64 protein-coding genes (1 of these 64 running past the window's edge) are annotated in these 52,589 nt (G+C 66.6%); 48 read left to right on the forward strand and 16 right to left on the reverse strand.

Translation table 11 applies throughout. From position 1 onward, the window contains the following. Window positions 1-201: 201 nt before the first annotated feature. Window positions 202-1,797 (forward strand): carboxylesterase/lipase family protein, encoded by a 1,596-nt coding sequence (locus VH88_RS13200; RefSeq protein WP_045811672.1) that lies wholly within the window; start codon window positions 202-204, stop codon window positions 1,795-1,797. Here the strand turns inward: VH88_RS13200 and VH88_RS13205 are convergent. Further along, the gene (locus VH88_RS13205) at window positions 1,794-2,861 is read right to left on the reverse strand and encodes a L,D-transpeptidase family protein (protein ID WP_045811673.1); all 1,068 of its coding nucleotides are present in this window, start codon (window positions 2,859-2,861) and stop codon (window positions 1,794-1,796) included. The genes VH88_RS13200 and VH88_RS13205 overlap by 4 nt on opposite strands. A gap of 38 nt (window positions 2,862-2,899) precedes the next feature. Further along, window positions 2,900-3,061, reverse strand: coding sequence for a hypothetical protein (locus VH88_RS16315; RefSeq protein WP_168189939.1), 162 nt, complete (start codon window positions 3,059-3,061; stop codon window positions 2,900-2,902). Between the two features lie 149 nt (window positions 3,062-3,210). Between VH88_RS16315 and VH88_RS13210 the strand changes: the two genes are divergently transcribed. The 3 genes from VH88_RS13210 (at window position 3,211) to VH88_RS13220 (ending at window position 6,281) form a co-directional block, all read left to right on the forward strand. Beyond that, window positions 3,211-4,371 (forward strand): GNAT family N-acetyltransferase, encoded by a 1,161-nt coding sequence (locus tag VH88_RS13210; protein WP_045811674.1) that lies wholly within the window; start codon window positions 3,211-3,213, stop codon window positions 4,369-4,371. Between the two features lie 10 nt (window positions 4,372-4,381). Then, window positions 4,382-5,296 (forward strand): transcriptional regulator, encoded by a 915-nt coding sequence (locus VH88_RS13215; RefSeq protein ID WP_045811675.1) that lies wholly within the window; start codon window positions 4,382-4,384, stop codon window positions 5,294-5,296. 97 nt (window positions 5,297-5,393) lie between these two features. Continuing rightward, window positions 5,394-6,281, forward strand: a complete 888-nt coding sequence (locus VH88_RS13220) for a GIN domain-containing protein (RefSeq protein ID WP_045811676.1) — start codon at window positions 5,394-5,396, stop codon at window positions 6,279-6,281. Window positions 6,282-6,398: 117 nt separating this feature from the next. Here the strand turns inward: VH88_RS13220 and VH88_RS13225 are convergent, their stop codons facing one another. Beyond that, window positions 6,399-7,151: a porin gene (locus VH88_RS13225; protein ID WP_045811677.1), complete on the reverse strand. Its 753-nt coding sequence runs from the start codon at window positions 7,149-7,151 to the stop codon at window positions 6,399-6,401. A gap of 589 nt (window positions 7,152-7,740) precedes the next feature. Between VH88_RS13225 and rpsJ the strand changes: the two genes are divergently transcribed. The 29 genes from rpsJ to VH88_RS13370 all read left to right on the forward strand — a co-directional run bounded on the left by rpsJ (window position 7,741) and on the right by VH88_RS13370 (window position 23,307). Further along, complete coding sequence (rpsJ, locus tag VH88_RS13230) at window positions 7,741-8,046, forward strand: 30S ribosomal protein S10 (RefSeq protein WP_003164367.1); 306 nt, start codon at window positions 7,741-7,743, stop codon at window positions 8,044-8,046. 21 nt (window positions 8,047-8,067) lie between these two features. After that, a complete protein-coding gene (gene rplC / locus VH88_RS13235) occupies window positions 8,068-8,817 on the forward strand; it encodes a 50S ribosomal protein L3 (RefSeq protein WP_039248546.1) in 750 nt (249 codons plus the stop codon). Then, complete coding sequence (rplD, locus tag VH88_RS13240; protein ID WP_017506058.1) at window positions 8,817-9,455, forward strand: 50S ribosomal protein L4; 639 nt, start codon at window positions 8,817-8,819, stop codon at window positions 9,453-9,455. Before rplC ends, rplD begins: the two co-directional genes overlap by 1 nt. Beyond that, a complete protein-coding gene (locus tag VH88_RS13245) occupies window positions 9,455-9,757 on the forward strand; it encodes a 50S ribosomal protein L23 (RefSeq protein WP_017506057.1) in 303 nt (100 codons plus the stop codon). Before rplD ends, VH88_RS13245 begins: the two co-directional genes overlap by 1 nt. 4 nt (window positions 9,758-9,761) lie before the next feature. After that, window positions 9,762-10,598: a 50S ribosomal protein L2 gene (rplB, locus tag VH88_RS13250; protein ID WP_017506056.1), complete on the forward strand. Its 837-nt coding sequence runs from the start codon at window positions 9,762-9,764 to the stop codon at window positions 10,596-10,598. A gap of 2 nt (window positions 10,599-10,600) precedes the next feature. Continuing rightward, window positions 10,601-10,879, forward strand: coding sequence for a 30S ribosomal protein S19 (rpsS, locus tag VH88_RS13255; RefSeq protein WP_017506055.1), 279 nt, complete (start codon window positions 10,601-10,603; stop codon window positions 10,877-10,879). Window positions 10,880-10,882: 3 nt separating this feature from the next. Further along, on the forward strand, window positions 10,883-11,263 hold the full coding sequence (gene rplV, locus VH88_RS13260) for a 50S ribosomal protein L22 (RefSeq protein WP_017506054.1): 381 nt from the start codon (window positions 10,883-10,885) through the stop codon (window positions 11,261-11,263). Beyond that, the gene (gene rpsC, locus VH88_RS13265; RefSeq protein ID WP_017506053.1) at window positions 11,263-12,018 is read left to right on the forward strand and encodes a 30S ribosomal protein S3; all 756 of its coding nucleotides are present in this window, start codon (window positions 11,263-11,265) and stop codon (window positions 12,016-12,018) included. Before rplV ends, rpsC begins: the two co-directional genes overlap by 1 nt. 3 nt (window positions 12,019-12,021) lie before the next feature. Continuing rightward, window positions 12,022-12,462 carry a 50S ribosomal protein L16 gene (gene rplP, locus VH88_RS13270; protein ID WP_017506052.1) on the forward strand — a complete coding sequence of 147 codons (441 nt, stop codon included), beginning with the start codon at window positions 12,022-12,024 and terminating at the stop codon, window positions 12,460-12,462. Continuing rightward, window positions 12,462-12,659 (forward strand): 50S ribosomal protein L29, encoded by a 198-nt coding sequence (gene rpmC, locus VH88_RS13275; RefSeq protein ID WP_008263673.1) that lies wholly within the window; start codon window positions 12,462-12,464, stop codon window positions 12,657-12,659. Before rplP ends, rpmC begins: the two co-directional genes overlap by 1 nt. A gap of 10 nt (window positions 12,660-12,669) precedes the next feature. Then, window positions 12,670-12,912 carry a 30S ribosomal protein S17 gene (rpsQ, locus tag VH88_RS13280; protein ID WP_017506051.1) on the forward strand — a complete coding sequence of 81 codons (243 nt, stop codon included), beginning with the start codon at window positions 12,670-12,672 and terminating at the stop codon, window positions 12,910-12,912. An 18-nt stretch (window positions 12,913-12,930) separates the two neighbouring features. After that, the gene (gene rplN / locus VH88_RS13285; protein WP_003164378.1) at window positions 12,931-13,299 is read left to right on the forward strand and encodes a 50S ribosomal protein L14; all 369 of its coding nucleotides are present in this window, start codon (window positions 12,931-12,933) and stop codon (window positions 13,297-13,299) included. Window position 13,300: 1 nt separating this feature from the next. Further along, a complete protein-coding gene (rplX, locus tag VH88_RS13290) occupies window positions 13,301-13,609 on the forward strand; it encodes a 50S ribosomal protein L24 (protein WP_039248554.1) in 309 nt (102 codons plus the stop codon). Then, window positions 13,609-14,169, forward strand: coding sequence for a 50S ribosomal protein L5 (rplE, locus tag VH88_RS13295; protein ID WP_045811678.1), 561 nt, complete (start codon window positions 13,609-13,611; stop codon window positions 14,167-14,169). Before rplX ends, rplE begins: the two co-directional genes overlap by 1 nt. 19 nt (window positions 14,170-14,188) lie before the next feature. Continuing rightward, a complete protein-coding gene (gene rpsN / locus VH88_RS13300) occupies window positions 14,189-14,494 on the forward strand; it encodes a 30S ribosomal protein S14 (RefSeq protein WP_017506048.1) in 306 nt (101 codons plus the stop codon). A 15-nt stretch (window positions 14,495-14,509) separates the two neighbouring features. Next, a complete protein-coding gene (gene rpsH / locus VH88_RS13305; protein ID WP_008262310.1) occupies window positions 14,510-14,908 on the forward strand; it encodes a 30S ribosomal protein S8 in 399 nt (132 codons plus the stop codon). Window position 14,909: 1 nt separating this feature from the next. After that, complete coding sequence (gene rplF, locus VH88_RS13310) at window positions 14,910-15,443, forward strand: 50S ribosomal protein L6 (RefSeq protein ID WP_039248561.1); 534 nt, start codon at window positions 14,910-14,912, stop codon at window positions 15,441-15,443. Window positions 15,444-15,446: 3 nt separating this feature from the next. Next, window positions 15,447-15,803, forward strand: coding sequence for a 50S ribosomal protein L18 (gene rplR, locus VH88_RS13315; RefSeq protein ID WP_008259637.1), 357 nt, complete (start codon window positions 15,447-15,449; stop codon window positions 15,801-15,803). Window positions 15,804-15,815: 12 nt separating this feature from the next. Then, window positions 15,816-16,424, forward strand: coding sequence for a 30S ribosomal protein S5 (rpsE, locus tag VH88_RS13320; RefSeq protein WP_017506046.1), 609 nt, complete (start codon window positions 15,816-15,818; stop codon window positions 16,422-16,424). 3 nt (window positions 16,425-16,427) lie between these two features. After that, window positions 16,428-16,616, forward strand: coding sequence for a 50S ribosomal protein L30 (gene rpmD, locus VH88_RS13325; RefSeq protein ID WP_017506045.1), 189 nt, complete (start codon window positions 16,428-16,430; stop codon window positions 16,614-16,616). Between the two features lie 142 nt (window positions 16,617-16,758). Then, the gene (rplO, locus tag VH88_RS13330) at window positions 16,759-17,352 is read left to right on the forward strand and encodes a 50S ribosomal protein L15 (RefSeq protein WP_017506044.1); all 594 of its coding nucleotides are present in this window, start codon (window positions 16,759-16,761) and stop codon (window positions 17,350-17,352) included. 128 nt (window positions 17,353-17,480) lie between these two features. Next, window positions 17,481-18,860 carry a preprotein translocase subunit SecY gene (gene secY / locus VH88_RS13335; RefSeq protein ID WP_017506043.1) on the forward strand — a complete coding sequence of 460 codons (1,380 nt, stop codon included), beginning with the start codon at window positions 17,481-17,483 and terminating at the stop codon, window positions 18,858-18,860. A 37-nt stretch (window positions 18,861-18,897) separates the two neighbouring features. After that, a complete protein-coding gene (locus tag VH88_RS13340; protein WP_045811679.1) occupies window positions 18,898-19,458 on the forward strand; it encodes an adenylate kinase in 561 nt (186 codons plus the stop codon). A 27-nt stretch (window positions 19,459-19,485) separates the two neighbouring features. Then, window positions 19,486-20,217, forward strand: a complete 732-nt coding sequence (locus VH88_RS13345; protein ID WP_045811680.1) for an energy transducer TonB — start codon at window positions 19,486-19,488, stop codon at window positions 20,215-20,217. A 138-nt stretch (window positions 20,218-20,355) separates the two neighbouring features. Beyond that, window positions 20,356-20,724, forward strand: coding sequence for a 30S ribosomal protein S13 (rpsM, locus tag VH88_RS13350; RefSeq protein ID WP_026108555.1), 369 nt, complete (start codon window positions 20,356-20,358; stop codon window positions 20,722-20,724). A 9-nt stretch (window positions 20,725-20,733) separates the two neighbouring features. Then, window positions 20,734-21,123: a 30S ribosomal protein S11 gene (rpsK, locus tag VH88_RS13355; RefSeq protein WP_013268944.1), complete on the forward strand. Its 390-nt coding sequence runs from the start codon at window positions 20,734-20,736 to the stop codon at window positions 21,121-21,123. Window positions 21,124-21,216: 93 nt separating this feature from the next. After that, the gene (locus tag VH88_RS13360; RefSeq protein WP_039248576.1) at window positions 21,217-22,236 is read left to right on the forward strand and encodes a DNA-directed RNA polymerase subunit alpha; all 1,020 of its coding nucleotides are present in this window, start codon (window positions 21,217-21,219) and stop codon (window positions 22,234-22,236) included. A 104-nt stretch (window positions 22,237-22,340) separates the two neighbouring features. Next, the gene (rplQ, locus tag VH88_RS13365; RefSeq protein ID WP_017506039.1) at window positions 22,341-22,760 is read left to right on the forward strand and encodes a 50S ribosomal protein L17; all 420 of its coding nucleotides are present in this window, start codon (window positions 22,341-22,343) and stop codon (window positions 22,758-22,760) included. Between the two features lie 88 nt (window positions 22,761-22,848). Then, the gene (locus VH88_RS13370) at window positions 22,849-23,307 is read left to right on the forward strand and encodes a GNAT family N-acetyltransferase (protein ID WP_045811681.1); all 459 of its coding nucleotides are present in this window, start codon (window positions 22,849-22,851) and stop codon (window positions 23,305-23,307) included. Window positions 23,308-23,380: 73 nt separating this feature from the next. Here VH88_RS13370 and VH88_RS13375 read toward each other — a convergent pair whose 3' ends face one another. Further along, window positions 23,381-24,238, reverse strand: coding sequence for an ABC transporter permease subunit (locus VH88_RS13375; protein WP_045811682.1), 858 nt, complete (start codon window positions 24,236-24,238; stop codon window positions 23,381-23,383). Further along, window positions 24,228-25,139, reverse strand: coding sequence for an ABC transporter ATP-binding protein (locus VH88_RS13380; RefSeq protein WP_045811683.1), 912 nt, complete (start codon window positions 25,137-25,139; stop codon window positions 24,228-24,230). The genes VH88_RS13375 and VH88_RS13380 overlap by 11 nt, the downstream gene beginning before the upstream one ends. A gap of 99 nt (window positions 25,140-25,238) precedes the next feature. Here VH88_RS13380 and VH88_RS13385 point away from each other — a divergent pair, with 99 nt between their 5' ends. Both VH88_RS13385 and VH88_RS13390 read left to right on the forward strand, forming a co-directional pair. After that, window positions 25,239-26,483 carry an ectonucleotide pyrophosphatase/phosphodiesterase gene (locus tag VH88_RS13385; RefSeq protein WP_045811684.1) on the forward strand — a complete coding sequence of 415 codons (1,245 nt, stop codon included), beginning with the start codon at window positions 25,239-25,241 and terminating at the stop codon, window positions 26,481-26,483. 62 nt (window positions 26,484-26,545) lie between these two features. Then, the gene (locus VH88_RS13390) at window positions 26,546-28,267 is read left to right on the forward strand and encodes a hypothetical protein (protein WP_045811685.1); all 1,722 of its coding nucleotides are present in this window, start codon (window positions 26,546-26,548) and stop codon (window positions 28,265-28,267) included. Between the two features lie 19 nt (window positions 28,268-28,286). On the opposite strand, the gene VH88_RS13395 is transcribed toward VH88_RS13390, so the two are convergent. Genes VH88_RS13395 through VH88_RS13405 form a run of 3 tightly spaced genes read right to left on the reverse strand, consistent with a single transcriptional unit; the run spans window position 28,287 to window position 33,266 of the window. After that, a complete protein-coding gene (locus VH88_RS13395; RefSeq protein WP_052689612.1) occupies window positions 28,287-29,066 on the reverse strand; it encodes a thioredoxin domain-containing protein in 780 nt (259 codons plus the stop codon). A 25-nt stretch (window positions 29,067-29,091) separates the two neighbouring features. Beyond that, on the reverse strand, window positions 29,092-30,492 hold the full coding sequence (locus VH88_RS13400; protein WP_045811686.1) for a M48 family metalloprotease: 1,401 nt from the start codon (window positions 30,490-30,492) through the stop codon (window positions 29,092-29,094). 59 nt (window positions 30,493-30,551) lie between these two features. Then, complete coding sequence (locus tag VH88_RS13405) at window positions 30,552-33,266, reverse strand: ribonuclease E/G (RefSeq protein ID WP_045811687.1); 2,715 nt, start codon at window positions 33,264-33,266, stop codon at window positions 30,552-30,554. Window positions 33,267-33,774: 508 nt separating this feature from the next. Here VH88_RS13405 and VH88_RS13410 point away from each other — a divergent pair. Continuing rightward, complete coding sequence (locus VH88_RS13410; protein ID WP_197071090.1) at window positions 33,775-34,950, forward strand: N-acetylmuramoyl-L-alanine amidase; 1,176 nt, start codon at window positions 33,775-33,777, stop codon at window positions 34,948-34,950. Between the two features lie 39 nt (window positions 34,951-34,989). Next, window positions 34,990-35,667, forward strand: coding sequence for an SDR family oxidoreductase (locus tag VH88_RS13415; RefSeq protein WP_045811689.1), 678 nt, complete (start codon window positions 34,990-34,992; stop codon window positions 35,665-35,667). Between the two features lie 4 nt (window positions 35,668-35,671). Here the strand turns inward: VH88_RS13415 and VH88_RS13420 are convergent, their stop codons facing one another. Continuing rightward, window positions 35,672-36,340, reverse strand: coding sequence for a J domain-containing protein (locus tag VH88_RS13420; RefSeq protein ID WP_045811690.1), 669 nt, complete (start codon window positions 36,338-36,340; stop codon window positions 35,672-35,674). A gap of 45 nt (window positions 36,341-36,385) precedes the next feature. Between VH88_RS13420 and VH88_RS13425 the strand changes: the two genes are divergently transcribed. Beyond that, window positions 36,386-36,682 (forward strand): BolA family transcriptional regulator, encoded by a 297-nt coding sequence (locus VH88_RS13425; protein ID WP_039247647.1) that lies wholly within the window; start codon window positions 36,386-36,388, stop codon window positions 36,680-36,682. Between the two features lie 89 nt (window positions 36,683-36,771). Here VH88_RS13425 and VH88_RS16540 read toward each other — a convergent pair whose 3' ends face one another. Then, window positions 36,772-36,981 carry a hypothetical protein gene (locus tag VH88_RS16540; RefSeq protein WP_231576691.1) on the reverse strand — a complete coding sequence of 70 codons (210 nt, stop codon included), beginning with the start codon at window positions 36,979-36,981 and terminating at the stop codon, window positions 36,772-36,774. A 154-nt stretch (window positions 36,982-37,135) separates the two neighbouring features. Between VH88_RS16540 and VH88_RS13435 the strand changes: the two genes are divergently transcribed. The 6 genes from VH88_RS13435 (at window position 37,136) to VH88_RS13460 (ending at window position 44,955) form a co-directional block, all read left to right on the forward strand. Next, window positions 37,136-38,578 carry a response regulator gene (locus VH88_RS13435; RefSeq protein WP_231576692.1) on the forward strand — a complete coding sequence of 481 codons (1,443 nt, stop codon included), beginning with the start codon at window positions 37,136-37,138 and terminating at the stop codon, window positions 38,576-38,578. 124 nt (window positions 38,579-38,702) lie between these two features. Beyond that, complete coding sequence (locus VH88_RS13440; protein ID WP_039247720.1) at window positions 38,703-39,197, forward strand: RcnB family protein; 495 nt, start codon at window positions 38,703-38,705, stop codon at window positions 39,195-39,197. A 98-nt stretch (window positions 39,198-39,295) separates the two neighbouring features. Continuing rightward, the gene (locus tag VH88_RS13445) at window positions 39,296-40,984 is read left to right on the forward strand and encodes a cisplatin damage response ATP-dependent DNA ligase (protein ID WP_045811708.1); all 1,689 of its coding nucleotides are present in this window, start codon (window positions 39,296-39,298) and stop codon (window positions 40,982-40,984) included. 52 nt (window positions 40,985-41,036) lie between these two features. Then, entirely contained in the window at window positions 41,037-41,978 is a 942-nt protein-coding gene (locus VH88_RS13450; protein ID WP_045811692.1) for a mechanosensitive ion channel family protein, read from the forward strand. Next, the gene (locus VH88_RS13455; protein WP_045811693.1) at window positions 41,978-42,994 is read left to right on the forward strand and encodes a low specificity L-threonine aldolase; all 1,017 of its coding nucleotides are present in this window, start codon (window positions 41,978-41,980) and stop codon (window positions 42,992-42,994) included. Before VH88_RS13450 ends, VH88_RS13455 begins: the two co-directional genes overlap by 1 nt. Before the next feature lie 74 nt (window positions 42,995-43,068). Continuing rightward, on the forward strand, window positions 43,069-44,955 hold the full coding sequence (locus VH88_RS13460) for an ABC transporter ATP-binding protein/permease (RefSeq protein ID WP_156146846.1): 1,887 nt from the start codon (window positions 43,069-43,071) through the stop codon (window positions 44,953-44,955). Here the strand turns inward: VH88_RS13460 and VH88_RS13465 are convergent. From VH88_RS13465 to VH88_RS13480, 4 genes are all read right to left on the reverse strand, one after another. Further along, window positions 44,940-45,419 carry a hypothetical protein gene (locus VH88_RS13465; protein WP_045811695.1) on the reverse strand — a complete coding sequence of 160 codons (480 nt, stop codon included), beginning with the start codon at window positions 45,417-45,419 and terminating at the stop codon, window positions 44,940-44,942. The genes VH88_RS13460 and VH88_RS13465 overlap by 16 nt on opposite strands. Next, window positions 45,416-45,967 carry a PleD family two-component system response regulator gene (locus tag VH88_RS13470; RefSeq protein ID WP_039247653.1) on the reverse strand — a complete coding sequence of 184 codons (552 nt, stop codon included), beginning with the start codon at window positions 45,965-45,967 and terminating at the stop codon, window positions 45,416-45,418. The genes VH88_RS13465 and VH88_RS13470 overlap by 4 nt, the downstream gene beginning before the upstream one ends. 166 nt (window positions 45,968-46,133) lie before the next feature. Beyond that, a complete protein-coding gene (locus VH88_RS13475) occupies window positions 46,134-47,081 on the reverse strand; it encodes an acetyl-CoA carboxylase carboxyltransferase subunit alpha (protein ID WP_039247728.1) in 948 nt (315 codons plus the stop codon). A gap of 90 nt (window positions 47,082-47,171) precedes the next feature. Continuing rightward, complete coding sequence (locus tag VH88_RS13480) at window positions 47,172-48,074, reverse strand: site-specific tyrosine recombinase XerD (protein WP_045811696.1); 903 nt, start codon at window positions 48,072-48,074, stop codon at window positions 47,172-47,174. A 125-nt stretch (window positions 48,075-48,199) separates the two neighbouring features. On the opposite strand from VH88_RS13480, the gene VH88_RS13485 reads away from it, so the two are divergent. From VH88_RS13485 to VH88_RS13495, 3 genes are read left to right on the forward strand one after another with little or no spacing between them, the layout of a single operon-like run. Continuing rightward, the gene (locus tag VH88_RS13485; RefSeq protein WP_045811697.1) at window positions 48,200-48,766 is read left to right on the forward strand and encodes a shikimate kinase; all 567 of its coding nucleotides are present in this window, start codon (window positions 48,200-48,202) and stop codon (window positions 48,764-48,766) included. Continuing rightward, entirely contained in the window at window positions 48,763-49,869 is a 1,107-nt protein-coding gene (gene aroB, locus VH88_RS13490) for a 3-dehydroquinate synthase (RefSeq protein WP_045811698.1), read from the forward strand. Before VH88_RS13485 ends, aroB begins: the two co-directional genes overlap by 4 nt. Then, a complete protein-coding gene (locus tag VH88_RS13495; RefSeq protein WP_045811699.1) occupies window positions 49,869-50,456 on the forward strand; it encodes a GNAT family N-acetyltransferase in 588 nt (195 codons plus the stop codon). Before aroB ends, VH88_RS13495 begins: the two co-directional genes overlap by 1 nt. Here VH88_RS13495 and VH88_RS13500 read toward each other — a convergent pair. Continuing rightward, entirely contained in the window at window positions 50,453-50,878 is a 426-nt protein-coding gene (locus VH88_RS13500) for an MliC family protein (protein ID WP_082064504.1), read from the reverse strand. The genes VH88_RS13495 and VH88_RS13500 overlap by 4 nt on opposite strands. A gap of 50 nt (window positions 50,879-50,928) precedes the next feature. Beyond that, a complete protein-coding gene (tadA, locus tag VH88_RS13505; RefSeq protein ID WP_045811700.1) occupies window positions 50,929-51,387 on the reverse strand; it encodes a tRNA adenosine(34) deaminase TadA in 459 nt (152 codons plus the stop codon). Window positions 51,388-51,399: 12 nt separating this feature from the next. Between tadA and VH88_RS13510 the strand changes: the two genes are divergently transcribed. Beyond that, window positions 51,400-52,589: the 5' portion of a pseudouridine synthase gene (locus tag VH88_RS13510; RefSeq protein ID WP_045811701.1), read on the forward strand. Its footprint extends 352 nt past the window's final position; the window shows 1,190 of its 1,542 coding nt (coding positions 1-1,190); its start codon is at window positions 51,400-51,402; the stop codon falls past the right edge of the window.

A 52,589-nucleotide genomic window follows, 5' to 3' on the forward strand; every position in this document is an offset into this window, starting at 1 on the left:
CGTGGCCAAGATCATCGCCTAAGCCAAACGGCCTCAAGCCGTGCGCCTCCACGAGGCGCGCATAGGCCAAAGACAAAGTCGCGTAACAGAGCGGCCTCCGGAGCCATCCGGGGGCTGTTTTGCTGTTTGGGAAGCATACACGCCCGCAACGGGCCGGACGCTCGGGCGTTGATATCGTCTGCCCAACAGCCAAGGTTCACGATGCGTCTGATTTCGTTGCTTGCGTGCCTTGTCGCCCTGTCGGCCTGCGCCACTCATCCCGGCAAGGTTGATCAGTTGCGGTTCGCCAAGGACGCCGAGCCGATATTGGCGACGACCGAAGCCGGGATGGTGCGCGGCGTCGCGGGGGCGGGGACGCGCGCGTTTCTGGGCGTGCCGTTCGCGGCGCCGCCGGTCGGCGATCTGCGCTGGCGCGCGCCGCAGCCGGTTGAGGCCTGGCAGGGCGTTCGGGATGTGACGCGGATCGGATCGGACTGCACCCAGGCGCTCGGGCGTCGTTCGATCCTGGGCGGCGGCGGCGGGATCGTGGTCGGGTCCGAGGACTGTCTGTATCTGAACATCTATGCGCCGGGCGGAGACGCGGCCGAGGCGCGGCCGGTGATGGTCTATATTCCGGGCGGCGCATTCACCGTGGGGGCGGGCGCCAACTACGATCCGTCGAAACTGGCGCGCGAGCAGGGGCGGGTGGTCGTGACGATGAACTATCGGCTCGGCGCATTGGGCTGGCTGGCGCATCCGGGGTTTCAGGCGACCGGCGAAGGCTTCGGCGGCAACTTCGGCCTGATGGATCAGCAGGCGGCGCTGAAGTGGGTACATCGGAACATTGCGGCCTTCGGCGGCGATCCGGGGGACGTCACCCTGTTCGCCGAGAGCGCGGGCGCGTGGACGGCCTGCTACCTGATGGCGTCGCCGCAATCGGAGGGGCTGTATCAACGGGTCATCATGCAGAGCGGCGGGTGCCTGGAGCCGTCGTCCCTGGTCAGGGCGCAGGACGCGGCCCAGTCGGGGCCGATGTTCGCCGAAAGGCTGGGCTGCACGGGCGAGGATCAGATCGCGTGCCTGAAGGCGCTTCCGGCCTGGCGGCTGTCGCGGGCGGCGTCATTGAGAGCGGGCATCAACGGGCCAGGATCGTGGGGACCGGTGCACACGGACGCCACCGTGCCGGAAAGCCCGGCGGTCGCGATCCGCGAGGGGCGGTTCACGCGCGTGCCCGTCCTCGTCGGGACGAACCTCGATGAGGGGCGGCTGTTCGCCAACGAGGTGCAGGACATGGATCGCTATCAGAAGGAGACGATCTGGATGTACGGCGACCAGGGCGAGCGAGTGTTGGCGCGCTATCCGGTGGGTGAGGACGGGCCCGCCTATGCCATCGCTGCCAACTTCACGGACCAGAGGTTCGCCTGTCCTTCACAGGCCTTGCGACGCCTTTTGGCCCAGCATGTGCCGGTGTGGGGGTATGAGTTCGCCGATCGCGAGGCGCCATTCGTGCTGCCTGACTGGATCGTCGGTCTGGACCTGGGCGCCTATCACGCCAGCGAGCTGGCCTATGTGTACGGAACCCGCTGGGTGTTCGCTGATCCCAAGCGGTTCACGCCGGAGCAGAAGGCGCTGTCGGAGCGGATGCAAAGGTTGTGGGCGACGTTCGGAAGTTCGGCCTTCGCCGCCGAATGGCCCCGCGTCGAGGGTGCGGGGCCGGTGCGGGTGTTCAAGTCGGAGGGCGATATCATGGACGACGGCTTCTTCGAACGCCATCACTGCGACTTCTGGGACGGGACGCCGTTCGGCGCCGTCCACTAGATAAAGCGGACGGTGACGCCCGGCTTGACCTTGTCGGCCAGCATCCAGGCGTCCCAGTTGGTCAGGCGCACGCAGCCGTGCGAGGCGGTCTTGCCGACCAGATGCGGGTCCGGCGTGCCGTGGATGCCGTAGCTAGGCTTGTTCAGATCGATCCAGACGACCCCCACCGGATTGTTCGGGCCGGGTTTGACGACGACCTTCTTCTTGCCGTCGCCATAGCTGAGTTTCGACGGGTCGTAGGTGTAGTCCGGGTTCCGCGCCACGCCGTTGACCTTGACCGTGCCGGTTGGCGTCGGGTTGTCGCCGCTGCCGATGGTGGCGGGGAAGTAGGCGATCAGCTTGCCGTCGGCGTCGAACGCCTTGACCGAGCCTTCGCTCTTATCGACGTCGATGTGGTCCACGTCGGCGGGCAGGGGGGCGGTGTTGACGGCGGGGACAAGCAGGCCCTGGCCCACGCGATTGAAGTCGGCGCCGGGGTTCATGGCGCGCAGCAAGGCCTCGGTGACGTGGAAGCGCTCGGCCAAGGCCTCGACGATATTGGCGTAACCCATGTGGGCCGCCTGACCCTGAGCTTCCAACTCCGTGGGAACGACGCCGAGGTAGGGTCCGGCGATGTCCTGCTGAGTGATGGTGTAGGTGGTGGTCACGGCGCCCGGTCCGGCGGCGGCGCGCAGTCGGCCCATCACGTCGGCGTTCAGCTGGCCGTTCACCGTCATGCCGTTCGCTTCCTGAAACGCCGAGATCGCCTGACGCATGTTCGACCCCGCCAGGCCGTCGATCGCGCCGGGCGAGAAGCGGGCGCGTTCCAGCAGAACTTGGGCGCGGATCAGGGCGGGTTGCGGCTGCTGCTGGGCGGCATTCGGGGTAGCCGGCTGGCCCGCTTGCGCGCTAGGCGACGCCGCGTAGGCGGTGTTCTCGATGGCGTCACGAGAGAGCGGGCCGGTTTGGCCCACTTGCCCGGCCTCGGCCGTCTGCGCCGCTGGGGCGGCTGTGTTCTCTTCCTTCGGCGAACAGGCGCCCAGAGCGAGAACAGCGAGTGCGGCGAGGTAGGCGGGACGGTTCATAAGAGACTTTCGAGACGGTGAGTGCAGGTGGTCGGCGTTCAGTTCGGTTCGCCGGTCGCGGGGTCGGTTTCGGTTTCGCCGGAGTTGGACGAGTCCTTCGAACCCTTGGGCTCAGTCGCCGGACGCGGAGGCTGGCCTTCGCCGTCCGGTCGCAGGTTTTCGTTCTCGACGGCTTGGCTGTCAGGGCGCTGATCGGTCATGGTCTTCTCCTTGGGTCACTCAAACGCGCCAGGGCGACCGCGGCTCCGTCAACGCGCGTTCACCATGCCGGTGAACCCTGATGAAACACGCATGGGGCAGGATGCGGTCTGGAATGGACCTTGCTTCGCAGGGCCCTAAGAGGATGCGTATGGCCGGAATGCTGCAGGTCGAGATCATGGACGCGGCGGCGATGGACGCTGCCGCCGTCGCCCTGTGGCGTGCGTGGACGGCTGGCAATCCTGATCTGGCCAGCCCCTATTTCCGATGGGACTATGCCGAGATCGCCTCGCGGGTCTGCCCCGGCGCGGCGATCGCCGTGTTCAGACGGGACGGTGAGATCGTCGGCTTTTTCCCGCATCAGCGACGTGGCGGAGCAGTTCAGCCGCTGGGCGCGCCCATGAACGACTATCATGGCGTCATCGCCCCCGCGGACGAGACGATCACGTTGGAAGAGGTGGCGCGGCTGTTGAAAGCCAAGCGGCTGAACGTGCCCGGCTGGATCGGCGCGGGCGAAACGGGCCAGGCGCGTGAGACCGTGCAGGTGGCCATGCCCGAAGCGGGCTATGACGACTGGTACGCCGAGCGTCGAAAGACCTTCGGCAAATATTTCAAGGACAAGGAGCGGGCGCGCCGCAGCCTGGAGGCCGAACTGGGGCCGATCCGGGTGGAGCGGGGTCGCAGAGATCCGGCGCTGCTGGATCATCTGATCGCGCTGAAGGCGGGGCAGTATCGGCGCTCGGGCCTGCACGACATCTTCGCCTGCGGTTGGACGCGGGATCTGCTCCACGCGCTGATGAGCGAGATGCGAGAAGACTTCGGCGCCTCGATGGCGGCGATGCATGCGGGCGACAAGCTGGTCGCGATCGAGTTCTCGCTGCACGCCGGGCGGCATTACCATTTCTGGTTCCCGGCCTATGAGCCGACGCTGGCGCGGTGCTCGCCGGGCATCTTGCTGAGCATGGACACGATGCGGCTGGCGGCGGCCGAGGGTTTCCGGGTGTTCGACTTCGGCTTCGAGGGCGAGACCTACAAGAAGTATTTCGTCAACGCGCGCCAGACGGTGCGCGAAGCCGTGGTGATGCAGCCCGGCGTGACCCAGGCGCTGGGCGACATCACAGTGGCGGCGTTGAACAAGGCGGGCGGGCGCGGCGAGGCGGTGCGGGCGTCGCTGCGTCGGCGCTGGGCCACCATCGAAGCCTGCGAGGCGACGCCGGTCGGGCGGCTGAGGGGCGCGGCGGTCGCCGCAAGGTCGGCCGTCCAGAAGGCGGCTGCGAAAAAGAAGACGCCGGCGCGCGTCGCCCACGTTTGAGAATATCGGCATGACCCAACGTCGCACACGCTATCCCGGCCCGATCGCCGAGGCCAAGACCCATGCCCACACCCTGATCGAGCAAGGGTTTGCCGAGGACGCGGCGCTGGCCGCCGTGCTGGATCGCTATCCGGCCGAGCTGTTCGACATCAATCTGTATGACTATGACGACGAGGGTCAGGTGTTCTTGCGCACCGGCGCGCGCGGGCGGCTGTCGGGCGAGAAACTGCTGGGGGCGATCAAACAGGGCCGGCTGTGGGTCAATCTGCGTGGGGTCGAGACGGGCTGGCCCGAGCTGTGGGCGGCGGCGATGAAGGACTTCGCCGCGATCCAAGCGACCTATCCGGGAATGCGGGCGGTGCGGAACGCGGGGCAACTGATCCTGTCGTCGCCCAAGGCGCGGGTGCCCTATCATTTCGACGCGGCGGGCGTGGTGCTGTTCCACCTGCGTGGGCGCAAGCGGCTGTTCGTCTATCCCGGCGACGAGGGCCATCTGCCCGAGCGGAATATGGAACAGGTGGTCGCGCGTCAGACGACCGAGGAACTGCCTTACACGCTGGCGTTCGAACAGGATGCGCAGGTCATGGATCTGGAGCCAGGTCGCGCCCTGACCTGGCCGCTGTACGCGCCGCATCGGGTGGAGAATCTGGACCGCTTCTGCGTCAGCCTGTCGATGGATTTCCAGACCTGGCCGTCGCGGTTCCGCAACGGCGCGCTGTTCACCAATGCGGTGATCCGCAGCCGGGGCGGGCGGCCGCGCTTCACCGACGGCATGACGACGCCGGAGCTGGCGGCGCGCTGGGCCGCGTCGCTGGCGCTGAAGAAGGCGGGCGCGATGAAGAGCAAGATCGCCAACTTCGAGCGCGACTTCGAGCCGGAGATCGGCGCGGAGGATGGCGCGGGCGCGCTGAACGCGACGTCATAAGCTCGGGTGTTAATTCGAGTTCATGACCTCGAGTTAAAATGACTTGGGCGCGGGCGGCGCGCACCTTCGCCTCACATTCGGGAAGGGAACACCGCTCATGAAAACCGCACTGATCGCCGCCGCCGCCGTCGCCACCCTGACCGGGTTCGTCGCCGCGCCCGCTTCGGCCGCCGAGGTCGAGATCCGCAACGCCGTCGCCCGCGTGGTGGTCATCGTCGAGGATCGTCAGGATATTGGCGTCGAGGTCACCCAAGGCCAGACGCGCTTGCCGGCCATCCAGGTTCGCCGCGACGGCAACGACGTCAAGATCGACGGCGGCCTGCGCCGTAACGGCATGTGGGGCGGCAACAGCGCCATTCGTGGCTGCAACTCCGGTCGCAGCGATGCGAGCCAGCCGGGGCAGGGCGCGACGGTCGAGGTGCGCGACCTGGGCCGCATCCGTCTGGAGGACGCGCCTTTGATCGTCGTGCGCACGCCGCGCGCGGTGGATGTCAGCGCCAGCGGCGCGGTCTTCGGCTCGGTCGGACGCGGCGCGCGGTCGGTCGAGTTGGACAATGGCGGCTGCGGCAACTGGAACGTGGCCAATGTGGATGGCGATCTGGAACTGGGACTTGGGGGCTCGGGCGCGATCCGCGCGGGAACGTCGCGATCGCTGAACGCTAGCGTCGGCGGATCGGGCTCCATCTCAGCCGGGGCGACCGGAGCCCTGAAGGCGGCTGTCGGCGGATCGGGCAATGTCGAGGTAGCCAGCGCCGGCGGACGCAGCGAACTGTCCATCGGCGGCTCGGGCGGTGTGAACGTACGGCAGGGCCGAATGGACAAGCTGTCGGTCGCCATCGGCGGCTCGGGCGATGTTCGCTACGGCGGCGCCACGCGCGACCTTGACGTGGCGATCGCCGGATCGGGCAGCGTCCGCGTCGCCTCGGCCACGGGATCGGTTTCTCGCTCCGTCGTCGGATCGGGAACCCTGCAGATCGGGCGATAAGACCCGAGCGACGAGAAGGCCCCCGGTCGTGGAACCCCGGGGGTCTTTTCCGGTCAAACAAAAAGCCCCGGCGGATCGCTCCGCCGGGGCTCTTCGCATGGATCAGGTCCGAGACGCTTAGAAGACGCTCAGGACGCTGGAGATGGCCGAGACGCCCAGGTTGGCGCCGGCGCGGTCACGCGCTTGCAGACCGCCGCCGAACGAGTAGCGCAGGCCGACCGACCAGGTGTCGACGTCCAGCGAATCGATGTCGGCGCGGGTGTAGGCGGCGCCCAGCGAGAACGGGGTGTTCTCGAACTCGTATTCGGCGCCCACGCCGTAGGTCCAGGCGTCGGTGTCGCCGCCCGAGAAATCGACGTTGTTGTAGGCGACGCCGGCGTTCAGGCGCAGGTTCGGCATGACGTAGAAGGCGGCGTCGGCGCCGACGGTCCAGATGTCGGCGTCAACGTTGTCGGCGGTCGTGTAGGCGACTTGGCCGGTCAGGGTGGCGTTCGACAGATACTTCTGCGCTTCGGCGCCGACGGTCCAGATCGGCTCGTTGCCGCTGCCGATGCCGTTGGCGGCGACGAAGGCGCCGGCGCGGACGTCGGAGGACCACATCTTGGTCAGGTGAGCGGCGGCGGCGCCGTTGACGTCTTCTTCGCCGAAGGCCTTGGTGTAGTCGATCGCGCCGTTCAGGGTGACGGTCCAGTCCTGGGCCGGCAGGGCGACCGAGCCGTCAACGGTCCAGACGTCGGCGTCGACGTCGTCGCCGGCGACTTCGATCGACGGGTTGGAATAGGTCACGCCGACCGAACCGATGGCGTCTTGGGCGAAGGCCGGGGCGGCGAACAGGGCGGCGGCGGCCGTGGCGAGGAGGATCGTCTTCATTTTTCTTTTGTCCTTAGCAGTCTGCACCCGGATGGGGGTCCGGGGAGGGGCGCTGCTATCAGGCTAAGACGAAGCGGAGCAATAAACCGACGTTCGATTGGCTTGGGATGGCAAGGTTGTTGCGCAACAGCCACGCGTTGCGGCCAGAATGTGTCACGACTTGGCGATCTGTGGGGCAAGTCGTTAATCGCGCGCCGCAGCCGCGCTCATCCACTATAAAGAGGGCGTGCAACGCGCCGACGTCGCCCCCGAATGTGTCGTCGCGCCGTGCGCAGCCCTCGGGGAAGACCGCGTCGAAATCCTGTCTCAGCCCGGGTTTGCGCGCTTGACGAAATCAGAATCGATAGGCATAAGCCACCACTCTTGTTGGACCGGCTGTGCAGTTCGCTGCAAACGCGGTTCGCAAGAACGACCTAAGTCACTGTTCTTTGCAGCTTCTTGGGATATCAACGGCCTTCGCGGGCAACTGCGTGGGCCGATCGTTTTTGCGGATTTGCGTTCCCTGAGGGCTTTTTGCCCGAAGGCCTTCGGTCTTTGAAATGGTTCACAGGGACGCGGTCCTCCGACCGCATTGGAAGTAAGCACCGATATGGATCAAAGCATCCGCATCAGGCTCAAGGCCTTTGATCACCGCGTCCTCGATTTTTCGACGCGCGAGATCGTTAATACCGCCAAGCGCACCGGCGCGACCGTTCGCGGTCCGATTCCGCTGCCGACCCTGATCGAGAAGTTCACCGTGAACCGCTCTCCGCACGTCGATAAGAAGTCGCGTGAGCAGTTTGAAATCCGCACGCACAAACGCGTGCTCGACATCGTCGACCCCACCCCGCAGACCGTGGACGCGCTCATGAAGCTCGACCTGTCCGCCGGCGTGGACGTCGAGATCAAGATTTAAAGTAGAAAGAGGCGGGATCCGATGCGCACGGGCGTGATCGCCAAGAAGCTGGGCATGACCCGCGTGTTCGCCGATGACGGCGCGCACGTACCGGTCACTGTGCTGCAGCTCGACGGCTGCCAAGTCGTCGGCCAACGTACCCAGGAGCGTGACGGCTACGTCGCTCTCCAGCTGGGCGCTGGCACGAAGAAGGCTAAGAACACCAACAAGGCTCAACGCGAGACCTTCGCCAAGGCGGAAGTCGAACCGAAAGCCTATGTGACCGAGTTCCGCGTCGATGCGGACGGTCTGCTGGACGTGGGCGCCGAACTGTCGGCCGAACACTTCCTGGTGGGTCAGAAGGTCGACATCCAGGGCGAGACCATCGGTAAGGGTTTCGCCGGCGCCATGAAGCGCTGGAACTTCGGCGGCCTTCGCGCCACCCACGGCGTTTCGGTCTCGCACCGTTCGCACGGTTCGACGGGTAACCGTCAGGACCCGGGTCGCACGTTCCCCGGCAAGAAGATGGCCGGCCACTACGGCGCCGAAACCGTCACCACCCAGAACCTGACCGTCGTCCGCGTGGACGCCGAGCGTGGCCTGATCCTGATCAAGGGCGCCGTCCCCGGTCACGACGGCAGCTACGTCAAGGTTCGCGACGCCATCAAGAAGGCTCGCCCGGCCGACGCTCCGTTCCCCGGCGCGCTGAAGTCGAGCAAGTCTGCTGCTCAACCCGCCTCGACCCCGGCTGAAGAAGCCCCCGTCGAAGCGACCGAAGGCGGTGAAGCGTAATGAAACTCTCTGTCATCCAACTCGACGGCAAGGCTGCTGGCGACGTGGAACTGTCGGACGCCGTCTTCGGCATCTCCGACATCCGCGGCGACATTCTGGCCCGCACCGTCAACTGGCAACTGGCCAAGCGCCGCGCCGGTACGCACAAGGTTCAAACCCGCAACGAGAACTCTCGTACGGGTAAGAAGATGTACAAGCAAAAGGGCACCGGCGGCGCTCGTCACGGTTCGCGCCGTGCACCGCAGTTCGTCGGCGGTTCGCGCGCCTTCGGCCCGATCGTTCGCGATCACGGCTTCTCGCTGCCGAAGAAGATCCGCGCCCTGGCTCTGCGTCACGCCCTGTCTTCCAAGGCCAAGTCGGGCGACCTGATCGTGGTCGACACCGTCTCGGTCAAGGAAGCCAAGACCGCTTCGCTGCGCGAAACGCTCGGCAAGCTGGGCTGGACCAAGGCTCTCATCATCGCGGGTCCCGAAGTCGACACGAACTTCGGCCTGGCCGCACGCAACATCCCGCACATCGACGTGCTGCCGAACGCCGGCCTGAACGTCTATGACATCCTGCGGGCTGACAAGCTGGTGCTGACGAAGGCCGCCATCGAGGCCATCGAAGCCCGCTTCAGCGATAAGGAAGCCGCGTAATGGCCGCTCAACCTACCGCCAAGCACTACGACACCATCCTGGCCCCGGTGATCACCGAAAAGGCCACGATCCTGTCCGAGCAGAACAAGGTCGTCTTCCGCGTCGCCGACACGGCGTCCAAGGACGAGATCGCCGCTGCGGTCGAAAGCCTGTTCAAAGTCAACGTCGTCAAGGTCAACACCTTGGTTCAAAAGGGCAAGACCAAGCGCTTCCGGGGCATCCTGGGTCGTCGCGTCGACATCAAAAAAGCGATCGTGACGCTGGCCGACGGCCAGTCGATCGACGTCACCACGGGGCTCTGATCAGATGGCCTTGAAAACCTACAATCCGACTTCGCCGGGCCGTCGCGCCCTCGTGCTGGTCGACCGTTCGGAACTCCACAAGGGCCGTCCGGAAAAGTCGCTGACCGAAGGCCTGACCAAGTCGGGCGGACGCGGGCAGGGCGGTCGCATCGCGGTCCGCTTCCGCGGCGGCGGCGCCAAGACCCTGTACCGCAAGATCGACTTCAAGCGTCGCAAGTGGGACATGGTCGGCACGGTCGAGCGTCTGGAATACGACCCGAACCGCACGGCCTTCATCGCCCTGGTCACCTATGCCGACGGCGAGAAGACCTACATCATCGCGCCGCAACGCCTTAAGGCGGGCGACACGATCGTCGCGGGCGAAAAGACCGACGTGAAGCCGGGCAACGCCATGCCGCTTCGTTCGATGCCGGTGGGTACGATCATCCACAACATTGAAATGAAGCCGGGCAAGGGCGCCCAGTTGGCCCGTTCGGCCGGCGCCTACGCCCAGTTGGTCGGTCGCGATCAGGGCTACGCCCAGATCCGTCTCGGCTCGGGCGAACTGCGCATGGTCCTGGACGGCTGCATCGCCACGGTGGGCGCGGTTTCGAACCCCGACCACATGAACCAGAACCTGGGCAAGGCCGGTCGCAAGCGTCACATGGGCTGGCGTCCGCACGTTCGCGGCGTCGCCATGAACCCGATCGACCACCCGCATGGTGGTGGTGAAGGCCGGACCTCTGGTGGTCGCACCCCCGTCACGCCGTGGGGTAAGGACACCAAGGGCACTCGTACCCGCAAGAACAAGGCTACGGACAAGTACATCATCCGTACCCGCCACGTTAAGAAGGCTCGCTAAGAATGGCCCGCTCCTCCTGGAAAGGCCCGTTTGTCGACGGGTATCTGCTCAAGAAGGCCGACGCCGTTCAATCGTCGGGCCGCAAGGACGTGATCAAGACCTGGTCGCGCCGCTCCACCATCCTGCCGCAGTTCGTCGGTCTGACGTTCGGCGTCCATAACGGTCAGAAGCACGTGCCCGTGTCGGTCTCGGAAGAGATGGTCGGCATGAAGCTCGGCGAGTTCGCCCCGACCCGGAACTTCCCGGGTCACGCGGCGGACAAGAAGGCCAAAAGGAAGTAACCGATGGCCCAGACAAAAAACGAGCGTCGGGTCGCCCCGACCGAGGCCCGCGCCAAGCTGGTCAACGTGCGCATCAGCCCGCAAAAGCTGAACCTGGTCGCCGCTTCGATCCGCGGCATGCCGGTCCAGAAGGCGCTGAACGAGCTGGAATTCAGCCGTAAGCGCATCGCCGGCGACGTCCGCAAGGTCCTGTATTCGGCGATCTCGAACGCCGAGAACAACCACAACCTCGACATCGACAATCTGGTCGTCGCCGAGGCCTTCGTGGGCAAGAACCTGGTGATGAAGCGTTTCGCGAGCCGTGCTCGCGGTCGTTCGTCGCGCATCCTGAAACCGTTCAGCGAGATCACCATCGTGGTCCGTGAAGCCGGCGAGGCCGCCTGATGGGACAGAAAATCAATCCGGTTGGTCTGCGCCTCGGCGTGAACCGCACGTGGGACAGCCGCTGGTTCGCCGCCGGCGCGGACTATTCCCGCCTGCTGCACCAGGACCTGAAGCTGCGCGAGTGGCTGCGGGAACGCCTGGCCGCCGCCGGCGTGTCGCGCATCATCATCGAGCGCCCGCACAAGAAGTGCCGCATCACCATCTACGCCGCCCGTCCGGGCGTCGTGATCGGCAAGAAGGGCGCCGACATCGAGAAGCTCCGCAAGGACATCTCGGCGCGCACCGAGGGTGAAGTTCACCTGAACATCATCGAAGTCCGCAAGCCGGAAACCGATGCGCAGCTGATCGCCGAGAACATCGCGCAGCAGCTGGAGCGCCGCGTGGCCTTCCGTCGCGCTATGAAGCGTTCGATGCAGTCGGCCATGCGTCTGGGCGCCAAGGGCATTCGCATGAATGTCTCGGGTCGTCTGGGCGGCGCGGAAATCGCACGTATGGAATGGTACCGCGAAGGTCGCGTGCCGCTTCACACGCTGCGCGCCGACATCGACTATGGCTTCTACGAAGCCAAGACGACCTACGGCATCATCGGCGTGAAGGTCTGGGTCTTTAAGGGTGAAGTGCTGGAGCACGATCCCATGGCGCAGGACAAGCGTTGGGCCCAGGAAGCGTCGGGTCCGTCCTCGAACGAAGGCCGCGAACGCGGCGGCCCCCGTGGCGACCGCGGTCCGCGTCGCGACCGGGGACGTGAGAACTAAGTCATGTTGCAACCGAAGAAGACCAAATACCGCAAGGCCTTCAAGGGCCGGATCCATGGCTCGGCCAAGGGCGGTTTCTCGCTGAACTTCGGGTCGTACGGCCTGAAGACGCTGGAGCCGGAACGCATCACCGCGCGTCAGATCGAAGCGGCTCGCCGCGCGATCACGCGCCAGATGAAGCGTCAGGGCCGCGTCTGGATCCGCGTCTTCCCCGACCTGCCCGTCACGGGCAAGCCGGCCGAAGTCCGGATGGGTAAGGGTAAGGGCGCCGTGGACCACTGGGCTGCGCGTTGCCACCCGGGCCGCATCCTGTTTGAAATCGACGGCGTGCCGGACGATGTCGCCCGCGAAGCACTCCGTCTCGGCGCCGCCAAGCTGCCGGTCCGCACCAAGGTCGTGACCCGTATCGACGCCGGCGTCGCGCATGTGGAGGCTGCCGCCTAATGACCAAGATCGCCGATCTGCGGTCGCAAACGACCGACCAACTGTCCGACGAGCTGCTGAAGCTCAAGAAGGAACAGTTCAACCTGCGCTTCCAGGCGGCCACCGGCCAAATGGAAAAGACTCACCGCGTTGGTGAAGTCCGCAAAGACATCGCTCGCATCTCGACGCTTCTGCGCGAGAAGCGTGCTGCCTCGTAAGGAAACGAATATGCCCAAGCGAATTCTTGAAGGCGTGGTCGTGTCCGACAAGGGCGAGAAGACTGTCGTTGTGAAGGTGGAGCGCACCCTGCTTCACCCGCTTCTGAAGAAGACCGTCCGGTCGTCCAAGAAGTACCACGCGCACGACGAAGCCAACGCGCTCAAGGTCGGCGACATCGCTCGCATCGTCGAGTGCGCCCCCAAGTCCAAACTGAAGCGCTGGGAAGTTCTTTCCAACGCCTCCGCCTCGTAATCAGAAGGATCTGATCTTATGATCCAGATGCAAACTAACCTGGAAGTGGCCGATAATTCGGGCGCCCGCCGGGTCATGTGCATCAAGGTGTTGGGCGGCTCCAAGCGCCGCTACGCCTCGATCGGCGACACAATCGTCGCCTCCGTGAAGGAAGCCATTCCGCGCGGCCGTGTGAAGAAGGGCGACGTCGTTCGCGCCATCGTCGTGCGCACCGCCAAGGACATCCAACGCAAGGACGGCTCGGTCATCCGCTTTGACAAGTCGGCCGCCGTCATCGTCAACAAGCAGAACGAGCCTGTCGGCACGCGGATCTTCGGCCCGGTTCCCCGCGAACTGCGCGCCAAGAACCACATGAAGATCATCTCGCTGGCTCCGGAGGTCCTGTAACATGGCCGCCAAGATCAAGAAGGGCGACCGCGTCGTCGTCCTCACCGGCAAGGACAAGGGCCGCACGGGCAACGTGCTGAAGGTCCTGCCCACCGAAAACCGCGTCCTCGTCGAAGGCGTCAACATGGTTCAGCGCCACACGCGCCCGAGCCAGGCTGACCCGCAGGGCGGCATCAAGAACAAGGAAGCTTCGCTTCACCTGTCGAACGTCGCGATCGCCGACGCCAACGGCAAGGCGACCCGCGTCGGCTTCAAGATCGATGGGGACAAGAAGGTCCGCATCGCCAAGACGACGGGAGACGTCATCTGATGGCTACCGAGAAGTACACCCCGCGCCTCAAGGACGAGTATCACGTTCGCATCCGCCAGGTGATGAAGGAAAAGTTCGGCTACACGAACGAAATGCAGGTGCCCAAGCTGGACAAGATCGTCCTGAACATGGGCATCGGCGAAGCCGTCGCGGACTCCAAGAAGGCGAACACCGCCCTCAAGGATCTGACCGCCATCGCCGGTCAGAAGGCCGTCGCCACCAAGGCCCGTAACTCCATCGCCGGCTTCAAGCTGCGCGAAGGCATGGTCATCGGCGGCAAGGTCACCCTGCGCGGCGACCAGATGTACGAGTTCCTGGACCGGTTCATCACGATCGCGCTGCCGCGCGTGAAGGATTTCCGTGGTCTGAAGGGCACGTCCTTCGATGGTCGCGGCAACTACGCCACGGGTCTGAAGGAGCACATCGTGTTCCCGGAGATCAACTACGACCAGATCGATCAGATGTGGGGCATGGACATTGTCGTCTGCACCACGGCCAAGACCGATGAGGAAGCCAAGGCTCTCCTCACCGAGTTCAAGTTCCCGTTCGTGAAGAACTGAGCGGGAAGGGAAGAGCACAATGGCTAAGAAAAGCGCCGTAAACCGCAACGAAGCCGTCAAGGCCCTGGTTGCGAAGTATGCCGCGAAGCGGGCCGCCCTGAAGGCGACCGCCAACGACGAAAACCTGCCGCTGGAGGAGCGCTTCGAGGCGCGCCTGCAACTGGCCGCCCTGCCGCGCAACTCCGCGCCGAGCCGCATTCGCAACCGCTGCGAAGTGACGGGTCGTCCGCGGGCGTTCTACCGCAAGCTCAAGATGAGCCGTATTGCGCTGCGTGAACTGGGCAACCTGGGCCAGATTCCCGGCCTGACGAAGTCCAGCTGGTAAGGGGAGCGAACAGACATGATGATCAACGATCCCCTGAGCGACATGATCGCTCGCATCAAGAACGCGGCGACCCGCAAGCGTTCCAAGGTGCTGACCCCGGCCTCCCGTCTGCGCCAGCGCGTCCTCGACGTGCTGCAGGACGAAGGCTACATCCGCGGCTACAACCTGGTTCAGAACCCGGGTGAGTTTCCGCAGTTCGAGATCGAGCTGAAGTACTTCGACGGTCAGCCCGTCATCGCTGAGATCGCGCGCGTGTCCAAGCCGGGCCGCCGCGTCTATTCGGCGATCGGCGATCTGAAGCCCGTCAAGAACGGCCTCGGCATCTCGATCCTCTCGACTTCGAAGGGCGTCATGTCCGACGCTTCCGCCCGCGACGCTAACGTCGGCGGCGAAGTCCTCTGCAGGGTCTACTGATATGTCCCGTATTGGCAAGAAAACCATCGCCGTGCCGAAGGGCGTGACTGTCACGCTCGACGGCCAGAACATCACCGTCAAGGGACCCAAGGGCGAACGCGCCTGGACCGTCGCCGACGAGATCGAAGTCAAGCAGGAAGGCGACGAGGTGTCGCTGACCCCGCGTTCGGACACGCCTCGCGCTCGCGCGATGTGGGGTCTGTCGCGCACCCTGGTCGACAACATGGTCACGGGCGTCACCTCGGGCTTCGAGAAGTCGCTGGAGCTGGTCGGCGTGGGTTACCGCGCCGCGATGAAGGGCGACGCCCTGTCGCTGCAACTCGGCTTCTCGCACGAAGTCGACATCGCTCCGCCGTCGGGCGTCAGCTTCGCCGTGCCGAAGCAGACCGAGATCAAGATCTCGGGCGCTGACAAGCAAGCCGTCGGTCAGATCGCCGCGGTCATCCGCAAGCTGCGTCCGCCGGAGCCCTATAAGGGCAAGGGCGTCCGTTATGCGGGCGAGACCGTCCGTCGCAAGGAAGGCAAGAAGAAGTAAGTCATGGCTCTTTCTCTTCGACAACAAGCCAAGCGTCGCTCGGAGCGCACGCGTCGCCGCCTGAAGGCTGTCGCCAACGGTCGTCTGCGCCTGTCGGTCTACCGTTCGGACAAGAACATCTCGGCCCAGATCATCGACGACGCCCAGGGCGTGACCGTCGTGGCTGCCTCGTCGCTGGAAGGCGGCAAGGGCAAGCGCGGTTCGGACACGGCTGCGGCCGCCGCGATCGGCAAGCTGATCGCCGAACGTGCCATCGAGAAGGGCGTCAAGGACGTCGTCTTCGACCGTGGCGAGTACATCTATCATGGACGGGTGAAGGCGCTGGCGGAAGCCGCGCGTGAAGCCGGCCTGAACTTCTAAGGGACGCGACAGATGGCGCAACAACCCCAACGCGGCGGCGGCGGCAACGATCGCAACCGTCGTGACAACCGCAACGGTCCCGCTGTCGATGGTCCGGATTCCGACATCGTCGAGAAGCTGGTTCACATCAACCGCGTCGCCGCCACCGTCAAAGGCGGCCGTCGCTTCAGCTTCGCAGCCCTGATGGTCGTCGGCGACGGCAAGGGTCGCGTCGGCTTCGGTCACGGCAAGGCGCGCGAAGTGCCGGAAGCCATCCGCAAGGCGACCGAAGAAGCCAAGAAGACGATGATCCGCGTTCCGCTGCGCGAGAACCGCACCCTGCACCACGACGGCAACGGCCGTTGGGGCGCCGGCAAGATCATGATGCGGGCCGCCCCTCCCGGGACCGGCGTCATCGCGGGCGGTCCGATGCGCGCCGTGCTCGAAACCCTCGGCGTCCAGGACGTCGTGGGCAAGTCGACCGGTTCGTCGAACCCCTACAACATGATCCGCGCGACGTTCGAAGCGCTGAAGGTCCAGTCCTCGCCCCGCCAGGTCGCGTCCAAGCGCGGCAAGAAGGTCGCGGATCTGATGGGCCGCCGCAACGACGGCGCCTCGGCGCCCGAAGCCGTGGAGTCCTAAGTCATGGCTGAGAAGAAAACCCTCACCGTCAAGCAGACCGGTTCGCCGATCCGCCGCAAGAGCGACCAGCGCGCCACTCTGGTGGGCCTGGGTCTGAACCGCCTGGGTCGTGAATCGACCCTGGAAGACACGCCTTCGGTTCGCGGGATGATCGCCAAGGTCGCCCACCTGACCGAGATCGTCGAGAAGTAAGCCGTTTCGCCCTCTCCCGAACCCGGGGGAGGGCGTTTCTGCACTTGCGAATACCCGAGGGGTCGCTTATCAGCGGCCCTTCATTTTTTCCAAGCCGAGTCCGGACAATGTCCGGGCGCTAGCACCCGAAAGGATCAGGCACATGAAACTGAACGAAATCCGCGACAACGAAGGCGCCCACAAGAAGCGCATGCGCGTCGGCCGTGGCCCCGGATCGGGCAAGGGCAAGACCGCCGGCCGTGGCGTCAAGGGTCAGAAGTCGCGTTCGGGCGTCGCCATCGGCGGGTTCGAAGGCGGCCAAATGCCGCTGTACATGCGCATGCCCAAGCGCGGCTTCAACAACGCCAATGCTCTGAAGCTGGCTGAAGTGAACCTGTGGCGCCTGCAAGACGCCGTCGACGCCGGCAAGCTGGACGCCAAGTCGGAACTGAAGGGCGACGCCCTGGTCGCCGCCGGCGTGATCCGTCGCGTCAAGGACGGCGTGCGTCTGCTGGGCACCGGCGAGCTGAAGCAAGCGCTGAACCTGGTCGTCTGGTCGGCCACCGCCGGCGCCAAGAAGGCCATCGAAGCGGCTGGCGGCTCGGTCGTCGAGCAACGCATCGAAGCCGAAGCCAAGGCCGCCGCGCGCGTCGAGAAGCGCAACGCCGCCAAGGGCAAGGCTCCGGCCGCCAAGGCGCCGCGCGGCGACGAGAACAAGATCTCGGCCCGCACCAAGCGCACCGCCGCCAAAGCCTAAGTCACGCGTCGTCGCGGCGATTAGGTCGTGACCTGATTACATCTGCGACGACGAAAGAACGGAAGCGGCCCTCGCATGAGGGCCGCTTTCCGCCTATCTGACGACTCAATCAGTCGTGGGGACGCATAATGGCTTCGGCCGCAGAACAACTCGCCGCCAATATGAACATGGGCTCGTTCGCGAAAGCGACCGAGCTGCATAAACGCCTGCTGTTCACGCTGGGCGCGCTTCTGGTCTATCGCATCGGCACCTATGTGCCGATCCCGGGCATCAACTCGCAGGCCTTCCTGCAGTTCTTCCAAAACCCGGACGGTCAGCGCGGCATCCTGGACATGTTCAACATGTTCTCGGGCGGCGCGGTCGAGCGTATGGCCATCTTCGCCCTGAACGTGATGCCCTACATCTCGGCCTCGATCATCGTGCAGCTGATGGGCACGGTGTATCCGCCCTGGGAGAAGCTGAAGAAGGAAGGCGGCGAAAGCGGCCGCAAGCAGCTGAACCAGTACACCCGTTATCTGACGGTGTTCCTGGCGCTGGCCCAGTCCTTCGGCATCGCGGCGGGTCTGAACAGCACGGCCGGTCTGGTCGACAACCCCGGCATCTTCTTCATCATCTCGACGGTCGTGACCCTGACCGGCGGCACCATGTTCCTGATGTGGCTGGGAGAGCAGGTGACGGCGCGCGGCGTCGGCAACGGCATCTCGCTGATCATCTTCGCCGGTATCGTGGCCGTTCTGCCGTCCACCATCGCCCGCCTGCTGGGCCTGGCCCAGCAGGGCCAGATGTCGGCCTTCGCCCTGCTGTTCATCGCCATCCTGGCCGTGGCCACCGTGGTCTTCATCGTCTTCATGGAACGCGCCCAGCGCCGTCTTCTGATCCAGTATCCGAAGCGCCAGGAAGGCAACCGCATGGCGGGCGGCGAGCGTTCGTTCCTGCCGCTGAAGGTCAACACCGCCGGCGTGATCCCGCCGATCTTCGCCTCGTCGCTGCTGATGCTGCCGACGACGGTTGCGACCATGACGGCCAACGCCGACCTGCCCAGCTGGATGAGCTGGCTGCCGCTGGTGACGGCGCAGCTGACGCACGGCCAGCCGCTGTTCATGGCGCTGTATGCCGCCCTGATCGTCTTCTTCTGCTTCTTCTACACCTCGATCACCTTCAATCCCGAAGACACGGCCGAGAACCTGCGCAAATACGGCGGCTTCCTGCCGGGGATCCGTCCGGGCAAGCGCACGGCGGAATATCTGGACTATGTCCTGACCCGCCTGACCGTGATCGGCGCCGCCTACATCACCGCAGTCTGCCTGCTGCCCGAGTTCATCGTCAGCCAGTTCGGCAACAGCCTGTATTTTGGCGGAACGTCTATCTTGATCGTCGTCTCGGTCACCATGGACACTGTGGCCCAGATCCAGTCCCAACTGCTGGCGCACCAGTACGAAGGCCTGATCAAGAAGGCCAAGCTGCGTGGTCGTGGCGGTCGCGGCGCTCCCACGCCCGTCCGCCGCTAAGTCTTAGGTTGTCAGACGCCCAGGGGAGGGCTGAAGCATGAACTTGATCCTGTTCGGACCGCCGGCGGCGGGCAAGGGCACCCAGGCCAAGCGGCTGGTGGAAGAGAAGGGCATGGTCCAGCTTTCCACCGGCGACATGCTGCGCGCGGCGATCGCCTCGGGCTCGGAGCTGGGGCTCAAGGTCAAGGACGTGCTGGCGCGCGGCGATCTGGTCACCGACGAGATCGTCATCGCCCTGATCGAGGATCGCCTGACGGAGGCCGAGGCCGCCGGCGGCGCCATCTTCGACGGCTTCCCCCGCACCGTGGCCCAGGCCGAGGCGCTGGACGAGATGCTGGCCAAGCGTGGTGTTCAGATCGACGCCGTCGTCCGCCTGAAGGTGGACGACACCGCCCTGACCGAACGGATCGCCAAGCGCTTCGCCGAACAGGGCCGTCCGGACGACAATCCGGAGTCCTTCAAGGTCCGGCTCGAGGCCTACAACCGCAACACCGCGCCGCTGCTTCCCTACTACGAAGCCCAGGGCAAGCTGACCGAAGCCGACGGCATGGGCTCGATCGAGTCCGTTGCCAAGGCGATCGACGAGGCCTTGGCCTGATTTGCGTTTTCGGGCGTTGATCGCCTGATGACTGAATTAGACGACCCCAAACCTGAGAAGACCCGTCTGCGTCGATGGCGCATGGCGGGCATATTCGTCGCCGTTGCGGTCGCCGAAATCGGCTTGTTTCTGTTGCTGGGGCAGGTGAGGGGGCCGACGCAGACGCCTGTGGTTGAGCCGCCGCCGTTCGAGGTCGTGCTCTACGATCCGCCGCCGCCCATTTCCAACGAACCCCCGGCGCCCAAGACCGGCGGCGGCGCACCCGCTGCGCCATCCGTCATTCACACGCCGCCGCCTCCGCCCAAGGAACGCCCGCGCGAAGTTCCCGCACCGCCTGTCAAGGCGCCGGAACCCGCGCCCGTCGTCGGGGTCGCGCCGGCGCCGTCGCCGCAACCCGGCTTCGGCCAGGGCGGGCAGGGGACAGGCAGCGGATCCGGCGTCGGCTCTGGATCCGGCCCCGGCAGCGGCTCGACCGGACCGCGTCTGGTCACCGGTCCCACCATCGGCCAGATTCGCGCCAATCACCCGCCGGGCGCCCGCAGCCGTTACGGCCGGGTCGAACTGTCCTGCGTCATTCGCCAGGACAGTAGGCTGGACGGTTGCCGCGTCGTTCAAGAGACACCCCCCGGCCTGGGCTTCGGCGCGGCCGGCTTGCAGGTGTCCGGCTATTTCCGCTTCCAGCCGCCGACCGAAGACGGTCGACCGGTCGAGGGCCAACGGGTCACCGTCGGCGTCGATTTCGGCCGCCCGCCACGCTGAAGCGGCGCCGTGCGGGAGCGGATGTTGACGCCCGGTGAATCATCTGTATAAGGGCGCCTTCCCGCGAAGGGCGCCACGCTCCTGGTTTGTTAACCGGAGCGTTTGTTGCGTCTGAATAACGCGTATCTGGAGAATTTCGTGGCCCGTATTGCTGGCGTCAACATCCCGACCAACAAGCGCGTAGAGATCGCGCTTCAGTATATCCATGGCATCGGCCCGGCCGCCGCCAAGGACATCACCGAAAAGGTGGGCATCGAGCCCGCCCGCCGGGTGAACCAGCTGACGGACGCCGAAGTCCTGTCGATCCGCGAAACGATCGACAAGGATCACACCGTCGAGGGCGACCTGCGCCGCGAGACGTCGATGAACATCAAGCGTCTGATGGATCTGGCCTGCTATCGCGGCCTGCGTCACCGCAAGGGCTTGCCGGTCCGCGGTCAGCGCACCCACACGAACGCCCGCACCCGCAAGGGTCCCGCCAAGCCGATCGCCGGCAAGAAGAAGTAAGACAGACACATGGCCAAGGAACCGGGTCGCGTAAAGAAGCGCGAGCGCAAGAACATCACCTCGGGCGTCGCCCACGTGAATGCTTCGTTCAACAACACCATGATCACGATCACCGATGCCCAGGGCAACGCGATCTCGTGGTCTTCGGCGGGTCACATGGGCTTCAAGGGTTCGCGTAAGTCGACTCCTTACGCCGCTCAGATGGCTGCGGAAGACGCTGGCAAGAAGGCCCAGGAACACGGCGTGAAGACGCTGGAAGTGAACGTTTCGGGTCCGGGCTCCGGCCGTGAATCGGCCCTGCGCGCGCTGCAGTCGGTCGGTCTGACGATCACGACGATCCGCGACGTCACCCCGATGCCGCACAATGGTTGCCGTCCGCCCAAGCGTCGTCGCGTCTAAGCGATAGCGTTTTAAGGCACCCCCAATCTCCGTCCGCTCCATCATGGCCTCGTCGACAAGGCCGGAGCAGGCGAAACCCGTTCGAGGGACAAAATGATCGAAAGAAACTGGCAAGAGCTGATCCGTCCCGAGAAGCCGCAGATCGAGACCGGTTCCGATGCCCAGCGCAAGGCGCGCCTGGTCGCCGAACCCCTCGAGCGTGGCTTCGGCGTGACGCTCGGCAACGCGCTTCGTCGCGTTCTGCTGTCCTCGCTGCAAGGCGCGGCCGTCACGGCCATCCAGATCGACGGCGTGGTCCATGAGTTCTCGTCGCTGGAAGGCGTGCGCGAAGACGTGGTCGACATCGTCCTGAACATCAAGCAACTGGCGCTGCGCATGCACGCCGAAGGCCCCAAGCGCATGACGCTGCGCGCCACGGGCCCCGGTCCGGTGACGGCCGGTCAGATCGACGTGCCAGCGGACATCGAGGTTCTGAACCCCGATCACGTCATCTGCACGCTGGACGACGGCGCATCGGTGCGCATGGAACTGACCGTCCAGAACGGCAAGGGCTATGTCGCCGCCGAGCTGAACCGTCCGGAAGATGCGCCGATCGGCCTGATCGCCGTCGACGCCCTGTATTCGCCGGTCAAGAAGGTGGCTTACCGCGTCGAGCCGACCCGTCAGGGCCAGTCGCTGGACTACGACAAGCTGCTGCTGGAAGTCGAAACCAACGGTGCGGTCACGCCGGTTGACGCCGTGGCCTACGCCGCGCGCATCCTGCAGGACCAGCTCCAGATCTTCATCACCTTCGAAGAGCCCAAAAAGGCTGTCGAGCAGTCGGACGGCAAGCCCGACCTGCCCTTCAACCCGGCGCTGCTGAAGAAGGTAGACGAGCTGGAACTGTCGGTTCGTTCGGCCAACTGCCTGAAGAACGACAACATCGTCTACATCGGCGACCTGATCCAGAAGACCGAGGGCGAAATGCTTCGCACCCCGAACTTCGGCCGCAAGTCGTTGAACGAGATCAAGGAAGTTCTCACGACGATGGGCCTCAGCCTCGGCATGGACGTGCCGAATTGGCCGCCCGAAAACATCGAAGATCTGGCCAAGAAGTTCGACGACCAGATCTAAGTTCAACCCTCCGCCCGTCTCCTTCGGGAGAATGTCGGGGCGGTTAGAAGATTACGGTTCCAGGTCCCTGTCGGGATACCGGTTCCGGAGTAGGAGAGACCCAGATGCGCCACGGCGCCGCCCATCGTAAACTCGGTCGCACGACCAGCCACCGCACCGCCATGTTCGCCAACATGGCCGCCTCGCTGATCAAGCACGAGCAGATCACCACGACCCTGCCCAAGGCGAAGGAACTGCGTCCCTTCGTCGAGAAGCTGGTCACCCTCGCCAAGAAGGGCGACCTGCACGCGCGTCGTCAGGCCATCAGCCAGGTTCGCGACGTGCCGCAAGTCGGCAAGCTGTTCGAAACGCTGGGCCCGCGCTACAGCGAGCGTAACGGCGGCTATATCCGCATCATGAAGGCCGGCTTCCGCCACGGCGACAACGCCCCGATGGCCGTCATCGAGTTCGTCGACCGCGACGTCGAAGCCAAGGGCAAGGACTCCGGTCCGGTCTTGGCCTTCGAAGGCAACGACGAAGACTAAGATTTGGTCGTGTGACCAAACGCCGGAAGGGCGGTCGGAGCGATCCGACCGCCCTTTTGCTTTGCGTGTAACCGGACATGAGGGGTGAATGACCGTCGCCATCGTCGATTTCCGTCCCGATCACGCCGCCGCCTGGGCGCGGTTGAACACCGCCTGGCTGGTCGAGGGCGGCTTCGCGATCGAGGCCAAGGATCGGCTGGCGATCAGTGATCCGCAGGGCGTGTTCCTAAACAAGGGCGGGCGCATCTTTATCGCGGAGAAGGATAGGGAGCCCGTGGGCTGCTGCGCCATGGTCTCGACCGATGACGGCGTGGAGGTCTGCAAGATGACCGTCACGCCCGCCGCGCGCGGCCTGGGTCTGGCGCGACGCCTGCTGGACGCCTGCGAAGCCGTGGCGCGAGAAACGGGCGCTGTACGCCTCTATCTGGAAACCAACAGCGCCCTGAAGCCCGCGATCGCCTTGTATGAAAGCGCCGGCTTCGTTCACCTGCCGCCACAGCCCACGCCCTATGCGCGCGCCGACGTCTTCATGGAGAAACGGCTTTAACCGCCCCAGGATGCGGCGGTGGACGCCTTCCGCGACTGGCTGGTCGCGGAAGGCGCGCAAAGTCCATTGCCGCCTATTCCTTCGACAGGTCCTGGCGGTTGAACCAGGCGACGGCGGCGGCGAAGGGGATGCCGATCCAGAGGGCCAGGCTGAGGATGCCCTTGAGTACGGCGTGATCCGGCAGTTCGGTCGCCGCCATGCCGCCCGCGATGGCGGCCTTCAGCAGGTCGGTGGCCACGCCGGGTGACAGCAGAGGCAAAAGCCAGCCGTCCGGCGTCACGCCCATCGGCAGCAGCAGTTGGGGCAGGAAGAACTGGGCCACGCCGATCACCAGCGGCGCGAACAGGGCCGCCAGCAACGAGCGCGTCACCACGGCCGCCAGGAGGCCGAGCATGGTGAACTGCAGGATGCGCGCCCAGCAGGTCAGGGTCAGAAGGCCGAAGTCCGCCGCCGTTGCGCCGGTCATCGAGAAGGTGAGCGGGCGGCCGAACACCGCCGCCTGGATCACGCTGGCGATCACGTCGGAGATCAGGGCGGCGAAGGTCGCCAGCACGATCACCAGACCCACGACCGCGACCTTGCCGGTCAGCAGGTTCGGCCGAGTGTTGCGCGCGCTGATCAGCCGCCAAGTCTCCCAGCGATAGTCGCCGGCGTAGATGGTCGCCGCGCCGATCAGGACGAACATCAGGATGGCCGGATTGGCGAAGTCGCCCGCGCTCTTGACCAAGGTCATACCCAGATCGAGCGGGCCGCCCTTCATCATGTCCGGCGGCAGCTTGCCCGCCAGTTTCGCCTCATTGGCCTTGGCGACCACGAAGCCCAGGGTGGCGAGGATTATGCCCATGATCGGGATGAACAGCACGCTCCAGAACAGGGCGGTGCGGTTCTTGGACAGGCGGTAGGTTTCGGAACGGATCGCGTCAGCCAGCACGGTTTTGCTCCTGCACGCCGGTCCAGCCGGTTTCGCTCATGAAGACGTCTTCCAGGTCCGCGCCGATCCAGCGGGCCTCTTCGATATCGACGCCGCCATCGACCAGAGCCTTAATGGCGGCGGCGGCCTCGGCGCGAGGCACGGCGGCCACGATCGCGTCGCCCTCAAGCGTCGCACGGTCGCCCAGCACGGACATGGCCTTGGCCAGAGGCGTGACCGACAGGCGCAGCCGCTCGCCCGAGGCGGTCAGGTCGGAGACGCGGCCTTCGGTGATCACCTTGCCCTTGTTGAAGATGGCGACGCGGTCGCAGACGCGCTGGACCTCCTGAAGCTGGTGGCTGGCCAGGATGACGGTCACGCCGTCGTGGTCGGCCAGGCTGCGGATCAGGGCGCGCATCTCCTGGATGCCGGGCGGATCCATGCCGCTGGTCGGTTCATCCAGAATGACGAGGTCCGGCTTGGTCATCAGGGCGGCGGCGACGCCCAGACGTTGCAGCATGCCGACCGAAAAGCCCTTCACGCGGCGATTGGCGGCCTCGGTCAGGCCGACGCGTTGCAGCCAGTCAGCGATCTCGGCCGAGGACACGCCGCCGTGGGCGCGGGCCAGCCATTCCAGCACCTGGCGGGCGGTCATAAAGGGCGGAAAGCGCGGCGTCTCGATCATCGACCCCATGCGCCGCATCGAGGCCGGATCGCCGATCCGACCGCCCATCACCACAGCGTCGCCCTCGGTCGGCCGAATCAGACCCAGCAGGGTGCGAAACAGCGTCGATTTGCCCGCCCCATTGGGACCCAGAATGCCGTAGACCCCGCCGCGCGGGATCGACAAGGTCAGGCCGTCCAAGGCCTTTACCGTCCCGTAGGTCTTGGTCAGGCCGCGAATGTCGATGACGGTTTCCATACGCCAAGCTTGGCGAGTGAACGCCGGTCGCACAAGCCGTCGCGTGGCTGTCGTCCATTAAGTTTAGGCAATGGTCCAGTGTCCCCTTGGAGTAAGCTCATGTCTCGTTTCGTCGCCGCCAGCCTGGCCGTGGCCGCCGCCTTCGCCGTCGCGTCCTGCGCCGGGGCCCCGCAATCCGCCCGCACATCGCCGGTTGTCGAGCAGGCCGCGCAGACGATCCGTCCCGATCTGGTCATCCTGGTGTCGATCGACGGCTTCTCGCCGGATTATCTGGGCAAGGGGCAGACGCCTGTGCTGGATGGCTTGGTCGCCGGCGGCGCGTTCGGACCGATGCGGCCGTCGTTCCCCAGCGTGACCTTCCCCAACCACTATACGCTGGTGACGGGCCTGCACCCGGACCATCACGGGGTGGTCGGCAACCGGTTCACCGACGCGCAACTGGGCGCCTTCACCATGGCCAGCAAGGAAAGCGGCTTCTGGGATCAGGGCGAGCCGATCTGGGTCACGGCCGAAAAGGCGGGCTTGCGTACCGGCACCATGTTCTGGCCGGGATCGGAGGTCGAGATCCAAGGCGTGCGGCCCAGCCAGTGGGCGCCGTTCGACCAGGGAATGCCGGGCGATGCGCGCGTGGATCGTCTGCTGTCGTGGCTGGACCTGCCGGTGGCTCAGCGACCGAAGCTGGAGACGCTGTATTTCGACATCGTCGACACCGCCGGTCATCGCAACGGCCCCGATGCGGCCGAGACGCGCGCCGCCGCCTCATCGGTCGACGCCTCGATGGGACGGTTGATCGAGGGGCTGAAGGCGAGAGGGCTTTATGATCGCACGATGCTGGTCGTGGTGTCGGATCACGGCATGGCCGCGACCTCGCCGGAGCGGGTCGTGTGGATCGACGACATCATCGATCCGGCGGCGCTGAAGATCGGCTATGGCGGGGCGGTCCTGACCGCCGATCCGGCGCCGGGTCGCGAGGCAGAGGTGCAGCAGAAGCTGGTCGGGCGCCATCCCCATATGGAATGCTGGAATAAGGCCGATGTGCCGGCGCGGCTGGTCTATGGCTCCAACCCGCGCGTGGCGCAGATCGTCTGTCTGGTCGAAACCGGCTGGCTGACGGCGACGCGGGATCGGCCGGTGACGCGGGCGGGGGGCGCCCACGGTTATGACAATCAGGCGCCGGAGATGGCGGCGATCTTCATCGCCCATGGGCCGGGCGTGGTCGCCGGGCGTCGGCTGACCGATCTGGACAGTGTCGATGTGCAGCCCTTCCTGGCGCGGATGCTCGGGATTGCGGCGCCGGCCGGCGACGGGCGGGCGCAAGACACCTTGCCCGTCACCATGCCCTGATGGGGTGATTGGCGAGCCGACGATTTGAGCGCACACTGGTCGCCAGAGGAAGAGGGGCGAAGATGCGCAAAGGTCTTTGGGTCGCGACGGTTTCGGTCGCCTGTCTAATTGCGCCCGTGGCGGTCGCCGACGCCACGGCGACGGCGGCGACCCTGGCCCTGATCACCAATCCGCAGGTCTGCGGCCGGGTCGGCGCCGTCGGCGATGTCCAGCCGACACGCGACATGGTCATGGCCCCAGGCTTCGGCGACGAGGGTTTCGCGGTCGATACGAAGAACCCCGAGGCCCAGGCCTGGTTTGACCACGGCGTGCGACTTCGCTGGGCGTTCGAGCATTCGGAATCGGTGCGGGCGTTCCGAAAGGCGAGGCAGTTGGACCCGTCGTGCGGCATGTGCGCCTGGGGCGAGGCCTGGGCGATCGGGCCGAACCTGAACGGCGGCGGCGGCGATCCCGAATCGATCGCCACAGGCCTGCGCGTCGCCCGTGACGCGCGGCGTCTGGCCCGAGACGCTACGCCGATGCAGCGCCAGATGATCGACGCCCTGATCCAGCGCTATTCCGGCAAGGAGAAGACCCGCGCCCTGCGTTACGCCCGCGCCATGGACCGGATCGCAAAGCGTCACGCCGACGACGTATCGGTCGCCTCGATCACCGCCGACGCCTGGATGCTCCAGCCCGAGGGCGAATGGTGGGACAAGGACGGCAAGGCGACCGATCCGGCCGTCACTCGCGCCATGGCGATCCTGGAGCACGCCCTGACGGTCAAGCCGAACGATCCGGGCGCCATTCACCTGTACATCCACCTGACCGAATGGTCGGACGATCCGCACAGGGCGCTGGCCTATGGCGAGCGGCTAGCCCTGCTAGCGCCGGGCGCCAGCCATCTGGTGCATATGCCGTCGCACACCTTCTATCGGGTCGGGCGCTACAAGGACGCGATGATGTCCAACGTCAACGCCGTGGCGCTGGACAAGAATTACGATCGGCTGGTCGCACCCCCGGGCGGCATTCGCGGCATGCGGCTGCATGCCCACAACATTCATTTCGGCATGGGCGGCGCCCTGATGGCGGGCGGGGCCGAGCGGGGGCTGGAGCTGGCCGACTGGTATATGGCGACCTATCCGCAGCTGGCGGGACCGCCCGAGGCGGGCGAGGACGGCTATGTCGTCTATCGTCAGATGATGGCGGCGAACGCCTATGCGCTTTACGGCCGGTTCGGATCGGGTGCCCAGGTCGCGGCGCTGGCCGAACCAGACGTGGGCCGTCCGCTGATGCGGGTCGGCTGGCGCTATGCGCGGGGTGAGGCGGCGGCGCGGCGCGGCGATGCGGCTGCGGTTCGGGTCGAGGCCCAGGCCATCGCCGCCCTGCTGGCGGACAAGGCGTTCAAGGGCCCGATGGCGGATCGGCAGACCGGTTTCGCCGAACTGTTCCAGAAGGTGCTGGAAGGCCGTGCGGCCATGATCGATCGGGACTATTCCGCCGCCATCGCCGCCTATGGGCGGGCGGCGGCGATCCAGGCCATGGCGCCAGAGGGCGGCGATCCGCCCATTATCTGGTATCCGACGCGTCGAAGCCTGGCCGCCGCCATGTTGGCGTCCGGCGATGCGGCGGGGGCCAAGGCCAAGATCGGCGAACTGCTGAAGGACTGGCCGAACGATCCCTACAGCTACTACGTCCTCTACCGCGCCGAACAGGCGCTGGGCGACGAGACGGCGGCCAATGACGCCCTGCGCCATGCCGGCGTCGAATGGATCGGCGGTCAGATGAGTTTGGCCGAGGCCTGACGCCTCGGCCGCGGGTTGATCAGCGCTTGGCCGCTTCGATCAGTTTGCCGATCTCAGCCGGGTCGATGCCGGGGCTGGCCTTGCCGTTGACAAAGAAGGTCGGCGTGCCGCGCAGACGCAGGGCGGCAGCCGTTGTGTGGATGTCGGCGATGTGGCGGGTGGTGTCGGGCGCGGCGATCGCGGCCTTGGCGCGGGCCATGTCCACGCCATGCGCGGCCAGAATGGCGTCGATCGCCTCGATCGACAGCGCCCGCTCGGTCATCAGGGCGTCATAGACCTCCAGATACTTGCCCTGCTGGTGCGCGGCCAAGGCGGCGCGGGCGGCGTATTGCGAGGTGATGTCGTCGCCGCGGTCCAGGATGGGCCAGTCCTTGAAGACGAAGCGGACCTCCGGATGGGCGGCCATCAGGGCGCGATAGTCGTGGGCCACGGCCTTGCAGCCGGGGCAGCGGAAGTCGAAGAATTCGATCACCGTGACCTTGGCGTTCGCCGGACCGAAGGCCGGATCGCGGGCGTCGGGCGCCAGGAGGCCGGCGTTGGCGGCGGCGGCCTGGTTCGTCTCCTCGACGGCGGCCTCGGCGTCCTTGGTCTGAAGCGCCATCTGCGCCTCCTGCAAGACCTCGGGATGCTCCAGCAGATACGCACGCACGTTCGATCCGCCGGTCAGATAGGGCGCCGCTGAAAAGCCCAGCGCGATGACCGACAGGCCCAGCGCCAGATAGCCGGCGCGGCCGCCGCTGAGCCATCCCGGCTTGGCGGTCTTGGGTTCGGGCGCAGGCGTGGGGGCGTCGTCGGTCATTCAGGCTCGCAGTCGGCGGTAAGGATCAGTTGAGGGTGGCGGGCCGGCGCGCGGCGTCGCGGCGGTCCAGGTCGTTGAGATCGTCGGGCGTGGCGCCCGAGGCCAGGACGATATCGACGGCGCGGCGCCACTCGATCGAGCCGGGATCCAGCATGGAGCGGGCGCGCAGGGCGAATTGGGTCGCCTGTTTCTCGTCCCCGCCGGCGAAATAGTATTCGGCCGAGGCCAGTCGCGCCTCTCCCTCCTTGCCCTGCGAGGCATAGGCCTGGGCCAGCAGGCGCCAGGCCATGGTGTTGTCCTTCTCGGCGACGACGGCGTGTTTCAACTGGTCGATGGCCTCGTCCAGATTGGCCTTGTCGTTGGTCTCTATCAGGGCGTGGGCCAGGTTGACGCGCAGCAGGGGGGCGTCGGGCTTCAGGCGGACCGCCTCGCGGTGGGCGGCGACGGCCTCGGCCGCACGGCCTTCCTCAAACAGGATCTGGCCTTTGAGTTCCTGGAAATAGGGGTTGTTCACGTCCCCGGCGATCAGTTCGTCCACCGCCGTCAGCGCCTTTTCCGTCTGGCCGTCGCGATACCAGGCGATGGCCCGCGCATAGCGGCCGGGCAGGGAGGTGTCGGTCGACGGATAGTCGCGCAGGGTGGCGTTCGGCGCATCCATGAAGGCATGGATCTTGGCCAGGATCAGCGCGTGCTGCGCCATACGTTCGGGGCTGTCGCGATGGTCGTAGTGCGGCTGTTCCTGCACATAACGGCGCAGGCTCTCGATCCGGTTCGACGACAGGGGGTGGCTGCGGAAATAGGGATAGCGGCGGGCGTCGGAGAAGACCTCCTGCGAGCGGAAGTTCTCGAAGAAGGACACCAGCCCGGCGCCGGATTCGCCGGCCGCCTCCAGCGCCCGAGCGCCCGAGATGTCGGCCTCGCCTTCCTGGCTTTGCATGTAATGCAGCGCGCCCAGAGCGCCGAAATACTGGCTGGAGCCGAGCAGGGCGACGCCTGCGTCCGGCGCGCCGGCGGCGATGGCCAGGGCGCCGAGCGCCATGGTCATGAACATCGGCTGTTTGCCGGCGTTCTCGGCCCCGTCTCGCAGAGTGTGGCGGTTTTTGATGTGGCCCGCTTCGTGCGCCATCACGCCCAGCAATTCGCCGGGCGTCTTGGTGCGCAGGATCAGGCCGGTGTTGACGCCCATGATCCGCCCGCGTGTCGCAAAGGCGTTCAGGTCGTTGTCGTTGACCAGCAGGACTTCGATATCGTTCGGGTTCAGCCCCATGGCCACGAAGACCGGGTCGGCCCATTCGCGCACGATGCCCTCGACCTCGGTGTCGCGGATCAGGCTTTGCGCGGAGGCCTGGCCGGCGACGGAAACAGCCATCAAGGCCGTCGCCGCCGCCGCCAGAACGCGGGATGCAGATCGGGGAAGCCACCTCATGGCTCTACTCCAACAACGACCGGCCCCCGCCTGTATCCAGACAGTCTAATCGTGACCGATCAGCGGCGCCACCACCCGCGCTTGGGCTTTTCGGGCGGTGCGACGATCTGGTTCGGGTCTTCGGCGATGATGGCCTGAACGTCGATCTCCGGCGTGGGGGCGACGAAGGGCTCGGCCAAGACGGCCTCGGTCACCGGAACCGCCGTCGGCGCGGCGACCGGGGCGACTTCGGCCGGTTCGGCGGCCAGCGCCTCGTGCGGGGTCACGTCCAGCTCCACCGCCGCGCCTTGGACCGTAGCTTCGTTCGACTCGATGGCGGTGTCGGGATGCGGTTCGGTCGCGATCTCGACATTGGCGCTGGCCGACTTGCGGCGCACGCGACGACGCTGAGGCTCAGGCGCGATGGCCGGGGCGGCGGTTTCGACGGCCTCGGTCGGCTCGACCATGACGGCCATCGGCGTCTCGGGCGACCCGTCAGGCGGCATGCCTTCGTTGGTGGCGCGGTTCTCGACCTTGATCTCATGGCTGACGGAACCTTCGCCACGGCCGCGACCGCGACGACGGCGACGGCGCGAACGCCCGCCTTCCTCGCCAGAGCCTTCGCCGGCGCCGCTATGGGCGACGGCATCCAGGCCTTCGCCCTCGGACTGAGCGAAGGCGGGGCGTTCAGACCGCTCATGGCGCTCGCCGCGTTCCGGGCGACCTTCCGAGCGGCCGGGGTTTAGCGGGTCGAACCAGACATAGGGGTCGTCCAGCGACGGCGTGCGGCCGCGAACCCAGGTGTAGACGTCGCGCTCGCCATCCTCGCGGACGCGGCGACCGCCACGGCGGCCACGGCGACGGCGGCGGCCGTTTTCGTCTTCCTCATCGTCCGAGGCGTCGTCGGCGCTGACCGTATCGACGGCCTCGACGTCGGAGGTTTCCTCGTCGCGACGACCGCCGCGACGGCGACGGTTGCGCCCACGACCCCGATCGCGACCACCGTCATGACGCTCTGAGCGTTCGCGCGGTTCGTCGTCGTCGCTGTCTTCGCGATCCAGGGATTCGACCGTGTCGTCATCGTCGTCGGCGATGATCTCCTCGTCGTCGTCCTCATCCTCGTCTTCGTACAGCGAGGCGTCGAAGTCGTCGTCGAGGTTGGGCATCTCGATCTCGGGCGCGACGAAGTCCTCGTTGGTCTCGGTGCGCTCGATAGTGTGCTCGCCCTGGCCCAGGCTGTCGTCGATCTGGACGATAACGTTGAGGCCGCGACGTTCCAGGAGCGACTGCAGATAGGCGCGCTTGTGGTTCAGGATATACAGGCCGACGGCGGTGCAGACCTTCAGCACCACGACGCCTGCGCCGTTCTTGCCGGCCTCGATGTCGACCGCGCGCAGGGTCATCAGGGCGGCGGATTCGGCAGAGCGGATGCGGCCCGTGCCCTGGCAATGCGGGCAGGCTTCGGTCGCGCCCTCGATCACGCCCAGGCGGCGACGCTGACGGCTGATCTCCATCAGGCCGAAGGGCGAGATGCGGCCCATCTGGATGCGGGCGCGGTCGGAGGACAGAGCCTCCTTCAGCACGCGCTCGACGGCGCGGTTGTTCTTGCCCTCATCCATGTCGATGAAGTCGATGACGACGAGGCCGGCGAGGTCGCGCAGGCGCAGCTGGCGGGCGGCTTCCTCGGCCGCTTCCATATTGGTCTTGAACGCTGTCTGTTCGACGTTGCGTTCTTTGGTGGCGCGGCCCGAGTTGACGTCGATGGCCACCAGGGCCTCGGTCTGGTTGATGACCAGATAGCCGCCGGACTTCAGCGGCACGACCGGTTGGTGGATCTGCGTCAGCAGCTCCTCGATGCCATTGGCCGCGAACAGAGGACGCGAACCGCGATACAGGTGAACCTTCTTGGCCTGGGCCGGCATCAGCACGCGCATGAAGTCGCGCGCTTCCTTGAAGCCCTCGACGCCCTCGACCTGGATGCCGTCGAAGTCCTTGTCGAACATGTCGCGCACGGCGCGGCGGACCAGGTTCTCTTCCTCGTAGATCACCGAGGGGGCGTGAGAGGCGAGGGTGGTCTCGCGGATCGTCTCCCAAAGACGCAGCAGATATTGATAATCGCGCTTGATCTCGGCCTTGGTGCGCTTGGCGCCCGCCGTGCGGATGATCAGGCCCATGCCCTTGGGCACTTCCAAGGCCGAGACGGCGCTCTTCAGGCGACGACGGTCCGAGGTGTTGGTGATCTTGCGCGAAATGCCGCCGCCCTTGCCGGTGTTGGGCATCAAGACGCAGTAGCGGCCGGCCAGCGACAGCCAGGTGGTCAGGGCCGCGCCCTTGGCGCCGCGCTCATCCTTGACGACCTGGACCAGCAGGATCTGGCGGCGCTTGATCACGTCCTGGATCTTGTAGCGACGCATCAGGCGGCGCTTCAGCCGCTCTTCGTCGGCCAGGGCCGATTCGGGATCGACGTCGTCGCCGGTGGATTCGCGGTCGAGATCGTCCTCGTCCTCGTCGTCGTGCGCCTCGGCCATGATGGCTTCGCGGTCGGCGACGGGGATCTGGTAGTAGTCGGGGTGGATTTCGTTGAAAGCGAGGAAACCGTGACGATTGCCGCCGTATTCAATGAAGGCGGCCTGCAGGCTGGGCTCTACGCGGGTGACCTTGGCGAGGTAGATATTGCCGCGAAGCTGGCGCTTCGCACGGGATTCGAAATCGAATTCCTCAATCTTGCGCCCGTCCACGATGGCGACCCGGGTCTCCTCGGGATGCGCCGCATCGATCAGCATTGTCTTTGACATGGAAAGTCTCTCTCTGGCGCGCGCAGGCCGACCGTCCCGGATCTCCGGACAGGGTCATGGCGGCTCGCCGAATGAAGGTGAGGGCCGGCGCGCGCGATATCCCCTCGCCGAAAACGGCGAAGAAGGCTTGATCAAGCCGTTGGGGAACGCAGGCGGAAAGGCCCATTAAGTCGTCGGTCCTGAACCGGGCGCGCCAATCCCTTGGGAAGGCCGCGTCCCTGGTCCGCTCTTCGAACCATCGGCCAGGCCGGGGCGGTTCTAGGATTGGTGAAAGTCAACGCCGCGAGGAGGGCGCGCCAAGATTCGCAGAGGCGAAATCGGCGCGATCGGTTCGCGAGCGGTCACAGCATAGTCATGCAACGGGAGAATTAAAAGGCGCTCGCCTTAACCCCCTGAATACGAGCCTCTGTCATGATGAGGTTCAAGTAGGCTTAAACCGGGTTCGCCGACGCAGATGAGCGGTCGCGTTTTGACAGGTCTGATGCGCTGGGGCGCGAAGGAGTGGGCGATGACCGCCCTGGCCTTCGTGGTCATCTGCATGGTCGGTCTGTCCGCAACGCGCGGTTTCGCCTGGGGCGCGCAAGGCGATGTGCTGGCGGTGCGCTTCGGCGCCGATGGCGATCGGACCCGCGTTGTCATCGATCTGGACAAGACGGCGCAGGGGCGCGTCATCGACGCGGGCGGAGAGGGCCGTGTGGTGCTGGCCCTCAGCGGCGTCGCGCCCGGACGCGGCCTGAACGGCGGCGGCTCGGGTCTGGTGCGCTCCTTTGAGGTCACGTCGTCCGGCAGTTCGTCGCGGGTTCAGCTGGAACTGGCGCGCGGCAGCGAGATCGAACGGCGCTTCCTGCTGCCGCCCGGCGACGGCGTCAGCCATTATCGTTATGTCGTCGATCTGAAGGCTACCGGGGCCGCCGCGCGCGCCACGACCACGCCGGCGCCGCACGCCAGCGCGCCGCCGCGCCGCGCCGAACGCCCCCTGATCGTCATCGACGCCGGCCATGGCGGCAATGATCCCGGCGCCAGCGGCGCAAGCGCCCAGGAAAAGCAGGTCACTTTGGCCGCCGCCCTGGCGTTGAAGGCCGAGCTTGAGAAGAACGGCCGCTATCGCGTCAGGCTGACCCGGAGCGACGACCGCTATGTCGACCTCTATCGCCGCGTCTCCATTGCGCGTCAGGCCGACGCCGATCTGTTCATTTCCTTGCACGCTGACGCGGGCGCCGATCCGGCGCTGCGCGGGGCCAGCGTCTATACCCTGTCGGAGCAGGGCGCCGGACGGGCCGTGCGTGAGTTCACGCGGGGCGACAACTGGCACCGCGAACTGCATCTGCCGGGGCGCGACCCGTCGGTGGATCGCATCCTGCTCGACATGACCCAGCGCGCGACCCAGAACCGCTCCGCCCAGTTCGCGCGCGTCTTGCTGACGCACCTGGAAGGCTCGGACCATCCTCTCTTGCGCCGCAGCCATCGCGATGCGGGTCTGGCAGTGCTCCTGGCGCCCGACGTGCCGGCCGTGCTGCTGGAAATGGGCTTCATCACCAATCCCGAGGACGAGCGGCTGCTGACCGACGAGCGTGCGCGCCGTCGCCTGATGAAATCGGTGGCGGACGGGATCGATCGCTATTTCCGCGAGCCGTCGAGCCCGATGATGGCTGCCGCGAACAGCCAAGCCGCCGGTCAGCCCTGACCCGGCGCAACCAAGCCGGCCGTCGCCGGTTTCAGCACCATGAAAAAAGCGATTGTCACAGGCGGATCAGGCCTGATCGGAACGGGCGTTTGTGACGCCTTGCTGGCCAACGGATGGGAAGTCGCCTCCTTCGATCTGAAGCCGGGTGAGGGGGAGGCTCGTCATATCGACTGCGATCTGGGTGATGAGGACTCGGTCAAACAGGCGTTCGAGACCTTGGGCTGGTCGTCGCTGGACCTGCTGGTCAACAACGGAGGCATCGCCGATCCGGTGAACGGCCCGCTGACTGAACTGTCGCTTGCGGACTGGCGCAAGACGATCGACAGCCATTTGACCGGCGCTTTTCTGATGAGCCGCGCCGCCATTCCGATGCTGAACGAGGGCGGCGCCATCGTGAACATGATCTCGACGCGCGCCTTCATGTCAGAACCGCACACCGAGGCCTATGCGGCGTCGAAAGGCGCGCTGTTCGCCCTGACCCACGCCCTGGCGATCAGCGAAGGCCCTCGGATCCGGGTCAACGCCATCGCGCCAGGCTGGATTTCGGACGGCGAGGATCTGCGTCCTGTCGATCACGAACAGCATCCGGTCGGCCGCGTCGGCCGCGCCGAGGATATCGCCGGGGCCGTGCTCTACCTCGCCGAGGCGGGCTTTGTCACGGGCCAGGTGCTGACCGTGGACGGCGGCATGACGCGCAAGATGATCTACGCCGACTAGACCGTCAGGCCAGGCCGGCCTTCTTCAGCGTCTTCCAGGCCTTGATCACGCGTTGCAACTTCGCCTCGGCGCTGCGGTCGCCGCTGTTGGTGTCGGGGTGAAACCGCTTCAGCAGCTCGTGATACTGAGCCTTGACCTTCGCCTTGTCCGCGCCGGGATCCAGATCGAGGTCGGCGAGGGCGGCGCGTTCCAGCTTGCCGATGCGGCGGTCCTCGGTCGCAGACTGCGGCGCTTGATCGCCCTTGCGCCCGAACAAGCCGAAGCTGTCGCGCCATGAGCCGGCGCCGGTGGTGTTGGACGTGCCCATCTTGGCGGCGAAGGCGGCGGCTTCGCGCGTGAACTTGCCGGCCTGCATCTCCCAGGTCGGGCGGCCGCCGGTCATGGCCTCGTTTTCCTGGGCGGCGCGAATCTCACCCTCGGTCATGCCGGCGTAGAAGTTCCAGCCCTTGTTGTATTCGCCGGCGTGCGGCTGGCAGAACTCATAGAAGTCGTTCAGCCGTTCGCGGGACTTGGGCGCCTTGGCCGCGGCGGCTCGGCGACAGTCGGGCCACTGGCACGGCTTTTCGCCCGGCTTCAGGTGCAGGACGTCGGCTTTCGCCGCCTCTTCCTCGGGCTTGGGCGGCTTCACCCGAATGTCGGTGAAGCGCGGCTTGTATTGAAAGGAGGCGGACATCACCCGAAGTGTAAGCCCGATTGGGACAGCATCAAGGAATCGATCATGTCTGAAGGCCCGGTGGCGACGATTATTCGTGCAAAACTGACGGCAGGGCTGTCGCCCCTGCGTCTGGAGGTCGAGGACGACAGCTGGCGCCACGCCGGACATCATCATGAAGGCGGAATGGACGCCAAGCCTGGCGGCGAAAGCCACTTTAACTTGGTAATCGTGTCCGCCGCTTTCCAGGGGCAGTCGCGGCTGGCGCGACAGCGCGCGGTCAACGCCCTGCTGAAGGACGAGATGGCCGGACCGGTCCACGCTCTTTCGATCAAGGCGCTGACGCCGGAGGAGGCTGGCTGAGCGAAAGAACTGCGTTCACATCGTCTTAGAACCTTCGTCTTAGCGTCGTCCGACCAAACAGAACGTGGGGATCTGGGCTTATGGTGGAATCAGACGGCGTCGCGAAGGCGCTCGAAGGCGAGCAACGCGCCGGAGACGCGGCCCAGGCGCTGACCGCCATCCTGCAGACGCAGTATCTCCGCTACATGATCATCGCCTCGTGGGGCGTGGGTCTTCTCGGCACCGTCGGCTTGTGGCCGGCGCTGTTGTGGTTCGGCGGCACCCTGGCGGCCGGGTCGCTGCGGGGAATCGTCGAACATCGCCTGAGCCATCGCGTCGGCACCAACTGGGGCGTGATCTTCCCGATCGTGGCGACGGTGACGACCGGCGCTTGGGCCATCGCGCCTCTGATGGCCTGGTTCTCCCCCACCGAGTTCGGACGGCCCCTGGCCCTCGCCCTACTGATTTCCGGCTGTGCTGGTCTTCGCCCAGCTTCGCAGCTCGCCGCGTCAGGCCCTGATCATCTCTTCGCCCTACGGCGCGGCCGCGACGATCATTCTGTTCAGCCTGTGGGGCACCAACGCCTTCTGGTCGATGCTGGCGGTCCTGCCGTTCACGGCGGCAGGTCTGTTCGTGCTGGTGACCATGACCCTGCTGCGCGAAGACCGCATTCGGGCCTTCCAGTCGCATCAGGCGCATCTGATCGAGGAGCTGGAAGCGGCCCGCGACAAGGCCAACGCCGCCAATGATGCCAAGTCGAACTTCCTGGGCGTGATCTCGCACGAACTGCGCACGCCCATGAACGGCGTATTGGGCGCGGCCCAACTGCTCAGCGCAACGCGACTGGAGACGACGCAGCGCGAGTATCTGTCGATCATCCGCAACTCCGGCGACAATCTGTTGTCGCTGCTGAACGACATCCTCGACATGACCAAGATCGAGGCCGGCAAGATGAACTTCGAGGTCGTCGATATCGTCATCGACGGCCTGAACAAGCGCATCACCGGCCCCTTCGAGGCCCAGGCCGAAGCCAAGGGCCTGACGTTCGTTACGACCGTGGAGGGCGAGATTCCGACGGTGGTGCGCGGCGATCCGCTGCGCGTCTGTCAGGTGGTGCAGAACCTGCTGTCCAATGCGGTCAAGTTCACCGAAGCTGGCGAGATCCACTACCTCGTGCGCGGACACCGCGTATCGGATCAGCGCGTGCGGTTCGAATTTGTCGTCCAGGACAGCGGTGCGGGCATTGCGGCGGCCGATCTGGAGCGGCTGTTCATGCCCTTCACCCAGGTCGATACCTCGTCCACGCGGCGCTTTGGCGGAACGGGTCTGGGCCTGACGATCGCACGGCGCATGGCCAACATCATGGGCGGCGACATCACCGTGACGTCCAAGCTCGCCGAGGGCTCGTGCTTCACCCTGGAAATCGAGGCCGAGGTCGTGGAATGGGCCAAGCCCGTCGCGGCGGCTGAGGTTCATGCCGAGATCGAAGGCGGCGAATCGTTGCGCGTCCTGGTGGTCGAGGATCATCCGGTGAACCGCATGATTCTGGAGGCCTGGATGAGCTCGGCCAGCCACGTCACTTCGACGGCCGAGAACGGGCAGGTCGCGGTCGATATCGCCAAGGATCAGCCGTTCGACCTGATCATCATGGACGTGAACATGCCGGTCATGGACGGACTGACCGCAACGCGCATCATCCGCGAAGGCGGCCAGAATGCGAATACGCCAATCGTGGTCCTGTCGGCATCGGCGCGTCATGAGGATCATGAGGCTGGTCTTCAGGCCGGCGCCGACGCCTATCTGAACAAGCCGATCGATTTCGGCGCTTTGGCCGCCCTGATGGGTCACGTCAGCGGCGGTCGCGACGCGGTTGCGCAGATGGCCGCACCGCCATCAGAGGCCTCCGTCGCCGCCTGATTGCGGCGATCCTGTGTTCCCGACATGAACCTGGGCCGAGGACGCCGGTTCAGGCGCGCCTCAGTCGCCGTGCTCCATAACTGCACCCAAGCCGATGGTCTTCGGCGCAGATGGAGACACGATCATGAAAAAGATCCTGACCACCGCAATCGCTTCGGTCATGGCCGCCGGCGCGCTGGGCGCAGCAGGCGCAGCCTCGGCTCAGCCCGTACCGCCCCACGGTCCGCATGGTCCCGCCGCACGTCACGGTCCGGGTCCTGACCACTACGATCGTCGGGACTATCGCCAGGATCGCCGCGATTACCGCCGCGAGCTGCGCGAGGATCGTCGGGACTATCGCCAGCAGCAACGCGCCTATGAACGCTGGCAGCGTGCGGAACGTCGTTACAACGCCCCGCGCTACGTCCCGCCGCGCGGCTATGCGGTTCGGACCTGGAGCTATGGCCAGCGGATGCCGTCCTACTACCGCACCAACGCCTATGTGGTGCACGACTATAACCGCTATGGCCTGCGCGCGCCGCCCCGTGGCTACCAATATGTCCGCAGCGGCAATGACGTGGTGCTCGCCGCCGTCGCCGGCGGCCTGATCACCGCCGTGATCGCCGGCCTGTTCAACTGATCCGTCAAGGATTTGAGATGCGCTCCGGAGGGAAACCTCCGGGGCGTTTTTCGTTCTGAAGAGGACGGCGACGCTTCCGGCGCCCAAGATGGATGACGATGCGCGCCTTCGCCGAGCTTCTGGACCGCCTGTCCCTGACGGCTTCGCGCAATGCGAAGCTGGTGCTGGTGCGCGACTATCTGAGAGCGACGCCCGATCCGGACCGGGGATGGGCGCTGGCGGCCCTGACCGGCGACCTGACGTTCGACGCGGCCAAGCCGGCCATGATCCGAAAGGCGGTCGAAGGCCGGGTCGACAGTGTGCTGTTCGGCTGGTCCTACGACTATGTGGGCGATCTGGCGGAGACCGCGGCCCTGATCTGGCCCGTGACGCCGGACCACCGGCCAAACCGTGAGCCCGAGCTGGCCGAGGTCGTCGAGGCGCTAAGGACCGCCACGCGGACGGAGGTGCGCGGCCTTCTGGAAGGCTGGCTGGATGCGCTGGAGCCGAAAGGGCGCTGGGCGCTGCTGAAGCTGATGACCGGGGCCTTGCGCGTCGGCCTGTCGGCGCGGCTGGCCAAGACGGCGGCGGCCATGATGCGCCCGGACGCGGTGATGGCGCCGCCCTCGCCGGACGGGGACGAGGCGCAGATGACGCTGGAGGCGTTGGACGCCTCTGCCATCGAGGAAGTTTGGCACGCGGTCGAGCCGCCCTACGCCGACCTGTTCGCCTGGCTGGAGGGCAGGGCGGAGCGGCCCAGCCCGGATGCGCCCGGCCGGTTCCGACCCGTCATGCTGGCCGTCGCCATCGATGAAGCCGTGGATCTGCCCAAACTGTCGCCGGCCGATTATGCGGCCGAATGGAAGTGGGACGGCATTCGGGTTCAGGCGGTGCTGGAGGGCGAGGTCCGCAAACTCTATTCCCGAACCGGCGACGAGATTTCGGCCGCCTTTCCCGATGTGATGGAGGCCTTGGCGTTCGAAGGCGCGATCGATGGTGAGCTGATCGTCTGGCGCGACGGGGCGGTGGCGCCGTTCGGGGATCTGCAGCAGCGGCTGAACCGCAAGTCGGTGGACGCCAAGGCGATGCAGGCCTTTCCAGCGGCGGTCGTCGCCTATGACCTGCTTGCTCAGGATGGCGAGGATCTGCGCGGCCTGCCGCTGCGCGAGCGGCGGGCGCGCCTGGAGGCCTTGGTCAATGGTCATACCGGCGAGCGACTGTACCTGTCGCCGGTGGTCGATTACGCCGATTGGGATGAACTGGCGCGGCTGCGGGCCGATCCGCCGGTCGGGGCGGCGGCCGAGGGACTGATGCTGAAACGCTGGGACAGCCCCTATCTGGCGGGGCGACCCAAGGGGCCGTGGTTCAAGTGGAAGCGCGACCCGCACGTCATCGACGCCGTCCTGATGTACGCCCAGCGCGGCCACGGCAAACGCTCCAGCTTCTATTCCGACTACACCTTCGGCGTCTGGACGCCGGAAGGGGCGTTGACGCCGGTGGGCAAGGCTTATTTCGGCTTCACCGACGAGGAGTTGAAACAGCTCGACAAGTTCGTGCGCGACCACACCATCGACCGGTTCGGGCCGGTGCGGTCGGTGCGGGCCGAGCGGGATTTCGGCCTGGTGCTTGAGATCGCGTTCGAGGGACTGAATCGCTCGACGCGGCACAAGTCGGGCGTGGCCATGCGCTTTCCGCGCGTCAGCCGCATTCGCTGGGACAAGCCGGCGCGAGAGGCCAACACTATCGACGATGTGATGGACCTGCTGGACGCCATCGAAAGCGGCGGCGGACGGATCGCAAAGGCCTGAAATCGGGCTTTCAGGGGTTCCAATCGTCGCGTCAGGCGTTAGACCCGGCCTCATGTCTCTGCCTCTTTCCAACGATGTCGCCGAAGCGGTCGCCGCAGGGCGCAAGGCCGTTTCGATCGACGCCGCCGTGATCGCCAAGCTGACCGACATGGCGGGTGATTTCGCGATCAATCTGACGATCGCCATCCTGATCTTCGTCCTGACGGTCTTTGCGGCGAAATGGGCGGCGCGGGCGGCGCGCAATACCCTGTCGCGGGTCAAGGGCTTCCGCCACGATCCGACGGTCCTGAGCTTTGCGGTCCAGGTGGTGCGGGTGGTGGTCTTCATCGTCGGCATGATCGCCGTGCTTCAACGCCTGGGCGTTCAGACCACTTCGATCATCGCCGTGCTGGGTGCGGCGTCCTTGGCGGTGGGCCTGGCTTTGCAGGGCACGTTGTCGAACGTGGCTTCGGGAATCATGCTGCTGGTGCTGCGGCCCTACCGCGTCGGCGACGTGGTTGATGTCGGCGGGATGAGCGGCACGGTGCAGCGACTGGACCTGTTCACGACCCAGCTGTCCAACGCCAACAACCACAAGATCGTCATTCCGAACTCGAAGGTCCTGAGCGACCCGCTGACCAATCTGACCGGCCAGCAGACCCGCCGGATCGAGATCAACTTCACCGTCGGCTATGGCGACGATCTGAACCAGGCGCGTTGCGTGCTGGCGGATATGGCCGCCGCACACGACAAGGTGCTGCAAGATCCCCATCCGTGGACCGGCGTGACGGGCCTGTTGGACAGCTCGGTGCAGGTGACGCTGCACGCCTGGGTCAAGGTCGGCGACTGGTGGCAGACCCAGGCCGATCTGATGCAGGGCGGCAAGGAGGCGCTGGACGCCGCCGGGATCGAGATTCCGTTCCCGCATCAGGTCGCCGTTCCCTATGGCGATCACGAGCCGTCGTCGGTCGTTCCGGGCGCGACGACCCCCGATACAGCTTTCAAGGCCAGTTGATGCGTTACGATTTCGGCTCCGACAACACCGCCGGCATGGCGTTGAGCGCCATCGAAGGCCTGGTGCGGGCCAACAAGGGATTCGCCCGCGCCTATGGCGCAGACGAGGTCACAGCCCGCGCTGCCGACCAGATTCGCCAGCGTCTGGATGCGGACGCCGAGGTGCGGTTTGTTTTCAGCGGGACGGCGGCCAACGCCATCGCCCTGTCGATGCTGGCCCAACCCTATGAGGCGGTGCTGGCGCACCATGCGGCGCATATCTGCACCGACGAGACTGGGGCGCCGGGCTTCTTCGGTCACGGCGTCGGCCTGATCGGGCTGCCGGGCTTCTCGGGCAAGATCGATCCATTGGCCCTGCAGGCGCAGTTGGGCGAACCCGAAGTCGGGCATCGTCAGCCGCCCGCCGCCCTGTCGCTGACCCAGGCCACGGAATATGGCTCGGTCTATACCGAGGAAGAGCTGCGCCACCTGATCGAACCGGCCAAGGCGCTGGGCTACGGCGTTCACATGGACGGGGCGCGCCTGACCAATGCGGTCGCCGCCGGTTTCGACCTGAAGGACATTCCTCGCCTGGGCGTGGACGTGCTGGTGTTCGGCGGGGCCAAGGCGGGCGCCAACTGCGCCGAGGCGATCGTGCTGTTCGACAAGAGCCTGGCGCGGCGACTGGACAACCGGCTGAAGCAGGCGGGCCAGACGTCGTCCAAGACGCGTCTGCTGTCGGGTCCGATGCTGGGCTTGCTGGAAAGCGGCGATTGGGAATCGGGCGGCGCCCACGCCAATCTGATGGCGCAGCGCTTGGCGGCCGGCATTGCGGGGCGGTCGCCCTTCGTCCTGGCCCATCCGGTGGAGGCGAACGCCGTCTTCGTGCGGATGCCGAAAGAGGCGCACGCCCGCCTGAACGAAATGGGCTGGGCCTGCTACGCCTTCGATGACGGTTCGGTGCGCTTCGTCTGTTCGTGGGCGACGCAGGAAGCGGCCGTGGACGAGTTGATCGAGGCGGTCGCCGGTCTGGGCTGAGCGACGAATCCCCGCTTGCGCGCCAGCGTGGCCTTTCCCCTGTCGCATTGGCTTTCCATATGCGGATCATGGCGATGCGAGGCGAACGCTCCGGCGGCAGGCGTGATCCGATGGTCAAGGCGCAGCAGGCAGGGAGCCCACAGGACAAGACGGACGGACCCCCGACGCTGGCGGCGCTGGCGGACCTTGCGCGGCTGGTGGCTAGATCCGGCGCGCCGCACCTGAAACTGCGGCTAATCTCGGCCATTCTGCTGACGCTGGCGGGCAAGGGGCTGGGCGTCTTGGCGCCGCTGGTGCTGGGCGCGGCGGTCAACCGTCTGGCGGCGGGGCAGGGTGCGGCGACCGCCGTCGGCCTGGGCTTTGCAGCCTTCGCCATCGGTTGGGCCCTCGTGCGGTTTCTATCGGCGGCCTCGCCCCTGGTGTCGGACGTGGTGTTCGCGCCGGTGCGCGCCGCCGCCCAGCGCGCAACGGCGGCCGAGGCCTTTGCTCATGCGCTGAGCCTGTCGCTGGATTTTCACCAGACCAAACGCTCCGGCGCCCTGTCGCGAACGATGGATCGGGGATCGCGCGCGGTCGATTTCCTGCTGCGCATCCTCGCCTTCAACCTGGTTCCGACGGGGGTGGAGCTGGTGCTGGCAGCCGGGGTGCTGGGGGCAAAATACGACTGGCGTTTCGCCGCCGTCGCGGTGGTCGTGGTCGTCATCTACACCGCCGCCACCTTCGCCATGTCCAACTGGCGGCTGGAGCATCGCCGGATCATGAATGCGGCCGATTCCGAAGCCGCCGGCGTCTCGGTCGACGCTCTACTAAATTATGAGACGGTCAAGTCGTTCGGGGCCGAAACGCGCGCGGCCCAGACCTATGATCGCGCGCTGGGCGATTATGCCGAGGCGTCGCTGAAGGCCAACAGTTCGCTGAACATGCTGAACGGGATGCAGGCCCTGGTGATGAACCTGGGCTTGGGCGTCATGGCGGTGATGGCCGGGTTCGAGGCGGCGGCCGGAAGAATGGGACCGGGCGACGTGACGGCGGCGGTGCTGATCATGATCTCGCTGTATGCGCCGCTGAACATCCTGGGCTTCGCCTATCGGGAGATCCGTCAGTCCTTCATCGACATGGAGGAGATGCTGAAGGTGACGCGACAGACGCCGCAGGTCGCCGATGCGCCGAACGCCGTCGCGCTCCCGCGGCCGGTCGATGCGCGCGGGGCGTCGGTGGCGTTCGAGGCCGTCGGCTTCCGCCACGACGCGCGGGCCAATGGGCTGGAGGACGTCAGCTTCTACGCCGCGCCGGGCACGACGACGGCGCTGGTCGGGCCCTCTGGCGCGGGCAAGTCCACCATCGTCAAACTGGCGCTGCGCCTGCTCGATCCGCAGGAAGGGCGCGTGCTGATCGACGGCCATGATGCGCGCGAGGTGACCCAAGCCTCGCTGCGGTCGGCGGTGGCGCTGGTGCCGCAGGATGTGGCGCTTTTCAACGACACCCTGGCCGCCAACATCGCCTTCGCCCGGCCAGAGGCGGATGAGGCGCAGGTGTGGGCGGCCTCGGAGGCGGCGGAACTGGCCGACTTCATTCGCGGCTTGCCGGACGGCATGCAGACCAAGGTCGGCGAACGGGGGCTGAAGCTGTCTGGCGGCGAACGTCAGCGAGTGGGCATCGCCCGCGCCCTGCTGGCCGATCCGTGCATCCTGATCCTGGACGAGGCGACCAGCGCCCTGGACAGCCGCACCGAGGCCGCGATCCAGAAGACGCTGCGCAAGGCCAGGAACGGCCGCACGACCCTGGTGGTCGCACACCGGCTGTCGACCGTGGCGGACGCGGACCAGATTCTGGTGCTGAAGGCCGGGCGGATCGTCGAACGCGGCGGTCACCACGAACTGGTGGCCCGACAAGGCGGGGAATACGCGGCGCTGTGGCGCAAACAGACGCGCGGCGGCAAGACGCCTCAGATGGCCGACTGATCGGCGGTCGGGAGCTTCTTTCTCAGAACCTCGTGCAGGTTCGTCAGGATGGCGGTCCGCGCGGCCTGCTCTTGCGGCGGCAGCGCCAGCAACAGCTTCATCGCCTGGGCATGGACCGTGGCGATGCGCCAGTCGAAACCGCCCTGACGCGGCGCGGCGTCCAGCAGGTCGCACAGGCCCTTGGCCGCCGTGCACAGGTCGTCCATCTCGAACGGGCTGGCGGCGTCGATGATCTGGCTGGAGGCGGAATAGGCCAGGTCCAGCCGCATCGGCTCGATCAGGTTCGGATCGGGCTTGGCCAGCAGGGCCGCGATATTGTCGCCGATGATGGCGCGGGCCTGATCCTGAAGTCCGTCCAGATTGGCGCGGGCCTGGGCCAGGGCGACCCCGACGCTGACGCCGCCGGGGCGATCCAGCATCTCTGCCAGGCGCGACTTGCGCTGAGTGTGGGTGATGACGGTCATAGGGCCAGACTCTCCATCCCCTTCGCCTTGCGAATCATGTCGGCGCGGCGTTCCACGCCTTCATAGCCGGTGTGCCGGAACCGGCGATCCGGCCCCAAATAGTCCCCGACCTCCAGGAAGGGCCGGCTGTCGCGCGCCACCCACAGGATGCGCTCCAGCAGAAGCGCCGGGCTGAAGGGCTTGGTGACGACGAAGTTGGCGCCGCAGTCTCGCGCCTCGGCGACGCGCCCGCGACGAATGTGGCTGGCGGTCATGATGACGGGGGTGAAGGCGTTGGGATTGGGGCCGGAGCGGCGCAGCCAGCGCACCAGTTCGAACCCGTCGATGTCGGGCATGTCGGTATCGACGACCAGCAGATCGACGGGCTTGTCGGTCAGCAGCTTCTTGGCTTCCATACCCGTGCCGCACGCATAGGTGGGTCGGATGCCGAAACCGGTCAGGGCGTTGGACGTCAGGGTCAGGGAGAACGGCGAATCGTCGACGATCATCGTGATCGCCCCGGCCAGGTTGAAGACGGCGCTTTCACGCAGGGACTCGCCGCCGCTCATGGCGCAAAGGCCCCCGTCTGTCGCGCCGCTGAACTCATGGCCGGTCGCAAACCCCGATGCCCCTGAACGAAGCGCCGAGCTTGGCAGACGAGGGTGGATGCTGCGTTAACGCTGGTCGCCGGAGCGGCCGGGCGTCAGAGCGACCGGGCGTCAGAGCGACCGGGCGTCAGAGGGCGCCGATAGCGTAGAAGCGATCCGCGCGACGCTTCTTGATCTGCTGCGGCGTCAGGCCGTCGAAGCCCTTCAGCTCTTCGGCCAGCACGTCGCCGACATTGGCCATGGCCGTGTCGCGATCGGTATGTGCGCCGCCGACAGGCTCATCGATCAGGCGATCGACGATCTTCAGCTGCATCAGGTCCGGGCCGGTGATCTTCATCGCCATGGCCGCGTCCTTGGCCCGCGCGCCGTCGCGCCACAGGATGCCGGCGGCGCCCTCGGGCGAGATGACCGAATAGATGGAGTGTTCCAGCATCAGCACGCGGCTGGCTGCGGCGATGGCGATGGCGCCGCCCGAGCCGCCTTCGCCCGTGATGGTGGCGATGGAGGGCACGCCCAGGGTCAGGCAGCGCTCGGTCGAGCGGGCGATGGCCTCGGCCTGGCCGCGCTCCTCGGCGCCCAGGCCCGGATAGGCGCCGGCGGTGTCGATGAAGCTGAGGACCGGCAGGCCGAACTGCTCGGCCATGTCCATCAGGCGCACAGCCTTGCGATAGCCCTCGGGCCGCGCCATGCCGAAGTTGTGGGTGATGCGGGTCGCGGTGTCGTGGCCCTTTTCGTGGCCCATGATGACGACGGGCCGGCCGCGGAACCGGGCCAGACCGCCCAGGATGGCCTGGTCGTCGCCGAACTGACGGTCGCCGTGCAGCTCGTTCCAGTCGGTGAACAGGCTCTGGACATAATCGATGAAGTGCGGGCGCTGCGGATGACGCGCGACCTGGGTCTTCATCCAGGGGTCGAGGCCGGCGTAGGTCTTCTTGCGCAGTTGGTCGGCCTTTTTGCGCAGGCCCTCGATCTCATGGTCGATGTCGCCCGAGGTGTCGGCCAGCAGCGACAGCTCCTCGATCTTGGCTTCCAGATCGGCGATCGGCTTTTCGAAGTCGAGATAGTGCGTGGCCATCAAGGCGTCCGGGAACTGCAAACGGGCGAAAGCGCCCTTGGGGAAGGCGCGCGAACCTAGAGAGGTCAACGCCGCCGGGCAAGCGGGGGTTCAGTCGTCGCGCGCCAAGGGGTGGTTTTGGTGGACGACCTGGGCCAGGCGATCGGTGGCGACGTGGGTGTAGATCTGGGTGGTGGCGATATCGACGTGGCCTAGCAGGGTTTGGACGACGCGCAGATCCGCGCCGCCTTCCAGCAGGTGGGTGGCGAAGGCGTGGCGCAGGACGTGGGGGCTGACGCGGGCGGGGTCGATGCCGGCCGTGATCGCCGCGTCGTCCAGCAACTGGGCGAAACGGCGTGGGGTCAGATGGCCGGTGCGGCCGGAGGAGGGGAAGAGCCAGGGACTGTCGGGCGCCTCAGGCTTGCGCTTCGCGTCGCGCGCGACGAGCCAGGCCTTGATCGCTTCGCGGGCGGCGGTGTTCAGGGGCGCGAGCCGTTCCTTGCCGCCCTTGCCGCGCACGATCAGATAGGCGGGGTCGCGCCGAACGGCCTCGACTTTGAGCCCCAGCAGTTCGGACACCCGCAGGCCGGAGGCGTAGGCCATCTCGACAAGGGCGACCAGGCGCAGGCCCGCCGCCGCATCGCGGGCGGCCGAGGCGGCCAGCAGGGCGTCGATCTCGGCGCGGCTCAACACCTTCGGCAGCGACCGGCCCTGTTTGGGGGCGTCGAGACGGCGTGACGGATCGTCGGTGCGCCACCCCTCGGCCAGGGCGAAGCGGTAGAACTGGCGCGCGGAGGAGCGGCGACGGGCGGCGGTGGCGGCGGACAGACCGCGCCGCGACAGGTCCGCGAACCAGGCCTCGACCGCCTCGGCGTCCGCCTTCATCAGCCCGCCGGCGTCCGACAGCGCCGTCTCCGCGTCCGCCAGATCGCGGCCATAGGCGGACAGCGTATGGGGCGAGGCGTCGCGTTCGACCGCCATCATCTCCAGAAACGCCTCGATCTGGGGCGTCATGCGGCGATCCGCAGCCTGAACGACTGGCGCAAGGTCAGGCTTGGTGTAGAGGTTTTCTGGATCATGCCTGCCCGCGCCGCCGCCTTCGCCTTCCTCTCGACCGACCGTTCCGCCGGAGCCGCCGGATGAGGCGGCGCGCGAATCCGGGTCCGACCCGCACCATAGCCCTGGTCGGCCTGATGGGGGTGGGCAAATCGTCGGTGGGTCGTCGGCTGGCCAATCGGCTGCGACTGCCGTTCGCGGACGGGGATGTGGAGATCGAGTCGGCGGCCGGGATGACGGTGTCGGAAATCTTCGCCGCCCTGGGCGAGGCCGAGTTCCGCGCGGGCGAGGCGCGGGTGATCCGCCGTCTGCTGGAGGGGCCGCCCATCGTGCTGGCGACCGGCGGCGGGGCGATGATGAACCCGGAGACGCGGGCGCTGCTGAAGGCCAAGGCCGACACGGTCTGGCTGAGGGCCGATCTGGCGGTCATCGCGGAGCGGGTGGCGCGGCGCGACACGCGGCCCCTGCTGCGGGGCAAGGATCCGCTGGAGGTTCTGACGGGCCTGGCCGAGGCGCGCTATCCCATCTACGGCGAGGCCGATGTGGCCGTGGACGTCGGGCAGGGCTCGCACGGCCAGGCGGTGGACGCCATTCACAAGAACCTGCGCCGACACTGGCGCCAGAGACGACGCACGGAGACCCCGCAATGACGATCATTCCGGTCAGCGGCGGGGCCTTTGCCGCTTATGACGTCGTGGTGGGACGCGGGCTGCTGGCGCAGGCGGGCGCACGCATCGCACCGCTGGCCAAGGGGCGGACGGTCATCATCACCGACGAGACGGTGGCTGGCATCCATGCCCAGACCCTGACCGCGTCATTGACGGCGGCGGGCGTGACCAGCGAGATCGTGGCGGTGCCGGCGGGCGAGGGCTCCAAGTCGTTCGCCGAGCTGGAACGCGTGCTGGACCGGCTGCTGGAGATCGGTCTGGATCGCAAGGATGTAGTGATCGCTCTGGGCGGTGGTGTCGTCGGCGACCTGGCCGGCCTGGCGGCGGCCCTGTTCATGCGCGGCATCGACTTCGTGCAGATTCCGACGACGCTGCTGGCCCAGGTCGATTCGTCCGTCGGCGGCAAGACGGCCATCGATACGCCACGCGGCAAGAACCTGGTCGGCGCCTTTCATCAGCCGCGTCTGGTGCTGGCGGATATCGACGTGCTGGCGACGTTGCCGGAACGCCAGGTGAGGTCCGGCTGGGCCGAGGTGCTGAAGCATGGGCTGATCTGCGACGCGCCCTTCTTCGACTGGCTGGCGGGCGAGGGGGCTGCGGGCGCCAAGGGCGATCCGGCGGCGCTGGAACGGGCGGTGATCCGCTCGGTCGAGATCAAGAGCGCGGTGGTCGGCGAGGACGAGAAGGAGGCGGGGCGGCGCGCCCTGTTGAACCTGGGCCACACCTTCGGCCATGCGATCGAGACCGAGGTCGGCTTGGACGACGGGGCGCTGGCGCACGGCGAGGCGGTGGCGCTCGGCTGCTGCATGGCTTTCCGCTATTCGGCAGCCGAGGGGCTGTGTTCGGCAGAAGTGGCGGCGCGGGTCGAGACGGTGGTCGCGGCGGCGGGTCTGCCGACGCGGCTTGATCAGGCGGGATCGTTCGCGGCCGACCGTCTGCTGGCCTTGATGGCGGGCGACAAGAAGGCCGAGGGCGGGGCGCTGACTCTGATCCTAGCGCGCGGCATCGGCCAGGCCTTCGTCGCCAAGGGCGTGGATGCGGCCAAGGTGCGGGGCTTCCTGGTCGAGGAAGGCGCGACCGCGTGATGCGCATCGCCTCGGTCCCTCTGGAGGATCGCTTCGTGCGGCTGGAGCCGTTCGAGGAAGGACTGAAAGCCGAGGTCAAGGCCGCGCTGGATTGCGACCCCGCGTCCTGGGATATCATGGTCGCCCCGGCCCATGGCGATCATTTCGAGGCCTGGTGGAAGGCTGCGCTGGCGGCGATGCAGGCGCAGACGCGGATCGCCTATGCGGTGCGGCGACGCTCGGACGGGGCGGTGGTCGGGACGACCAGCCTGTACGAGATCAACCCCGCCTATCGCCGCTGCGAGATCGGCTCGACCTTCTATCGGCCCGAGGCGCGGGGCGGGGTGATCAACCCGGCCTGCAAGCAGCTGTTGCTTGGTCATGCCTTCGACGCGGGCGCTGTGCGGGTCGAGATCATCACCGACGCCGTCAACGCCCGGAGCCAGGCGGCCATTCTGAAGTTGGGCGCCAAGGCCGAGGGCGTGCTGAGGAAGCACAAGATCACCTGGACCGGCCGGGCGCGCGACACCGCCATGTTCGCCGTCATCGACGATGACTGGCCCGAGGTGCGCGCGAGGCTGGACCGGCGGTTAGCGGCCTTCGCTTAGTCTACCGCCCGGCATTCCGTCGGCTGACGGCCTTCGACGGACCAGGTGGCGAGGACGCCCTTGCCGCGCAGTTCGACGTTGGAGGCGAGGTACCAGATGCCGTCGGCGGCGCGTTCCTGATACAGGTCGATGGCCTCGCCGGACGAGTTGCGGATGGTGGCCATCTGGCGCGGATTGTCGAAATCGACCGACAGACGCTCGCCGTTGTCGCAAAGATAGACGGTGTGGACGACGCGGTTCAGGGTGCGGTCCTGGATTTCGGCGCCGGTGCGCTGGCGGGCGGTCTGGGCCTCAATGGCGCGTTCCTTGACCTCGTCGCCGGTGCGCGGCGCCTTGTCGGGATCGGCGCCGCAGGCGGCGAGGAGGGCCAGGGCGGCCAGGCCGCTGAACACGATCGACTGCGGCAGATCCGGCTTGAACAAGGTCTTTTCCCTCCACGGCCCCGCCCAACGGCGCAGCTTTTCGCGGCGTTCTAACGTGCGCCGCCTGTGGCCGTTCCCCGTCTTTGACGGAAGAAGGATTTGAGCAGCGACGACGCCTCGTCCGCCAGAAGGCCTGAGTCCGTGGTCGGGCGCCAGTGGCATGTGGGTTGTTCGAACAGGCGCGGGCCGTGGATGACGGCGCCGCCCTTGGGATCGTCGGCCGCCCAAACGACGCGGCCGATGCGGGCGTGGCTGATGGCGCCGGCGCACATGGCGCACGGCTCCAGCGTCACATAGAGGGTCAAGCCGGTCAGGCGGTAGTTGTCCAGCGCCGTCGCCGCGCGCCGCATGGCGACGATCTCGGCATGGGCGGTGGGGTCGCGAGCCGCAATCGGACCGTTGGCGCCGGTCGAAATTACTTCACCAGAGGCAGGATCGACAAGAATTGCGCCCACGGGCACCTCTCCTGCGTCCGCCGCCGCTTGCGCTTGGTCCAGCGCCATGCGCATGAACCGCTCATCATGGTCCGCCATACAGACGACAACGACAAGAAGCCCCGCGCCCGTCAAGACGAACGGTCGCCCCGGCCCTTTAAATCTTCCGGTCCCCGCAAGAGCGGCGACGGGACGAGATCATTCGGCGACAAGCCGCGCGGCCCTCGCGAAGACGGCGCCAAGCGGTTCGGCGACAAGGCCGACCGCCAACGCAGCGACAAGCCGCGCAGCGACCGGCCCCGCACCGACAAGGGGGGCAAGGACGGCAAGTCCAAGACGCCTGAGACGCCTCTACGCGCCGAGCGAATCGCCAAGACCATGGCGCGCGCCGGCATCGCCTCGCGCCGCGAGGTCGAACGGCTGATCGGCCTGGGCAAGGTGGCGGTCAACGGCCGCATCCTGGATACGCCCGCGACGCTGGTGACGCGCGACGACGTGATCACTGTGGACGGCAAGCCCATCGGTTCGACCCAGGCGACGCGCGTCTGGCGCTATCACAAGCCGGCGGGCCTGTTGACCAGCCACAGCGATCCGACGGGCCGCCCGACGGTGTTCGACGCCCTGCCGGCCGGTCTGCCGCGCGTGATCTCGGTCGGACGGCTCGATCTGGCGACCGAAGGCCTGCTGCTGCTGACCAACGACGGCGAGCTGAGCCGGGCGCTGGAGCTGCCTTCGACCTCGCTGGTGCGTCAGTACCGGGCGCGGGCGCGGGGCAAGATCACCCAGGAGCAGTTGGACGCGCTGAAGGACGGCGTGGTCGTGGACGGCGTCTCCTATGGTCCCATCGAGGCCAAGTTGGACAAGGCCAAGGAGTCCAAGTCCGAAGACGGCAAGGCGCCGGCGAACCTGTGGATCTCGGTGTCGATCACCGAGGGCAAGAACCGCGAAGTTCGAAAGGTGCTGGAGTCCGTCGGCCTGACGGTCAACCGGCTGATCCGCCTGGCTTACGGCCCGTTCCGCCTGGACGTGCTGCCGGTCGGGTCGGTGGAAGAGGTCGGGCCGCGCGTGATTCGCGAGCTGCTGGCCGATTACATCCGCCCCGAGAACCTGCCGACCGGCAACACCGTCGAGACGCCCGCGCCCATACCCGGCCGTCGGGTCTCGACGCCCATCGTCAAGGGCCGGTCGGGTTCGGCCATGTCGGATCCGTCGCGCAAGCCTAGCCGCGTCCGCGCCGCCGAAACGGCCCAGGCGGATGCGGTCGAGCGCCGCGAGCG

Source organism: Brevundimonas sp. KM4, assembly GCF_000964075.1.
In the GTDB taxonomy this organism is placed as follows: Bacteria; Pseudomonadota; Alphaproteobacteria; order Caulobacterales; family Caulobacteraceae; genus Brevundimonas; species Brevundimonas huaxiensis.

What these genes read in the sequence shown, in the direction of transcription:
- VH88_RS13200 (WP_045811672.1), top strand. Translation starts at nt 202, where the DNA reads ATGCGTCTGATTTCGTTGCTTGCGTGCCTTGTCGCCCTGTCGGCCTGC.
- VH88_RS13205 (WP_045811673.1), bottom strand. Translation starts at nt 2,861, where the DNA reads ATGAACCGTCCCGCCTACCTCGCCGCACTCGCTGTTCTCGCTCTGGGC.
- VH88_RS16315 (WP_168189939.1), bottom strand. Translation starts at nt 3,061, where the DNA reads ATGACCGATCAGCGCCCTGACAGCCAAGCCGTCGAGAACGAAAACCTG.
- VH88_RS13210 (WP_045811674.1), top strand. Translation starts at nt 3,211, where the DNA reads ATGGCCGGAATGCTGCAGGTCGAGATCATGGACGCGGCGGCGATGGAC.
- VH88_RS13215 (WP_045811675.1), top strand. Translation starts at nt 4,382, where the DNA reads ATGACCCAACGTCGCACACGCTATCCCGGCCCGATCGCCGAGGCCAAG.
- VH88_RS13220 (WP_045811676.1), top strand. Translation starts at nt 5,394, where the DNA reads ATGAAAACCGCACTGATCGCCGCCGCCGCCGTCGCCACCCTGACCGGG.
- VH88_RS13225 (WP_045811677.1), bottom strand. Translation starts at nt 7,151, where the DNA reads ATGAAGACGATCCTCCTCGCCACGGCCGCCGCCGCCCTGTTCGCCGCC.
- rpsJ (WP_003164367.1), top strand. Translation starts at nt 7,741, where the DNA reads ATGGATCAAAGCATCCGCATCAGGCTCAAGGCCTTTGATCACCGCGTC.
- rplC (WP_039248546.1), top strand. Translation starts at nt 8,068, where the DNA reads ATGCGCACGGGCGTGATCGCCAAGAAGCTGGGCATGACCCGCGTGTTC.
- rplD (WP_017506058.1), top strand. Translation starts at nt 8,817, where the DNA reads ATGAAACTCTCTGTCATCCAACTCGACGGCAAGGCTGCTGGCGACGTG.
- VH88_RS13245 (WP_017506057.1), top strand. Translation starts at nt 9,455, where the DNA reads ATGGCCGCTCAACCTACCGCCAAGCACTACGACACCATCCTGGCCCCG.
- rplB (WP_017506056.1), top strand. Translation starts at nt 9,762, where the DNA reads ATGGCCTTGAAAACCTACAATCCGACTTCGCCGGGCCGTCGCGCCCTC.
- rpsS (WP_017506055.1), top strand. Translation starts at nt 10,601, where the DNA reads ATGGCCCGCTCCTCCTGGAAAGGCCCGTTTGTCGACGGGTATCTGCTC.
- rplV (WP_017506054.1), top strand. Translation starts at nt 10,883, where the DNA reads ATGGCCCAGACAAAAAACGAGCGTCGGGTCGCCCCGACCGAGGCCCGC.
- rpsC (WP_017506053.1), top strand. Translation starts at nt 11,263, where the DNA reads ATGGGACAGAAAATCAATCCGGTTGGTCTGCGCCTCGGCGTGAACCGC.
- rplP (WP_017506052.1), top strand. Translation starts at nt 12,022, where the DNA reads ATGTTGCAACCGAAGAAGACCAAATACCGCAAGGCCTTCAAGGGCCGG.
- rpmC (WP_008263673.1), top strand. Translation starts at nt 12,462, where the DNA reads ATGACCAAGATCGCCGATCTGCGGTCGCAAACGACCGACCAACTGTCC.
- rpsQ (WP_017506051.1), top strand. Translation starts at nt 12,670, where the DNA reads ATGCCCAAGCGAATTCTTGAAGGCGTGGTCGTGTCCGACAAGGGCGAG.
- rplN (WP_003164378.1), top strand. Translation starts at nt 12,931, where the DNA reads ATGATCCAGATGCAAACTAACCTGGAAGTGGCCGATAATTCGGGCGCC.
- rplX (WP_039248554.1), top strand. Translation starts at nt 13,301, where the DNA reads ATGGCCGCCAAGATCAAGAAGGGCGACCGCGTCGTCGTCCTCACCGGC.
- rplE (WP_045811678.1), top strand. Translation starts at nt 13,609, where the DNA reads ATGGCTACCGAGAAGTACACCCCGCGCCTCAAGGACGAGTATCACGTT.
- rpsN (WP_017506048.1), top strand. Translation starts at nt 14,189, where the DNA reads ATGGCTAAGAAAAGCGCCGTAAACCGCAACGAAGCCGTCAAGGCCCTG.
- rpsH (WP_008262310.1), top strand. Translation starts at nt 14,510, where the DNA reads ATGATGATCAACGATCCCCTGAGCGACATGATCGCTCGCATCAAGAAC.
- rplF (WP_039248561.1), top strand. Translation starts at nt 14,910, where the DNA reads ATGTCCCGTATTGGCAAGAAAACCATCGCCGTGCCGAAGGGCGTGACT.
- rplR (WP_008259637.1), top strand. Translation starts at nt 15,447, where the DNA reads ATGGCTCTTTCTCTTCGACAACAAGCCAAGCGTCGCTCGGAGCGCACG.
- rpsE (WP_017506046.1), top strand. Translation starts at nt 15,816, where the DNA reads ATGGCGCAACAACCCCAACGCGGCGGCGGCGGCAACGATCGCAACCGT.
- rpmD (WP_017506045.1), top strand. Translation starts at nt 16,428, where the DNA reads ATGGCTGAGAAGAAAACCCTCACCGTCAAGCAGACCGGTTCGCCGATC.
- rplO (WP_017506044.1), top strand. Translation starts at nt 16,759, where the DNA reads ATGAAACTGAACGAAATCCGCGACAACGAAGGCGCCCACAAGAAGCGC.
- secY (WP_017506043.1), top strand. Translation starts at nt 17,481, where the DNA reads ATGGCTTCGGCCGCAGAACAACTCGCCGCCAATATGAACATGGGCTCG.
- VH88_RS13340 (WP_045811679.1), top strand. Translation starts at nt 18,898, where the DNA reads ATGAACTTGATCCTGTTCGGACCGCCGGCGGCGGGCAAGGGCACCCAG.
- VH88_RS13345 (WP_045811680.1), top strand. Translation starts at nt 19,486, where the DNA reads ATGACTGAATTAGACGACCCCAAACCTGAGAAGACCCGTCTGCGTCGA.
- rpsK (WP_013268944.1), top strand. Translation starts at nt 20,734, where the DNA reads ATGGCCAAGGAACCGGGTCGCGTAAAGAAGCGCGAGCGCAAGAACATC.
- VH88_RS13360 (WP_039248576.1), top strand. Translation starts at nt 21,217, where the DNA reads ATGATCGAAAGAAACTGGCAAGAGCTGATCCGTCCCGAGAAGCCGCAG.
- rplQ (WP_017506039.1), top strand. Translation starts at nt 22,341, where the DNA reads ATGCGCCACGGCGCCGCCCATCGTAAACTCGGTCGCACGACCAGCCAC.
- VH88_RS13370 (WP_045811681.1), top strand. Translation starts at nt 22,849, where the DNA reads ATGACCGTCGCCATCGTCGATTTCCGTCCCGATCACGCCGCCGCCTGG.
- VH88_RS13380 (WP_045811683.1), bottom strand. Translation starts at nt 25,139, where the DNA reads ATGGAAACCGTCATCGACATTCGCGGCCTGACCAAGACCTACGGGACG.
- VH88_RS13385 (WP_045811684.1), top strand. Translation starts at nt 25,239, where the DNA reads ATGTCTCGTTTCGTCGCCGCCAGCCTGGCCGTGGCCGCCGCCTTCGCC.
- VH88_RS13390 (WP_045811685.1), top strand. Translation starts at nt 26,546, where the DNA reads ATGCGCAAAGGTCTTTGGGTCGCGACGGTTTCGGTCGCCTGTCTAATT.
- VH88_RS13395 (WP_052689612.1), bottom strand. Translation starts at nt 29,066, where the DNA reads ATGACCGACGACGCCCCCACGCCTGCGCCCGAACCCAAGACCGCCAAG.
- VH88_RS13400 (WP_045811686.1), bottom strand. Translation starts at nt 30,492, where the DNA reads ATGAGGTGGCTTCCCCGATCTGCATCCCGCGTTCTGGCGGCGGCGGCG.
- VH88_RS13405 (WP_045811687.1), bottom strand. Translation starts at nt 33,266, where the DNA reads ATGTCAAAGACAATGCTGATCGATGCGGCGCATCCCGAGGAGACCCGG.
- VH88_RS13410 (WP_197071090.1), top strand. Translation starts at nt 33,775, where the DNA reads ATGACCGCCCTGGCCTTCGTGGTCATCTGCATGGTCGGTCTGTCCGCA.
- VH88_RS13415 (WP_045811689.1), top strand. Translation starts at nt 34,990, where the DNA reads ATGAAAAAAGCGATTGTCACAGGCGGATCAGGCCTGATCGGAACGGGC.
- VH88_RS13420 (WP_045811690.1), bottom strand. Translation starts at nt 36,340, where the DNA reads ATGTCCGCCTCCTTTCAATACAAGCCGCGCTTCACCGACATTCGGGTG.
- VH88_RS13425 (WP_039247647.1), top strand. Translation starts at nt 36,386, where the DNA reads ATGTCTGAAGGCCCGGTGGCGACGATTATTCGTGCAAAACTGACGGCA.
- VH88_RS16540 (WP_231576691.1), bottom strand. Translation starts at nt 36,981, where the DNA reads ATGTTCGACGATTCCCCGCAGCGACCCGGCCGCCAGGGTGCCGCCGAA.
- VH88_RS13440 (WP_039247720.1), top strand. Translation starts at nt 38,703, where the DNA reads ATGAAAAAGATCCTGACCACCGCAATCGCTTCGGTCATGGCCGCCGGC.
- VH88_RS13445 (WP_045811708.1), top strand. Translation starts at nt 39,296, where the DNA reads ATGCGCGCCTTCGCCGAGCTTCTGGACCGCCTGTCCCTGACGGCTTCG.
- VH88_RS13450 (WP_045811692.1), top strand. Translation starts at nt 41,037, where the DNA reads ATGTCTCTGCCTCTTTCCAACGATGTCGCCGAAGCGGTCGCCGCAGGG.
- VH88_RS13455 (WP_045811693.1), top strand. Translation starts at nt 41,978, where the DNA reads ATGCGTTACGATTTCGGCTCCGACAACACCGCCGGCATGGCGTTGAGC.
- VH88_RS13460 (WP_156146846.1), top strand. Translation starts at nt 43,069, where the DNA reads ATGCGAGGCGAACGCTCCGGCGGCAGGCGTGATCCGATGGTCAAGGCG.
- VH88_RS13465 (WP_045811695.1), bottom strand. Translation starts at nt 45,419, where the DNA reads ATGACCGTCATCACCCACACTCAGCGCAAGTCGCGCCTGGCAGAGATG.
- VH88_RS13470 (WP_039247653.1), bottom strand. Translation starts at nt 45,967, where the DNA reads ATGAGCGGCGGCGAGTCCCTGCGTGAAAGCGCCGTCTTCAACCTGGCC.
- VH88_RS13475 (WP_039247728.1), bottom strand. Translation starts at nt 47,081, where the DNA reads ATGGCCACGCACTATCTCGACTTCGAAAAGCCGATCGCCGATCTGGAA.
- VH88_RS13480 (WP_045811696.1), bottom strand. Translation starts at nt 48,074, where the DNA reads ATGACGCCCCAGATCGAGGCGTTTCTGGAGATGATGGCGGTCGAACGC.
- VH88_RS13485 (WP_045811697.1), top strand. Translation starts at nt 48,200, where the DNA reads ATGAGGCGGCGCGCGAATCCGGGTCCGACCCGCACCATAGCCCTGGTC.
- aroB (WP_045811698.1), top strand. Translation starts at nt 48,763, where the DNA reads ATGACGATCATTCCGGTCAGCGGCGGGGCCTTTGCCGCTTATGACGTC.
- VH88_RS13495 (WP_045811699.1), top strand. Translation starts at nt 49,869, where the DNA reads ATGCGCATCGCCTCGGTCCCTCTGGAGGATCGCTTCGTGCGGCTGGAG.
- tadA (WP_045811700.1), bottom strand. Translation starts at nt 51,387, where the DNA reads ATGCGCATGGCGCTGGACCAAGCGCAAGCGGCGGCGGACGCAGGAGAG.